This window comes from Brachybacterium sp. YJGR34 (genome assembly GCF_003347015.1).
Classification (GTDB): Bacteria; Actinomycetota; Actinomycetes; order Actinomycetales; family Dermabacteraceae; genus Brachybacterium.
In genome coordinates, this window is sequence record NZ_PNFB01000018.1 from 1 (window position 1) to 56,623 (window position 56,623).

Annotated in this window: 49 protein-coding genes (1 of these 49 cut by a window edge); 22 read left to right on the forward strand and 27 right to left on the reverse strand. The window is 73.2% G+C overall.

Features of this window, described 5'->3' with window-relative positions:
- Positions 1-64: 64 nt before the first annotated feature.
- From ettA to CXH06_RS13920, 3 genes are all read right to left on the reverse strand, one after another.
- Positions 65-1,747 (reverse strand): energy-dependent translational throttle protein EttA, encoded by a 1,683-nt coding sequence (gene ettA, locus CXH06_RS13910; protein WP_114855803.1) that lies wholly within the window; start codon positions 1,745-1,747, stop codon positions 65-67.
- A gap of 119 nt (positions 1,748-1,866) precedes the next feature.
- Positions 1,867-2,550: an HAD family phosphatase gene (locus CXH06_RS13915; protein WP_114855804.1), complete on the reverse strand. Its 684-nt coding sequence runs from the start codon at positions 2,548-2,550 to the stop codon at positions 1,867-1,869.
- Complete coding sequence (locus CXH06_RS13920) at positions 2,547-3,680, reverse strand: PDZ domain-containing protein (RefSeq protein WP_232820364.1); 1,134 nt, start codon at positions 3,678-3,680, stop codon at positions 2,547-2,549. The genes CXH06_RS13915 and CXH06_RS13920 overlap by 4 nt, the downstream gene beginning before the upstream one ends.
- Before the next feature lie 122 nt (positions 3,681-3,802).
- Between CXH06_RS13920 and CXH06_RS13925 the strand changes: the two genes are divergently transcribed.
- Complete coding sequence (locus CXH06_RS13925; protein ID WP_114855806.1) at positions 3,803-5,320, forward strand: zinc-dependent metalloprotease; 1,518 nt, start codon at positions 3,803-3,805, stop codon at positions 5,318-5,320.
- Positions 5,310-5,927 (forward strand): NUDIX domain-containing protein, encoded by a 618-nt coding sequence (locus CXH06_RS13930; RefSeq protein WP_232820365.1) that lies wholly within the window; start codon positions 5,310-5,312, stop codon positions 5,925-5,927. The genes CXH06_RS13925 and CXH06_RS13930 overlap by 11 nt, the downstream gene beginning before the upstream one ends.
- Here the strand turns inward: CXH06_RS13930 and CXH06_RS13935 are convergent.
- Positions 5,903-6,505 carry a M48 family metallopeptidase gene (locus CXH06_RS13935; protein ID WP_114855808.1) on the reverse strand — a complete coding sequence of 201 codons (603 nt, stop codon included), beginning with the start codon at positions 6,503-6,505 and terminating at the stop codon, positions 5,903-5,905. The genes CXH06_RS13930 and CXH06_RS13935 overlap by 25 nt on opposite strands.
- A 579-nt stretch (positions 6,506-7,084) precedes the next feature.
- Here CXH06_RS13935 and CXH06_RS18455 point away from each other — a divergent pair.
- The gene (locus tag CXH06_RS18455) at positions 7,085-7,243 is read left to right on the forward strand and encodes a DUF5679 domain-containing protein (protein WP_010551122.1); all 159 of its coding nucleotides are present in this window, start codon (positions 7,085-7,087) and stop codon (positions 7,241-7,243) included.
- Positions 7,244-7,504: 261 nt separating this feature from the next.
- Here the strand turns inward: CXH06_RS18455 and CXH06_RS13945 are convergent, their stop codons facing one another.
- From CXH06_RS13945 to nudC, 3 genes are all read right to left on the reverse strand, one after another.
- Positions 7,505-7,798, reverse strand: coding sequence for a WhiB family transcriptional regulator (locus CXH06_RS13945; protein ID WP_114855809.1), 294 nt, complete (start codon positions 7,796-7,798; stop codon positions 7,505-7,507).
- Between the two features lie 320 nt (positions 7,799-8,118).
- On the reverse strand, positions 8,119-10,233 hold the full coding sequence (locus CXH06_RS13950) for an ATP-dependent DNA helicase UvrD2 (protein ID WP_114855810.1): 2,115 nt from the start codon (positions 10,231-10,233) through the stop codon (positions 8,119-8,121).
- A gap of 103 nt (positions 10,234-10,336) precedes the next feature.
- Positions 10,337-11,272: an NAD(+) diphosphatase gene (nudC, locus tag CXH06_RS13955; protein ID WP_114855811.1), complete on the reverse strand. Its 936-nt coding sequence runs from the start codon at positions 11,270-11,272 to the stop codon at positions 10,337-10,339.
- A gap of 48 nt (positions 11,273-11,320) precedes the next feature.
- Between nudC and CXH06_RS13960 the strand changes: the two genes are divergently transcribed.
- A complete protein-coding gene (locus tag CXH06_RS13960) occupies positions 11,321-12,313 on the forward strand; it encodes a phosphotransferase (protein ID WP_114855812.1) in 993 nt (330 codons plus the stop codon).
- 13 nt (positions 12,314-12,326) lie between these two features.
- On the opposite strand, the gene CXH06_RS13965 is transcribed toward CXH06_RS13960, so the two are convergent.
- Both CXH06_RS13965 and CXH06_RS13970 read right to left on the reverse strand, forming a co-directional pair.
- On the reverse strand, positions 12,327-15,623 hold the full coding sequence (locus CXH06_RS13965; protein WP_114855813.1) for an ATP-dependent DNA helicase: 3,297 nt from the start codon (positions 15,621-15,623) through the stop codon (positions 12,327-12,329).
- The gene (locus CXH06_RS13970; RefSeq protein WP_114855814.1) at positions 15,620-18,808 is read right to left on the reverse strand and encodes a UrvD/REP family ATP-dependent DNA helicase; all 3,189 of its coding nucleotides are present in this window, start codon (positions 18,806-18,808) and stop codon (positions 15,620-15,622) included. The genes CXH06_RS13965 and CXH06_RS13970 overlap by 4 nt, the downstream gene beginning before the upstream one ends.
- A gap of 127 nt (positions 18,809-18,935) precedes the next feature.
- Between CXH06_RS13970 and CXH06_RS13975 the strand changes: the two genes are divergently transcribed.
- From CXH06_RS13975 to CXH06_RS13990, 4 genes are all read left to right on the forward strand, one after another.
- On the forward strand, positions 18,936-19,598 hold the full coding sequence (locus CXH06_RS13975; protein WP_114855815.1) for a TetR/AcrR family transcriptional regulator: 663 nt from the start codon (positions 18,936-18,938) through the stop codon (positions 19,596-19,598).
- 59 nt (positions 19,599-19,657) lie between these two features.
- The gene (locus tag CXH06_RS13980; RefSeq protein ID WP_114855816.1) at positions 19,658-19,879 is read left to right on the forward strand and encodes a DUF3107 domain-containing protein; all 222 of its coding nucleotides are present in this window, start codon (positions 19,658-19,660) and stop codon (positions 19,877-19,879) included.
- Positions 19,880-19,885: 6 nt separating this feature from the next.
- Complete coding sequence (locus CXH06_RS13985) at positions 19,886-21,592, forward strand: metallophosphoesterase (protein WP_157975752.1); 1,707 nt, start codon at positions 19,886-19,888, stop codon at positions 21,590-21,592.
- A 66-nt stretch (positions 21,593-21,658) separates the two neighbouring features.
- Complete coding sequence (locus tag CXH06_RS13990) at positions 21,659-23,413, forward strand: DEAD/DEAH box helicase (RefSeq protein WP_114855817.1); 1,755 nt, start codon at positions 21,659-21,661, stop codon at positions 23,411-23,413.
- Positions 23,414-23,536: 123 nt separating this feature from the next.
- On the opposite strand, the gene CXH06_RS13995 is transcribed toward CXH06_RS13990, so the two are convergent.
- Positions 23,537-24,421, reverse strand: coding sequence for a PHP domain-containing protein (locus CXH06_RS13995; RefSeq protein ID WP_114855818.1), 885 nt, complete (start codon positions 24,419-24,421; stop codon positions 23,537-23,539).
- Between the two features lie 37 nt (positions 24,422-24,458).
- Here CXH06_RS13995 and CXH06_RS14000 point away from each other — a divergent pair, with 37 nt between their 5' ends.
- The 4 genes from CXH06_RS14000 to CXH06_RS14015 are packed head-to-tail and all read left to right on the forward strand — an operon-like array spanning position 24,459 to position 29,069.
- Complete coding sequence (locus CXH06_RS14000) at positions 24,459-25,991, forward strand: aminopeptidase P family protein (RefSeq protein ID WP_369832995.1); 1,533 nt, start codon at positions 24,459-24,461, stop codon at positions 25,989-25,991.
- Positions 25,988-27,316: a magnesium transporter MgtE N-terminal domain-containing protein gene (locus CXH06_RS14005; RefSeq protein WP_198684081.1), complete on the forward strand. Its 1,329-nt coding sequence runs from the start codon at positions 25,988-25,990 to the stop codon at positions 27,314-27,316. Before CXH06_RS14000 ends, CXH06_RS14005 begins: the two co-directional genes overlap by 4 nt.
- Positions 27,317-27,318: 2 nt before the next feature.
- Positions 27,319-27,924 carry a DUF1003 domain-containing protein gene (locus CXH06_RS14010; RefSeq protein WP_114855820.1) on the forward strand — a complete coding sequence of 202 codons (606 nt, stop codon included), beginning with the start codon at positions 27,319-27,321 and terminating at the stop codon, positions 27,922-27,924.
- Positions 27,921-29,069 (forward strand): Mrp/NBP35 family ATP-binding protein, encoded by a 1,149-nt coding sequence (locus CXH06_RS14015; RefSeq protein ID WP_114855821.1) that lies wholly within the window; start codon positions 27,921-27,923, stop codon positions 29,067-29,069. Before CXH06_RS14010 ends, CXH06_RS14015 begins: the two co-directional genes overlap by 4 nt.
- A 10-nt stretch (positions 29,070-29,079) precedes the next feature.
- Here the strand turns inward: CXH06_RS14015 and CXH06_RS14020 are convergent, their stop codons facing one another.
- Complete coding sequence (locus CXH06_RS14020) at positions 29,080-29,499, reverse strand: twin-arginine translocase TatA/TatE family subunit (protein WP_114855822.1); 420 nt, start codon at positions 29,497-29,499, stop codon at positions 29,080-29,082.
- Positions 29,500-29,639: 140 nt separating this feature from the next.
- Here CXH06_RS14020 and CXH06_RS14025 point away from each other — a divergent pair, with 140 nt between their 5' ends.
- Positions 29,640-30,299 carry an O-methyltransferase gene (locus CXH06_RS14025; protein ID WP_114855823.1) on the forward strand — a complete coding sequence of 220 codons (660 nt, stop codon included), beginning with the start codon at positions 29,640-29,642 and terminating at the stop codon, positions 30,297-30,299.
- A gap of 75 nt (positions 30,300-30,374) precedes the next feature.
- Here the strand turns inward: CXH06_RS14025 and CXH06_RS14030 are convergent, their stop codons facing one another.
- The 5 genes from CXH06_RS14030 to CXH06_RS14050 all read right to left on the reverse strand — a co-directional run bounded on the left by CXH06_RS14030 (position 30,375) and on the right by CXH06_RS14050 (position 34,506).
- On the reverse strand, positions 30,375-30,542 hold the full coding sequence (locus CXH06_RS14030; RefSeq protein WP_114855824.1) for a DUF3117 domain-containing protein: 168 nt from the start codon (positions 30,540-30,542) through the stop codon (positions 30,375-30,377).
- 79 nt (positions 30,543-30,621) lie between these two features.
- Positions 30,622-30,783 carry a hypothetical protein gene (locus CXH06_RS18460; protein WP_114855825.1) on the reverse strand — a complete coding sequence of 54 codons (162 nt, stop codon included), beginning with the start codon at positions 30,781-30,783 and terminating at the stop codon, positions 30,622-30,624.
- Positions 30,780-31,550, reverse strand: a complete 771-nt coding sequence (locus CXH06_RS14040; protein WP_114855826.1) for a TIGR00730 family Rossman fold protein — start codon at positions 31,548-31,550, stop codon at positions 30,780-30,782. The genes CXH06_RS18460 and CXH06_RS14040 overlap by 4 nt, the downstream gene beginning before the upstream one ends.
- Positions 31,551-31,566: 16 nt before the next feature.
- On the reverse strand, positions 31,567-32,667 hold the full coding sequence (gene dapE, locus CXH06_RS14045; protein ID WP_114855827.1) for a succinyl-diaminopimelate desuccinylase: 1,101 nt from the start codon (positions 32,665-32,667) through the stop codon (positions 31,567-31,569).
- Positions 32,668-32,730: 63 nt separating this feature from the next.
- Positions 32,731-34,506, reverse strand: coding sequence for an FAD/NAD(P)-binding domain-containing protein (locus CXH06_RS14050; RefSeq protein ID WP_114855828.1), 1,776 nt, complete (start codon positions 34,504-34,506; stop codon positions 32,731-32,733).
- Between the two features lie 68 nt (positions 34,507-34,574).
- Between CXH06_RS14050 and CXH06_RS14055 the strand changes: the two genes are divergently transcribed.
- Positions 34,575-35,456 (forward strand): hypothetical protein, encoded by an 882-nt coding sequence (locus CXH06_RS14055; RefSeq protein ID WP_114855829.1) that lies wholly within the window; start codon positions 34,575-34,577, stop codon positions 35,454-35,456.
- Positions 35,457-35,471: 15 nt separating this feature from the next.
- Here CXH06_RS14055 and CXH06_RS14060 read toward each other — a convergent pair whose 3' ends face one another.
- Together CXH06_RS14060 and CXH06_RS14065 are read right to left on the reverse strand one after the other, a co-directional pair.
- Positions 35,472-36,053: an MFS transporter gene (locus tag CXH06_RS14060; protein ID WP_114855830.1), complete on the reverse strand. Its 582-nt coding sequence runs from the start codon at positions 36,051-36,053 to the stop codon at positions 35,472-35,474.
- A gap of 150 nt (positions 36,054-36,203) precedes the next feature.
- Positions 36,204-36,770 (reverse strand): MFS transporter, encoded by a 567-nt coding sequence (locus CXH06_RS14065; protein ID WP_114855831.1) that lies wholly within the window; start codon positions 36,768-36,770, stop codon positions 36,204-36,206.
- A gap of 104 nt (positions 36,771-36,874) precedes the next feature.
- On the opposite strand from CXH06_RS14065, the gene CXH06_RS18465 reads away from it, so the two are divergent.
- The 4 genes from CXH06_RS18465 to CXH06_RS14085 all read left to right on the forward strand — a co-directional run bounded on the left by CXH06_RS18465 (position 36,875) and on the right by CXH06_RS14085 (position 42,180).
- On the forward strand, positions 36,875-37,615 hold the full coding sequence (locus CXH06_RS18465) for a helix-turn-helix domain-containing protein (protein WP_198684082.1): 741 nt from the start codon (positions 36,875-36,877) through the stop codon (positions 37,613-37,615).
- Entirely contained in the window at positions 37,612-38,589 is a 978-nt protein-coding gene (dapD, locus tag CXH06_RS14075; protein WP_114855832.1) for a 2,3,4,5-tetrahydropyridine-2,6-dicarboxylate N-succinyltransferase, read from the forward strand. Before CXH06_RS18465 ends, dapD begins: the two co-directional genes overlap by 4 nt.
- 19 nt (positions 38,590-38,608) lie before the next feature.
- Positions 38,609-39,535 (forward strand): hypothetical protein, encoded by a 927-nt coding sequence (locus CXH06_RS14080; protein ID WP_114855833.1) that lies wholly within the window; start codon positions 38,609-38,611, stop codon positions 39,533-39,535.
- Between the two features lie 158 nt (positions 39,536-39,693).
- Complete coding sequence (locus tag CXH06_RS14085; RefSeq protein WP_114855834.1) at positions 39,694-42,180, forward strand: polysaccharide lyase 8 family protein; 2,487 nt, start codon at positions 39,694-39,696, stop codon at positions 42,178-42,180.
- A 56-nt stretch (positions 42,181-42,236) separates the two neighbouring features.
- Here the strand turns inward: CXH06_RS14085 and CXH06_RS14090 are convergent, their stop codons facing one another.
- The 3 genes from CXH06_RS14090 to fdxA form a co-directional block, all read right to left on the reverse strand.
- On the reverse strand, positions 42,237-43,634 hold the full coding sequence (locus tag CXH06_RS14090; RefSeq protein WP_114855835.1) for a citrate synthase: 1,398 nt from the start codon (positions 43,632-43,634) through the stop codon (positions 42,237-42,239).
- A 75-nt stretch (positions 43,635-43,709) separates the two neighbouring features.
- Positions 43,710-44,888 (reverse strand): succinyldiaminopimelate transaminase, encoded by a 1,179-nt coding sequence (gene dapC, locus CXH06_RS14095; protein WP_114855836.1) that lies wholly within the window; start codon positions 44,886-44,888, stop codon positions 43,710-43,712.
- Positions 44,889-44,891: 3 nt separating this feature from the next.
- A complete protein-coding gene (gene fdxA, locus CXH06_RS14100; protein ID WP_114855837.1) occupies positions 44,892-45,221 on the reverse strand; it encodes a ferredoxin in 330 nt (109 codons plus the stop codon).
- A 160-nt stretch (positions 45,222-45,381) separates the two neighbouring features.
- On the opposite strand from fdxA, the gene CXH06_RS14105 reads away from it, so the two are divergent.
- On the forward strand, positions 45,382-45,654 hold the full coding sequence (locus tag CXH06_RS14105; protein WP_114855838.1) for an acetyltransferase: 273 nt from the start codon (positions 45,382-45,384) through the stop codon (positions 45,652-45,654).
- Here the strand turns inward: CXH06_RS14105 and CXH06_RS14110 are convergent.
- From CXH06_RS14110 to typA, 3 genes are read right to left on the reverse strand one after another with little or no spacing between them, the layout of a single operon-like run.
- Positions 45,593-46,189 carry a CDP-alcohol phosphatidyltransferase family protein gene (locus tag CXH06_RS14110; protein ID WP_232820366.1) on the reverse strand — a complete coding sequence of 199 codons (597 nt, stop codon included), beginning with the start codon at positions 46,187-46,189 and terminating at the stop codon, positions 45,593-45,595. The two genes, CXH06_RS14105 and CXH06_RS14110, sit on opposite strands and share 62 nt — an antisense overlap.
- A gap of 4 nt (positions 46,190-46,193) precedes the next feature.
- Positions 46,194-46,634: a hypothetical protein gene (locus tag CXH06_RS14115; RefSeq protein ID WP_232820367.1), complete on the reverse strand. Its 441-nt coding sequence runs from the start codon at positions 46,632-46,634 to the stop codon at positions 46,194-46,196.
- A gap of 4 nt (positions 46,635-46,638) precedes the next feature.
- Positions 46,639-48,561 (reverse strand): translational GTPase TypA, encoded by a 1,923-nt coding sequence (gene typA / locus CXH06_RS14120; RefSeq protein ID WP_114855840.1) that lies wholly within the window; start codon positions 48,559-48,561, stop codon positions 46,639-46,641.
- Positions 48,562-48,811: 250 nt separating this feature from the next.
- Here typA and pgi point away from each other — a divergent pair, with 250 nt between their 5' ends.
- Positions 48,812-50,509 carry a glucose-6-phosphate isomerase gene (pgi, locus tag CXH06_RS14125; protein ID WP_114855841.1) on the forward strand — a complete coding sequence of 566 codons (1,698 nt, stop codon included), beginning with the start codon at positions 48,812-48,814 and terminating at the stop codon, positions 50,507-50,509.
- Between the two features lie 69 nt (positions 50,510-50,578).
- Here pgi and CXH06_RS14130 read toward each other — a convergent pair whose 3' ends face one another.
- Positions 50,579-51,976: an MFS transporter gene (locus CXH06_RS14130; protein ID WP_232820368.1), complete on the reverse strand. Its 1,398-nt coding sequence runs from the start codon at positions 51,974-51,976 to the stop codon at positions 50,579-50,581.
- Between the two features lie 156 nt (positions 51,977-52,132).
- Here CXH06_RS14130 and CXH06_RS14135 point away from each other — a divergent pair, with 156 nt between their 5' ends.
- Both CXH06_RS14135 and CXH06_RS14140 read left to right on the forward strand, forming a co-directional pair.
- Positions 52,133-53,710: a flotillin family protein gene (locus CXH06_RS14135; protein WP_114855842.1), complete on the forward strand. Its 1,578-nt coding sequence runs from the start codon at positions 52,133-52,135 to the stop codon at positions 53,708-53,710.
- 186 nt (positions 53,711-53,896) lie between these two features.
- Entirely contained in the window at positions 53,897-54,925 is a 1,029-nt protein-coding gene (locus tag CXH06_RS14140) for an ATP-dependent 6-phosphofructokinase (protein ID WP_114855843.1), read from the forward strand.
- 11 nt (positions 54,926-54,936) lie between these two features.
- On the opposite strand, the gene CXH06_RS14145 is transcribed toward CXH06_RS14140, so the two are convergent.
- Positions 54,937-56,145 (reverse strand): acyl-CoA dehydrogenase family protein, encoded by a 1,209-nt coding sequence (locus CXH06_RS14145; RefSeq protein WP_114855844.1) that lies wholly within the window; start codon positions 56,143-56,145, stop codon positions 54,937-54,939.
- A 51-nt stretch (positions 56,146-56,196) separates the two neighbouring features.
- On the reverse strand, positions 56,197-56,623 hold the 3' end of the coding sequence (locus CXH06_RS14150; protein ID WP_114855845.1) for an LCP family protein. It continues 608 nt past the right edge of the window; only the last 427 of its 1,035 coding nucleotides appear in the window; the start codon falls outside the window, past its right edge — the gene reads right to left on this strand; the stop codon is at positions 56,197-56,199.

Below are 56,623 nucleotides of genomic sequence, written 5' to 3' on the forward strand. Positions count from 1 at the left end.
GACGCCCCGGCCCCGGTCCCCGGTGAGGGGGGCGGGGCCGGGGCGTCGCGAGCCCGGCGGGGCGTCAGTCGCGGGTCAGGCGGCGGTACGTCACGCGGTGCGGCCGCGCGGCGTCCTCGCCCAGGCGGGCGACCTTGTTGGCCTGGTAGGACTCGAAGTTGCCCTCGAACCAGTACCAGTTCGCCGGGTTCTCCTCGGTGCCCTCGTAGGCCAGGATGTGCGTGGCCACCCGGTCCAGGAACCAGCGGTCGTGGGAGACGACCACGGCGCAGCCGGGGAACTCCAGCAGCGCGTTCTCGAGCGAGCCGAGGGTCTGCACGTCCAGGTCGTTGGTGGGCTCGTCCAGCAGCAGGACGTTGCCGCCCTGCTTGAGGGTCAGCGCCAGGTTCAGGCGGTTGCGCTCGCCGCCGGAGAGGATCCCGGCCTTCTTCTGCTGGTCCGGCCCCTTGAAGCCGAACTGGCTGACGTAGGCGCGGGAGGGGATCTCCACCTTGCCCACCTGGATGTAGTCCAGCCCCTCGGAGACGACCTCCCAGAGGTTCTTCTCCGGGTCGATGTTCTCGCGGTTCTGGTCGACGTAGCTGATCTGGACGGACTTGCCGATCTTCAGCTCGCCCTCGTCCAGCGGCTCGAGGCCCACGATGGTCTTGAACAGCGTGGTCTTGCCGACGCCGTTGGGGCCGATGACGCCGACGATGCCGTTGGGCGGCAGCGAGAAGGAGAGCCCGTCGATGAGCACCCGCTCGCCGAAGCCCTTCTTGAGGTCGGTGCCGTCGATCACCTGGTTGCCCAGCCGCGGCCCGGGCGGGATGGTGATCTCCTCGAAGTCGAGCTTGCGGGTGCGCTCGGCCTCCGCGGCCATCTCCTCGTAGCGGGCCAGTCGCGCCTTGGACTTCGCCTGGCGGCCCTTGGCGTTGGACCGCACCCACTCCAGCTCCTCCTTGAGGCGCTTGGCGAGCTTCTGGTCCTTCTTGCCCTGGACGGTGAGGCGCTCCTCCTTCTTCTCCAGATAGGTGGAGTAGTTGCCCTCGTAGGGGTAGAGGTGGCCGCGGTCGACCTCGGCGATCCACTGGGCCACGTGGTCCAGGAAGTACCGGTCGTGGGTGACGGCGATGACGGCACCCTCGTAGTTCTGCAGGTGCTGCTCGAGCCAGAGCACGCTCTCGGCGTCGAGGTGGTTGGTGGGCTCGTCCAGCAGCAGCAGGTCCGGCTTCTCCAGCAGCAGCTTGCACAGCGCCACGCGGCGGCGCTCGCCGCCGGAGAGGTGGGTGACCGGCTCCTCGCCGGGCGGGCAGCGCAGGGCGTCCATCGCCTGCTCGAGCTGGGAGTCGAGGTCCCAGCCGTTCGCGGCGTCGATGTCGGTCTGGAGCTTCCCCATCTCCTCCATCAGCGCGTCGAAGTCCGCGTCCGGCTCCGCCATCTCCTCGCCGATGGCGTTGAAGCGCTGCACCTTCTGGAACAGCTCGCCCATGCCCTCCTGGACGTTCTCCAGGACGGTCTTGGACTCGTCCAGCGGCGGCTCCTGCAGCAGGATGCCCACGCTGTAGCCCGGCGAGAGACGGGCCTCGCCGTTGCTGGGCTGGTCCAGCCCGGCCATGATCTTCAGGATCGTCGACTTGCCGGCACCGTTGGGGCCGACCATGCCGATCTTGGCACCCGGGTAGAAGCTCATGGAGACGTCATCGAGGATGACCTTGTCGCCCACGGCCTTGCGGGCCTTGTACATGGTGTAGATGAATTCAGCCAACTGGGATTCCTGTCGGGACGTGGTGGTCTCGGGATCGCCTCGGCGCGCCGAGGATCGGCGCCGCGCGGGGGATGTCGCGATGCCCGACTCTACCCGCTCCCCGCGGCCCGCTCGCGGAGTCAGTCCAGCGGGATCCCGCGCTCGGCGAGCACCCGGCGGGCGATGTCCGCGCCGTGCTCGGGGTGGTCCTCGCCGTTGCGGGGCCAGAGGTGCGCGTCGATGCCCAGCTGGCGGGCCGCCTCGACGTTGTCCTCGCGGTCGTCGAAGAAGACGACTGCGGAGGGGATGGAGACCCCACCGGTCTCATGGGCGAGCACGTCCAGCAGCACGTCGTAGATCGCGCGGTCCGGCTTGACGGCGCGCTCCTCGCCGGAGATCAGCGCGACGGTGAAGGCCTCGAACCAGTCGGCGCGGCGCACCGCCTCGCCGAAGGCCTCGGAGGCGTTCGAGAGCAGCGCGAGGCGCACCTGGTTGCGGGCGAGGTCGTGCAGGAGGGCCCGGGAGCGAGGGTCCAGGCGCAGGAAGTAGCGGTTGTCGGCCTCCTGCAGCTCGACGACCTCCTCCTCGGTGAGGGACTCGATCCCGGCGGCGGCCGCCACCGCGCCCCAGTACTCGGCGGCGCTCACGGTGCCCGCGTCGTAGGCGGGGCGCTCGCTCCACAGCGCCCGGCCGAGGGCCTCGAGGTCGCCTCCGAGCAGCTCGTGGACATCGGGCACCGGATCGTGGCCGGCGCTGAGGACCCCGCCGAAGTCGAGGACCACGGTGGGGCTGGGCGGGGTGCGTCGGCGGTTGCGCTTGCTCATTCGGTGCTCTCGTCCTCACAGGTGGGAAGTCCCTCGATGCCGCCGGTGGCGGCGATGGTCTCCGAGGCGGCCACGGCCTCCTCGAAGTCGGAGACCGCCACCACCTCGAGCCCCTCGGGCTCGTTGCCGACGACCTCCTCGCAGTTCGCGGCCGGGGCCAGGAAGAACTCCGCCTCCGACTCCTCGGCCCCGACCATCTTCTGGCGGATGCCGCCGATGGCGCCGACGGTGCCGTCGGCGGCGATCGTACCGGTGCCGGCGATCCGGTGCCCGCCGGTCAGGGCTCCCGGAGTGAGCTCGTCGTAGACGGACAGGGAGAAGACCATGCCGGCGCTGGGGCCGCCGATCTCGCCCACGCCGATCTCGATGTCCATGGGGAACTCGAACCCCTCGGAGAGCACCACCCCCATCCGCGGGGCGCCGTCGACCGTCTCGGCGGGCACCTCGAGGTCCATCTCCCGCCCCTCCCGCCGGATGGTCAGCGGGACGTCCTCCCCGGCGGGCGTGGCGCGGACCAGCTCCTGGTAGCCGGCGACGTCGGCGGCCGTCTCCCCGCCGACGGAGACGATCACGTCCCCGCCCTCGAGGGTCCCGTCGGCCGGGGCTCCCTGCTCGACGCCGGCGACCATCACGACGTCCTGGTACTCGATGGCGAGCTCGTCGAGCGCGACGGCGACCGCGGTCTGCTGCGAGGTGCTCATCGCCACCGAGTTGGTCAGGACGGTCTCCTCACGAGTCTGCCCCTCGGGGAAGACCAGCTCGCGCGGCATCACCATGGAGGTGGGATCGAACCAGGAGGCGATCACCTCCACCGGGGTGACCCGATATCCGGGGCCGCCGTCGACGGAGACCGTCGTCATCATCAGCTCGCCCTCGGTGGGGTAGGTCTCGGCGCCGTCGATGAGGAGGATCTGCTCCTCCTCGTACTCCCCCAGCACGTCGATCGCCGGCCCGGGGCGCTCGATGACGTACGGGACCGGGAGCAGCGACCCCACCAGCACCATCACGCAGATCAGGACCAGCGATACGAGCGCCAGCACGGGGCGGGAGAGCTCCGCCTCCCCGACCGACCGGGCGACCGCGGCGCGGGCGCGGCGGGCGCGCGAGGGCTGGGGCTGGTCGTCGATCACGCGGACATTGTGCCCCACGCCGCTCCACGCCCCCTCCCGCGGCCGCCGCACGGAGGGTTCCTCCCGCCCCCGCCCAGACGCGCTCGATAGGCTGGTCGTCCCACGGACTGCAGGAGGTGGCCATGAGCAATTCCCCGATCCCGGGCGAACCCGGTGACATGGACGAGGAGGCGCTGCGGCGCTTCCTGAAGGAGACCTTCGGGGACGCCCTCCCCGAGGGGGCGCTGGACGGGATGGATCTGTCCATGCTGGCCCGGCAGGCGCATCTGCCGCAGGACCCGGCCCAGCTGCGGGCCGCGGCGGCGCAGATGCAGAGCATGTTCGCCGCGCAGGGCGACAGCCCGGTGAACTGGCAGATGGCCGAGGACATCGCCCGGCGCACCGCCGCCGGATACGCCGGCCTGCCCGGCGCGGAGGCACCGGCCGGCAGCCCCGGCGACCCGTCCCCCGGCGAGTCCGAGATCGCGGAGCTGCGCCAGGCCGCGCAGGTCGCGCGCCTGTGGCTGGACCCGGTGATCGCGATCGACGTCCCCTCGACCGAGCTGGGCGTGTTCGGCCGCGGTACCTGGCTGCTGCGCACGCTCCCGCGCTGGAAGTCGATCGTCGAGCCGGTGGCGAAGTACATGGCGGGGGCCATCGGCGAGGCCATCGCCGCCCAGATGGGCCAGCTCGGCGAGGCCGGGATCCCCGGGATGCCGACGCCCGACGGCGACCCCGCCGGGATGATGGAGCGGATCGGCGGCACGATGTTCGGCGTGCAGTTCGGCCATGCGATCGGCGCCCTGGCCCGCGAGGTGTGCGGCACCACCGACCTCGCCCTGCCGCTGGGCCGGGACGGCGAGCCGGCCCTGGTCGCCGCCAATGTCGCGGATCTGATCTCCGAGAACTCCCTGGACGCCGGCGCCGCCCGGATCTTCCTGGCCGCGCGCGAGATCGCCCACACCGCCCTGTTCGCGGCCGCTCCGTGGCTGGGCCGGGCGCTGTTCTCGGCGATCGAGGACTACGCGCGGGGAATCACGTTGGATCTCGACGCGCTCGACGAGATGGTGCGCGGGCTCGACCTCTCCGATCCCGAGGCGCTGCAGGCGAAGCGGCCCGAGGAGATGTTCGTCTTCACCCGCCGGGCCTCGCAGGAGCGCGCGCTCGAGGAGCTCGCGACCACGCTGGCGCTCGTCGAGGCGTGGGTGGATCACGTCACCACCCAGGCGCTGGAGGGCAAGCTCCCGGACCTCGAGGCGATGCGGGAGGTGCTGCGGCGCCGGCGCGCCTCCGGTGGGCCGGCCGAGCAGATGCTCTCGAGCACCATCGGCATCGAGCTGCGCCCGCGCCGGGTGCGCGAGGCCCTCTCGTGGTGGGACAGCGTGCTGGCCACCGAGGGCGAGACGGGCCGCGAGGCGAAGTGGGAGCATCCTGATCTGCTGCCGACGGCGGAGGTTCTCTCCGGGCGCCCGCAGGCCCCGCGCACGGACGCCTCTGCGGAGGAGGTCGACGGCCTGGCGGACGTCACCCTGCCCGAGGACTTCGATGCGCAGCTGGAGCGTCTGCTCTCCGGCGACGACTCCTCCGAGGCGCCGCGGGAGGACGAGCAGGGCGGCCTCGAGGGACCGGACGACGAGCGGGATGCCGGGGATGGCCGCTGAGGCCTGCTCCGCGCCCGAGGTCACGACGGCCCTGCGGGAGCTGACCCTCGCCGACGGCGCGGTCTCCGGACCGGCGTTCGCCGCGGAGTACCGCGCACTGCTGTCCGAGAACCCGCGCGCCCTCCATCGCGACGGGGGTGCGCGCCATCTCACGGCCAGCGCCGTCGTCATCGACCGCCCCGGCGAGCACGTGGCCCTGATGTGGCACCGCAAGGGCCGCTTCTGGGTGCAGCCCGGCGGGCACCTCGAGGAGGGCGAGACCAGCCTGGAGCGGGCGGCCCGCCGCGAGGTCGCCGAGGAGATCGGGCTGGATGGCCTCGAGCGGATCGGCCCCGGCCCGGCCATGCTGCACCGTCACGGCCTCGATGCCGCCTTCGGCGCCTGCGCCGAGCACTGGGACGTGCAGTTCCTGCTGCGCGCGCCCGCCGCCGCGGAGGCGCTGCCGCTGCGGGTCAGCGAGGAGTCCCCCGAGGTGCGCTGGGTGCCCTGGCCGCTGTGCGGGGACGGACCCGAGCGCAGCGGCGCGCAACTGCCCGAGGGCACGGTCGAGGACCTCCCCGCGACCCTCGCGGCCCTCGCGCCCTATCTCGCGCGCTGCTCGGTCTGACCGTCTCCGTCGATCCCGTCCTCGGGCGCGATGGGCAGGTTCCGGGCGTAGGACACGCCGTCGAGGAAGCCCTGGGCCTTCTGCGCCTGCGGGTAGGTCTCCATGAGCGCGCGGAACTCGGGTCCGTGCCCGGGCACGAGCAGGTGGATGAGCTCGTGCATCATCACCGAGCGCACCACGTAGTCCGGCATGCCCTGCAGGTGGTGCGAGAGCCGGATGGTGCCGTCCGCCGGGGTGCAGGAGCCCCAGCGGGAATTCTGGCGTGTGGACCAGGTCACCGAGCGAGGGTGCGCGCGGCCACCGAGATACGTCTCACTGACCGCGCGCGCCATCGTCAGCAGCGCCTCGTCGCTGCGGCGGGTGGGCGCGGTGCGCGCCTCCTTGCGGACCAGCTGGTCGACCATCTTCCGCACCCACTGACGCTCCTCGCGCACGGAGAAGGAGGCGGGGATCGCGATGACGAGGTCGCCGTCCTTGCGCGCGATCGACACGGTCCGGCGCCGGCGGGCGCTGCGGCGGACGAGGACCCGTTCGCCGCGGGGTCCCAGGACGTGGTCGTGGAGGACGAGATCACCCATGGCAGAAGCCTGGCACGATCGCCGGGGAAAAAACTTCATCCACAGCTGTGCACAGCCGGGAGAGCGCTCGCAGGTCCGGGACCTGGGGTGACAACACTTCCTCCACAAGGGATGACCCTCCGGCGAGCATCTGTCCACAGCCCTGCGGGAGTTGTCCACAGCGGATCCCCCGCCGCCCTTTGACCCGCCGGGCCCGCAGAGGCTAGGTTTCCCTGCACGTGGGACCCCGGGATAACTAGCAGGACGCACACGGGGAAGGTGCGCGTGGTGCTGAGCGCCCCCGGGGCCCCACGGCCCTTCACGGCCTCAAGCTGCCTGTGGGGCCTCCGATGTCGGCTCGTCGCGCGCACTTCCTCGGCTCTTCGCGGAGCCCCACAGCACCCGAAGCGCGCGACGGGCCGCCCCGCTCGGACCACCGCCCTCCCGCGGACGCCGCGACGCATGCCCCGCCGCGGCCGATCCTGCCGGTTCCTGATTGGTGCACGTCATCGCCGCGCCGCTAGAGTGTCGGGGTCCCGGCCTCGCGGTGAGAACGGCGCGACCGGGGGATCACAACATCGACAATCACGAGGAGCGGACATGGCCGACGAGACCTATGCCGGAGAGTTCTACTGCGTCAAGTGCCGCGAGAAGCGGGAAGCCGAGGGCAACGTGGTCGTCTCCAACGGTCGCCGCATGGCCAAGGCGGTGTGCCCCGAGTGCGGCACCAAGCTCAACCGCATCCTGGGCAAGGCCTGATCGACGTACTGCGAGCTCGCGAGCGGTAGGAGACCAGGCAGCAGACACCGCCTGATCGACGTACTGCGAGCCCGCGAGCGGTAGGAGACCAGGCAGCAGACACCGCCTGATCGATGTACTGCGAGCTCGCGAGCGGTAGGAGACCAGGCAGCAGAGACCGCCTGATCGACGTACTGCGGCCGCTGCGGCGGCGCCACGAGGGGCGAGGCACCATCTGGGTGCCTCGCCCCTCGTGCGTCGCGGAGCGGTCGGGCGCGGCGCTCATGCCGCGTCCTGGTCCCGATTCTTGCGGGGCCGTCCCCGTCCGCGCTTGACCGCGATAATGCGGCCGGCGTCGAAGATCGCCCCGCCCCAGACGCCCCAGGGCTCCCGGCGGTCGAGAGCACCCTGGCGGCACTCGTCGATCAGAGGGCAGGCGGCGCACAGCGTCTTGGCCTGTTCGAGATCGGCCGGACGCTCGGAGAAGAAGAGGTCGGCGGCGTCCGTGTCATGGCACGGCAGCATCGTCGCGGACGCATCCGCGGGGTTCAGGAAGGTGGTGAGAAGTGAAGTCATCGTCTCGCTGCTTAGAAGATCGTCGGGAGGGACGAGCCCGGAGGGGCAGGGGGCGCGGCAGCGGTGCCGCGCCGGCAGCGAGGGGAGGCCTCGTCAGCTCAGGCTGGGCACCGCGGGGGTTGTACCCCGTTCGCGCTGCAGAAGGGAGGGCGCGCCGAAGGGGCGCAGGCCTGCTCCTGCGAGATTCCTGGTGATCATCACTGAGGCCACCCCCTTTCTTCTGCGCGCGTCCCGGTGTCCCGGACCACGACGTGGACGATTGACGTGGATGACTCTACACGCTGCTCGGATCCTGCGGAAGTATTTTTTGACCTGCAGTGTCACTGCTTCTCGGCGGCTGCGAGGAGCGCGAGCATCTCCTCGCCGAAGCTCGCGACCTTCCCGGGGCCGATCCCCGGGACGGCGAGCAGGTCCTGCTCGCTGCGCGGATCCCGCTCGGCGACCGCCTCGAGGGCGGCGTCGGTGAGGATCGCGTAGGCGGGCACCCCGCCGGCCGAGGCCTTCGCGCGACGCCAGCTGCGCAGCGCGGACAGCTGGTCCTCCCCCGCCGTGGACGGGCAGCCGTCGTGTCGTCCGCGACGCTGCTCCGCGGGCGTCACCAGGCCCTGTCCGCATACCCGGCACTCCGCGTACACGGTCGCGGAGCGGCGCCCGGTGCGGCGCGGGCCCGCCCCCGGGGAGGTCCTCGGCGCCTCGGGGTGCTCGCGGACGCCGTCGAGGAAGCGGGACGCCTTCCGGGAGCCGCGCGCGCCCGGTGTGCGAGCGGCCGCCCAGCTCACGGTCAGCAGGTCCTTCGCGCGGGTGAGGGCCACATAGAGCAGCCGACGCTCCTCCTCGATCTCGGCGGCGGTCCGCGCCATGGAGATCGGGAGCAGCCCGTCGCTCGCCCCGGCGACGAAGACCACGGGCCACTCCAGGCCCTTGGCGGCATGGACGGAGGCCAGGGTGACGCCGTCGACCACCGGCGCGGCCTGCGCCTCGGCCCGCTCCTCGAGCTCGCGGACCACATCGGCCATGGTGGTGCCGGGTCGCGAGGTGACGGTGTCGGTGAGGCCGACGAGGGCGTTCAGGGAGTCCCAGCGGTCGCGGACCGCGCCGGTGCCCTCGGGGGCCTTCTCGGACCAGCCCTGCTGGGAGAGCACGTCGCGCACGGCACGCGCCGGCTCGATCTGCTCGACACGGGTGGCGGCACGCAGCGAGACCATCGCGCGCCGTACCTCCTGGCGCTCGAAGAAACGGTCCCCGCCGCGCACCAGGTAGCCGATGCCGTGGAAGGTGAGGGACTGCTCGAAGGCCTCGGACTGGCTGTTGGTGCGGAACAGGATCGCGATCTCCGCCGCGGGTCGCCCCTGCGCGACCAGGTCCGCGATGCGCGCGGCGATGCCGTCGGCCTCCGCCGGATCGTCCGGGAAGGATTCGATGACCGGCGGCGGCCCGCTGGGCCGCTGGGACACGAGGGTCAGGCGGCTCTCACGGGTGCGGCCCTTCGCCCCGTCCAGGACCGAGTTGGCCATCCGCACGATCTCGGGCGTCGAGCGGTAGTTCCGCTCCAGCCGGATGGTGCGGGCGCGCTGGAACTCCTTGCGGAAGTCCAGCAGGTAGGAGGCGCGGGCCCCGGCGAAGGTGTAGATGGTCTGGGCGGCGTCGCCCACCACGCAGACGTCGTCGGAGCTGCCCAGCCACAGGCGCAGCAGGGCGTGCTGGAGGGTGGAGACATCCTGGTACTCGTCGACCACGAAGTGGCGGTACTGGCCGCGGACCTCGCGGGCGACATCGCTGCGCTCGGTGAGGAAGCCGACCAGGTGCAGCAGCACGTCCTCGAAGTCGATCACCCCGCGCTCCTTCTTGACCTCCTCGTACTGGGTGAGGATGCGGGAGATGGAGCGCGAGTCGAAGCCGGCCACCCCCGGCCGGCGCGTCCGCTGGGCCGCCTCCGGGTAGGACTCGGGCGTGAGCATCGAGACCCGCGACCACTCCACCTCGGCGACCAGGTCGCGCAGAGCGGCCCGGTCCACGCTCAGGTGCAGCCGCTGGCAGGCCTCTCCCACCCCGGCGAACTTGTTGGTCAGCAGCTCGGGCATCGCCCCGCCCACCACGCGGGGCCAGAAGTGGCGCAGCTGGCGCAGCGCGGCGGAGTGGAAGGTGCGTGCCTGCACGGCGGGCACCCCGAGGTCGCGCAGGCGGGAGCGCATCTCCGCGGCGGCCTTCGCGGTGAAGGTCACCGCGAGCACGTGGCGCGGGTTGAGCTGGCCGGTGGCGACCCCGTAGGCGATGCGGTGCGTGATCGCGCGGGTCTTGCCGGTGCCGGCACCGGCGAGCACACAGATCGGCGTGCCGAAGGTCCGCGCGACCTCGCGCTGCTCCGGATCGAGGGCGGCGAGGATCTCCTCCGCGTCGGTGGGGGCGGAGGCGGTGGAGGCGGAAGGGTCGATCATCACCGCTCATCCTGCCAGCGGGGGCCGACGCTCTGCGGGCGCTGTGGACGGCGGGTGGCTCACAGACATCGGCAGCGAGCCCCGACCCGGGGTGGCGCGGCGCTCAGCGCTGCGCCGAGCGCCCGTACCAGTCGTCGATGAGGGCCCGGCCCATGGAGGCGGCACCGGGCAGCTCGATCTCCTCGGCCTCGAGCGCCGCGGCGAGCTCGGCACGGCTGAACCAGCGTGCCTCGGCGATCTCGTCCTCCTGCAGGGTCAGCGCGGTGTCCCCGGGCACCCACGCCCGGTAGCCGAGCATCAGGGAGCGGGGGAAGGGCCACGGCTGGCTGCCCACGTACTCGACCTCCTCGACCAGGACGCCCACCTCCTCGGCGACCTCGCGGGCCACCGCGTTCTCGAGGCTCTCCCCCGGCTCGACGAATCCGGCCAGGACGGAGTGGAAGCGCCCGCGGAAGTGCGCGTTGCGGGCCAGCAGCAGGCGGTCCTCGCTGTCGCGGACCGCCATGATCACGGCGGCGTCGGTGCGCGGGAAGTGCTCCGTGCCGTCGGCCGTGCACCGCAGCACCCAGCCGCCCACCTCGGCCTCGAGCAGGGCCCCGCACTGCGGACAGTGGCGCATCGAGCGATGCCAGGCGCCCATCGCGACGGCCGTCACCGCGAGCTCGGCGTCCTCGACGTCCAGCTGCTCGGCGACGCGCCGGAGATCGCGCAGATCCCGTCCGGGATCGTCGATCTCGGCGCTGGGCTCACCGATCTCCACCGCCAGGATCCGCTGCCCGTCGCGCCGGCCCAGGTAGACCAGCACCTGGGCGCCGCCGTTGCGGGGGTCGGCGGTCTCGAGAGCGAGCCGCAGGGTGCCGCCCTCGGACTCGGCGCTCGCGGCGGCCTCCTCCATCGCGGCCTCGCCGGAGCGGGTCACGAGGTATCGCACGTCCTCGCCGGGGGCGATCGTCGCCGGGTCGAGGCGCCCGTGCGCGTCCCGGTCGGAGCTGGACAGGGTCAGAGGGGTGGCCAGATGAGGGCCGCGGAGCGTCACCATGTCTCGAGCCTACGCGGCGCGGGCAGGTCGGCCGGGTACGGTGGACGGGTGCATCGCAACACCTACTCCCTGGCTGCTCTCGCGGCGGCAGCGGTTCCCGGGCTGACGCCGGTGCGGACCGCGCCGATCGCCACCCCGGTCGAGGATCTCGACGTCGCCGGCATCGTCGGCGAGGACGGGACCCGGGTGATCGTCCTGTCCCCGGCCACCACCGCCGCCGGGGTCCGGCTCGAACAGGACCTGAAGGTCGCCGATGCGCTCTCCGGCACCCCGCTGCAGGGCGTCGTCCCCCCGGTGCTCGGCGTCGTCAAGCTCCCCGCAGGGGGGCGCTGCGCGGTCACCGAGGCGCCCGTCGGCCGGCCCCTGATGCTCGACGACCTGCAGGGAGACAGCGATCTCGCACGGTCCCTGGGCCGGGTCCTGGCGCGCATCCACACCGTGCCCCGCTACGCGGCGGAGGCCGCCGGGGTCGAGTCCTTCACCGCCGAGGTGCTCCATGCCCGGCACCGCACGCGCATCGAGTCCGTCACGCAGGCCGGTCATCTCCCGGCCGCCGTCGCGCAGCGCTGGGAGGCCCTGCTCGCGAACCGCGAGCTGTGGGACTTCACCCCGCAGTTCGTCCACGGCGACCTCTCCGAGGAGAGCCTGTTCGTCGCCGGATCCCGGATCAGCGCGATCCGGGACTGGTCCTCCTCGACGGTGGGCGATCCCGCAGCCGACCTCGCCTGGCTCGTCTCTTCGCTGGAGTCCGAGCGCTTCGACGAGCTGTACACGGCCTATCGCGAGGAGCTCCCCACCTCGACGCATCCCCACCTCATGGAGCGTGCCCAGGCGCTGGGCGAGTTCGCGGTGGCCGACTGGCTCGCCCACGGCCTCGAGCTCGGCGACGAGGACATCATCGCCGACGCGCGCGGCATGATCGCGGATCTCGACGCCGATCTCGCCCAGCTCGCGCGGGACGAGGCGGAGCGCGCCTATGTGGAGATGCGCTCCCACGAGGGCACCGCGACGCCGTCCACGGAGACGCGCGAGAGCTCCTGACCGGGCCCCCGGGTCAGCCCCTCGGGGCCTGCGCGTCCTCGCCGCCCGCCTCCGGCGCGAGCAGCTCGGCGATGCGCTCGCGCGAGGGGTGACGGCGCACCTCGTGAGTGAGGCCGTCGGCCACGAAGTGGAAGGCGGTGCGGATGCTCGACAGGGGCAGCCCCGTGCTCTCGTGCCAGGCCAGGCGGTAGAGCGACAGCTGCAGCGACCGTTCGCGCAGCTGGGCGGGGCGCGGCACCCGGCCGGTCTTCCAGTCCACGATCACCACCCCCTGCGAGCCGTCGGTGCCCTCGGGGTCGGCGAAGACCGCGTCGATGACGCCGCGCACCGCGATGTCGCCGACGCGCGTGTGCACGGGGTGCTCGACGGCCAGCGGGGTGCGCGCGGCCCAGTCGGAGGCGGCGAAGGCCTCCCGCAGGGTGCGGTCGCCGGCGCCGGTCCCCTCGTCGCCGTCGAGGTCCGCGATGTCCTCGAGATCGAGCAGCGCGGCGCTGTCGTAGCGGGACTCGAGCCAGGCATGGAAGGCGGTGCCCCGGGCGGCGGCCGGGGACGGCCTGCGCGGCAGCGGGCGCAGCAGGTCCAGCGCGGCGCCCCGGGGGTCCCGCGCCTGGTGGACCACCTGGGAGGCCGACAGCCGCGGCGGGGAATGGACCAGCGGCGGCGCGGACTGCTGTGCGAGGTCGCTGATCGTGCGGCGCACCAGCTCGGCCAGCTGTGGGTCCTCCGGCGCGGGATCCTCCGCGGACGCCGCCGCGGCGAGCCGGTCCGCGGCCCGCGCGCGCGCCTGCTCGGCCGGACCGGGTTCCGGGGGCCAGGCCGCCTCGGGCCGCTCGCTCTCCAGGGGGTTGGTCGCGGGCACCTCCTGGACCGTGCGGAACGCCTCGGGGACCAGGTCCGTCGCCTCGGTGAGATAGCGCGATCGGGGCCGGGGGGCGGACAGCCCGGACCGCCAGGCGGCGGAGGTCAGCAGCAGCCGCCGCCGGGCGCGGGTGACCGCGACGTACATCAGCCGGCGGTCCTCCCGCAGCGACTCCTCGCCCTGGGCGAGCTTGAACTCCTCGATCAGCCCCTCGGCATCGACCTGGGTGTCGGCCTCGGCCCAGGCCAGCTCGGGCAGGGTGTCGGCGTCGCCGCGCAGCGCGGTGGGCACGGAGGCGCCGGCGAGCTTGCCGAGCCAGCCGTCGCCGGGGACCCGCAGCCGCCCGGCCTCGTCGGTCTTGGCACGGCGCAGGTCGTAGGAGGGGACGGTGCCCTCGGTGAGACCGGCCACCGCGACCAGGTCCCATTCCAGTCCCTTGGCGGAATGCATGGTCACGATCGTGACGGCGGCGGGGTCGTGGGCGCCCTCTCCTGCGGCGGTGACGGCGAGGCCCGCCTCCTCGTCCTCGCTGATCTCGAGCAGGTCCAGGTAGGCCCCGAGATCCCCGCGGCGCGCGGTGCGCTCGAAACCGGCCGCGTGATCGCGGAAGGCCTCGAGGTCGGCGAGGGCGCGGGAGCTGGGGTCCTGCTCGAGCAGCGCCAGGTCCACGTCCAGCAGGCGGATCGCGGCGGTCACCAGGTCCGGCAGGGGAAGCGGGAGCAGGCGCCGCATCTCCCGCAGTATCCGCTGGATCTCGAGCAGGCGCGCTCGCCCCACGGGGGACAGCGCGCGGCCCGCGGGGTCCGTCCAGTCCTGCGGCGGGAGGTCGTCGACGGCGTCGACCAGGGAGACCGCCTCGGCCTCGTCCTCTCCTCCCGGAGCCTCGGCGTCCCGTCGCAGCCGCGAGCCCATCCGGTCCCGCCAGCGTCCCAGCACTGCGAGGTCCCGTGCGCCGAGGCGCAGGCGCGGCCCGGTGAGCAGCCGCATGAGGGCGTCGCCCCGCCCCGGGTCGTGGGCGCAGGCGAGCAGCGCACGGACATCGGCGACCTCGGGACGGTGCAGCAGCCCGCCCAATCCCACCACCTCGACCGCGAGCCCGCGCGCCTCGAGCCCCTCGGCCAGGGCCGGGATCTGCCGACGCGCGCGCACCAGCACGGCGGCCGAGGCCGGTCCGGTCCCCTGCTCGTCCCCGTGGTCCTCGGCGCGCCGCGCCAGGATCCAGTCGGCGATGGCCAGGGCCTCGGCGCGCTCGTCGGCCGCCTCGACCATCTCGCACGCCCCCTCCCCCGCACCGGGCCGGGGCCGCAGCTCGGGGATCGTCACGCCCGCCCCGGCGCCGCGCAGCGGGGCGGCCAGGCGGTTGGCGACGGCGAGGACGGCCTCGTCGTTGCGCCACGACGTCGAGAGCGTGCGCTGCAGGACGGGCTCCCCCTCGGTGGCGAACGCCTCCGCGAAGCCGGCCAGGGACGCGGCCGAGGCACCGCGCCAGCCGTAGATCGCCTGCTGCGGGTCCCCGACGGCGCAGGCCGCATGACCGGGACCGAAGAGGTCGGTGAGCATCCGCAGCTGGGCCACGGAGGTGTCCTGGAACTCGTCCAGCAGCACCACACGGTGCATACGGCGGGCGAGGGCGCGCGCGGCGGGCACCTCGCGGGCCACCCGGGCCGCGAGCGCCACCTGGTCCGCGAAGTCCAGGGCGGAGCTGTCGGTGCGGAGGGCGGCGAAGCGCTCGAGCAGCGGCAGCAGTGCGAGCCGGGACTCGAGCGCACCCAGCACGGCGGCGACGGGCTTCGGGGTGGTGCGGCGACGACCCTCGACCTGGAGGGGGATCTGGGAGAGATGGGTGTGGATCTCGGTGAGGTGGTCGCGCAGCTGCTCGGGGGTGACCAGGTGGTCGGCGAGCGAGGAGGTCAGGGAGAGCAGGGCCGCGGTGAGGGTGGCGGGCGAGGCCTCGAGGTCCAGGGAGTCGTCCCAGCCCTCGACGATCTCGTGCGCGAGCTGCCACGAGGCGGAGGTGGACATCATGGTCAGCTCCGGGTCGATGCCGACGGCGAGCGCGTGCTCGCGCACCAGGTCCAGGGCGAAGCCGTTGTAGGTGTGGACCACGGGCCGCTGCCCCACCAGGTCGTCGCCCCCGCGCTCGAGGCCGGGTGGCAGCGGCAGGTACTCGGCGTGCAGGGCCCCGGCCAGGGTGCCCAGACGCGCCGAGATCCGCTCGGCCAGCTCGTGGGCGGCCTTGCGCGTGAAGGTCAGCCCCAGCACCTGGCGGGGCTCGACGATCCCGTTGGCGATCAGCCACACCACGCGCGAGGCCATGGTCTCGGTCTTCCCGGAGCCGGCGCCGGCGACCACCAGCATCGGGGCCAGCGGCGCCTCGATGACGGCGGTCTGCTCCTCGGTGGGCGGGGGCTGCTCGAGCAGCGCGGCCAGCCTCGCGGCGGAGTACCTCATAGCTGATCTCCTTCGGGCTGCAGGGGGCAGCTGCTGCGCACGGCGCAGCGGGAGCAGTGGGTGTTCAGGCGGGCGGTGACCCGGTCGCCGGAGACCTCGGCCGAGACCTCCTCGACGAGGGCGTCGAACCAGCGGGGATCCTCGGCGCGCGGGAGGGCGCCCTGGGTGCGCACGGCGGCCTTCTTCCCGCCGGTGCCGACGTAGACCAGCTGGGCGCCGTTCAGCCGCTCCGAGGCGTCCTCGCCGAGCCGCTCGTCCAGGGCCCCGTCCCGGACCGCCGCCTGGTAGGCGGCCAGCTGGAGGTCCTCCTCGGCCTTCGCGGCGGTCTTCGCCGCCCGCCCCGTCTTGAGGTCCACGACCCGCAGCCCGGTCGCGTCGCCCTCGATGCGGTCGATGGTGCCGCGCAGCTCAACCCGGCCCAGGCGCACCTCGAAGGGCGCCTCGACGGCGAGGGGCTCGCCCGCGCTCGCGAGGTGGGCGGCGAGCAGGCGGGCGGCGTCCTCGGCGCGCCGCACCCGGCGGCGACCGGACCAGGTCTCGGTCCCGGGCACGGAGCGCAGGAGCGTGTGCAGCTCGGCGAGCAGGTCCTCCGCCGCCCTTCCGCGGGGGTGCTGCTCGGCCAGGTGATGCAGGGCCGTCCCGATGAGCTGGGCCGGACCGCCCGTGCGGGTGCCGCCGGCACGCTCCATGAGCCAGGACTGCGGGCAGTCCACGGCGCGCTCGAGCGCCGAGGGCGAGAGGCGGATCGGGGTGTCCTCGCCGTGCAGCGGCGCCTCCGAGCTCGGGTCCTGGTGGTACCAGCGCCCCGGGTCGGTGCCGGGGGCGCCCGCGCGGTCCAGCGCCTCCAGGGCGAGGGCCGCGTCGCGGGCGCGCTGCGGATCCTCCTCGCGCAGGCGAGCGCGCAGCGCGGCGACCAGACGCCGGGGGTCGGGCGAGGGACCCGGATCCCGCTGCAGCGTCTCGTGGTCGATCCAGGGGTGCTCGTCGGCCGCGGCGAGCGCCTCGAGCGCCTCGTACAGGGCCGAGGGGTCCAGCTGCTCGTCCTCGACGGCGGTGACCAGCACGCGCCGCCGCGCCCGGGCGAGGGCGCTCACCGCGAGCCGCAGCTCGTCGGCGATCACCTGCTCCCGCTGGAGCGCCCGCAGCGCCTCGGGGTCCGCGGGCAGCTCCGCGCCGTCGCGGGCCGCAGCGGTCAGCGAGAGCTCCGCGGCGCCGAACAGGGTCGAGCGCAGGCGGAGATCGGGCCAGGCGCCCTCCTGGAGCCGGGCGAGCACCACGGTGTCGCGGTGCTCCCCGGCCAGCTGGGCGGGGGTGAGCACCGCGATGCGGCCGCGGGCGGCGGCGGCCGGGGCCAGGGTGTCCTCGACGACGGCCTGCGCCCGGATCTGCTCGACGAGGTCGAGCGCTCCGGCGCCGGGTCGCCGCTCGGTGAGGCGCTCCGCGGCCGCGAACAGCTCGAGCAGGGCGTCCAGCCGACCGCCGGCGAGGCGGGCCCGCGCTCCGTCGACGTCCCCGGGGGCGCCGAGCGCGGCCCGGCGCCAGCCGCCCGCAAGACCGGAGGCGTCCCAGGCGTGCCACAGCACCTGCTCGGCCGGGTCCTCGCGGTGCGCGCGCACCGCAGCGATCATGTCCCGCACCCGGTGCACCGGGGCGGCGGCGCGGTCCCGCGCCCCGGGGGCGGGCAGGCCGGGCACCTCCTCGTCGATGAGGGCGCGGGCCAGCAGCTGCTCGCTGGGGATCTCGGAGTCCGGGTGCGCGGAGCGGTGGGCGCTCAGCAGCAGACGTCGGATGCGGCGCAGGCGCAGGGCGTCGGCGTCGCCGAAGGGGCCGCGCAGCAGCTCGGCGGCGACCTGCGGGTCCAGCGGCGCCTCCGGCGGGGCGAGACCGATCTCGAGGATCGTCAGCAGGTCGGCGATCGCGGAGACCTCGCGCAGGGGCTGCGGGCGGCGCGGCACGGTCACCGGCGCGCCGGTGCGGGAGAGCAGATCGGCGACATCGGCGACGGCGGCGCCGGAGCGGCAGAGCACCGCCATGTCGTCGTACTCGACGTCCTCGCGGTGATGGAGGTCGCGCAGGGCGGAGCCGATCATGCGGGCCTCGTCCAGCGGGTCCGCGGCACGCAGCGCCACCAGCCCGCGCACCGCCGCGGCGCGGGGCCGGCGGGCGGAGGCGGGCGCACCTGCCAGCGGGAGCCGGCCGCGGAGGGCGTCCACGGCCGCCGTGAGGCCCGGGGCCTGGGCGTGTGAGCCCTCGAGGGTGATCTCCTCGATGGGCCGCGGCAGGAGCGTGCGCAGACGCTGGGCGGCGTCGGGGAGCGCGCCGCGGAAGGTGTCCACCGCGCCGTCGGGACTGCTGCACAGCAGCACGGGGGCTCCCGCGGCGGCGAGCGCGGCGACCAGGTCAACGCCGGCGGCGGTGAGGTCCTGGGCGTCGTCGACCACCACCGCCCGGAAGGGCAGCGGGGTGCGCGGGTCCTCGAGCAGGCGGACGGCGCGGCGCACCAGGGCGCCGGAGTCCAGCCGGGGGCCGGCGTCGAGGGCCGCGGAGGACTCGAGGTCCAGCACGCCGAGGTAGTCGCGCAGGATCGCGGCCGCGTCCTGCCACGCCGGGCGGTCCCGCTCGCGCCCCAGGGCCTCCAGGTCCGCCGGCGTCAGCCCCAGCTCGGTGGCCCGGGTGACGAGATCGCGCAGCTCGGTGCGGAAGCCGGGCAGGGTGCGCGCTCCCGGGTCGACCTCGAGGTGCCAGTCGGTGCGCTCGGCGATCAGCTCGGCCAGCAGCGCGTCCTGCTCCGCGCCGGTCACCAGCGTCGGCTCGCCGAGGCCGCGCCGCAGCGCATCGGCCCGTGCGATCGCGTGGCCGAGCGCGGGCGGCGTCATCGCCCGCACGGATCCCGCGCCGCCGACGGCGAGGGCGTCGCGCAGGCGCCCGGCCGCGAGGCGCCGCGGGGCCAGCAGCAGCGTGCCCTCCCCGGCCCGGTCCGCCGCGCTCAGCGCGAGGGCGGTGCGGCCGCTGCCGGGGCCGCCGTGGACGAGCACGTCGCCCCCGGCGAGGAACCTCCGCAGGGCATGACGCTGGCCGGCGTCGAGCGCGCCGGCGGGACGGACCGCGGGGAGCGCCTCGAGATCCGGGCCCAGCAGCCGGGGAGGCCGGATCCCCTCGTCCGTGATCATCCCGGTGCGTCGCATGTCCCCTATTCCATCGCACCGGTGGGACATCCGAGGACGGCCGGGGGCGATGCACCACCGCGGGACGGCGGCGCATCGGCGGTAGGGTGGCTCGGATCACCCCGCCGCCCCCTGGAGGTCGACGCCCATGCCCCCGTCCCCCACGGCCAGGATGCCGCGCGCACGGCGCCGGGCGCAGCTGCTCGAGCTGGCCACCAGTGTGTTCACGCAGAAGGGCTTCCAGTCCACGTCGATGGACGACATCGCCGCCGCGGCCGGGGTCACCAAGCCGGTGCTCTACCAGCACTTCGACTCCAAGGAGACCCTCTACGTCGAGGTGCTGGACATCCTCGCCGAGGCCATGATCGCCGAGGTCACCGCCCTCGGCACCCGGGGCGGCGACACCGCGGACCTGGTGCGCGGTGGCCTTCGGCGCTTCTACGAGGTGGTCTCCCTGGACAACTCGCTGCGCCTGTTCACCGGCCACGAGATCATCTCGGAGACCGTCCAGCAGCGGGTGGTCGCCGTGCTGGACCGGATGGCGATCGAGCTCGCGCGGGTGCTCTCGGGGGCGCGCCGCCTGAGCACCGAGCAGTCGCGGGTGCTGGGCCGCGGCCTGATCGCCGTCACCCAGACCACCGCGGAGCTGCTCCATGACGCCGACGGCGAGGCCGAGCGGGAGGCGATCCTCGACGTCATGACCACCTCCCTCGTGCACGGTCTCACCGGGTTCGCCCCGCGGGAGAGGCCACGGATCGCCGGTGTTGTGCTGGGAGCGGACGGCGATGCCTCCTCCCCCGCGGACGGCTAGACTTCCCGGGTCACAGCAACGAGCATCCCCGCCCCTCGGGGCGGAGGGAAGGACAGGTCATGGAGATCCGCATCGGCATCCAGCACTCCCCCCGCGAGATCGTGATCGAGTCCGAGGAGAAGGCCGCGGCGCTGCTCGAGCGGCTCAGCGCCGCCGTCGCCGACGGCAGCCCCGTCACCCTCGTCGACGACAAGGGCCGCACCGTGCTCGTCCCGGGCGCGAAGCTCGCCTATGCCGAGGTCTCCACGGAGGAGCCCCGGCGGGTCGGCTTCCTCGGCTGATCCACCGTGACCTCCTCCGAGGACGCCCCGCGGGCCGACGACGTCCCTGCGGACGGGGCCGACGCGGCGGCCCCGACGGACGAGGGCACCGCGCCCCGGTGGACGCGCCGTCGGCGGGTGCGGCGCGCCCGCCTGCTCCAGATCACCACCACGACGGTGGTCGCCGTGCTCGGCGCGATCGTGGGGCTGATGCTCGTTCCCGCCACCGAGGTCGAGGTGGGCCCCCTCACCGCGAGCGTGCACGTGCGGCCCGCGGTCGCCTCGGAGACGGTGCTCCTGCTGCCCCCGGTGGGGCAGGTCTCCTTCGACACCCATACCGCTCCCGTGCGCATCGAGGCGCGTGTGCAGGGCGTCGACGTGGAGAAGGCCGAGGCCCTCTTCTACTCGGACACCGGATTCGCGGAGCTCCAGCAGTCCGCTCCGGAGACGATCACCGCGGCCGCCGCGCGGAACGCCGCCCTCAACGCGCTCTTCGGCGCCGCCGGGGCCTCGCTCGCCGTCGGCCTCACCTTCCGCCGGGTGCGGCGGTCCCTGATCGCCGGCGGCAGCGCCGTGGTCCTGGTCGGCGCCTCCGCGGCCGCCACCGCCGCGACCTTCTCCCCCGCCTCCCTCACCCAGCCCTCCTTCGAGGGGCTGCTGTCCCAGGCCGCGTACATCGCGGACCTCGGGGAGGCCACGGCCCAGGACTACCAGAACTACCGCAGCACCCTCGCCGAGTTCGTGGGGCAGGTCTCGGCGCTGTACATCGCGGCGGACTCGCTGCCCGTGGGCCTGGACCAGGAGAACCTGATCACCGTCCTGCACGTCTCGGACATCCATGACAACCCGCAGGCCTACGACGTCATCGCCGAGCTCGACACCCAGTTCGCGATCGACGTGGTCGTCGACACCGGCGACATCGTCTCCTGGGGCACCCCGCTCGAGCACGAGCTGCTCACCAGGATCGGCACGCTCGACGTTCCCTACGTGTACGTCGCCGGCAACCACGACGGCGCGGGCGCGGCCGCGACGATCGCCGCGCAGCCCAACGCCACCGTGCTCGAGAACGAGGTGACCGAGGTCGCCGGGCTGCGCATCGCCGGCATCGGCGACCCGCGCTTCGCGGCCGACGACGACTCCGACGCCGGCGGCTGGCGCGAGGGCGACCGGGCCGTGGACGCCGCCGCCTTCCAGCTGGGCGAGACCATCGAGACCCACGACGGCGACCATCCCGAGGCCCCCGTCGACCTCGCCCTCTTCCACGATCCGACCCAGCCCGAGGGCCTGCTCGGCCGCGTGCCGATGGTGCTCTCGGGCCATATGCACACGGCTGACGTGCAGATGGACCGCGAGGGCTCGGGCACGGACTGGCTCACCCTGGGCTCCACCGGTGGAGCCCTCGCCTCCGGCGGGGTGGCCCCGGTGCTGCAGGGCCAGGACCCCCTCGACCTCTCCGCCCGGATGCTCTACTTCGACGCGGACACCCGTCGCCTGGTCGCCTACGACGACATCACCATGGGCGGGCTGGGCCTGGTCTCCGTCTCGATCCAGCGCACCCAGGTGCCCGCGGAGACGCACCCCCTCGAGGTGCCCGAGGGCGCCGAGACCCCGGAGGAGCCCGTGCCCTCGGAGCAGTCGGTCGAGCCGGGCGAGGGACTGCCGGACGAGGAACGCGTCACCCCCACCGCGCCGAGCAGTCCCCTGCCCGAGGTCAGCGACGGCGGCGAGGGCTGATCCCGGCCCCTCGGCGGCCCGGGGGGCTACGATGGCAGGGCACATCCATGACCAGAGAGTTGAACGGTGCCTGAAACCATCCCGCACACCGATGAGGCCGTGTCGGCCTCCCCCGCCGTCGAGCAGAGCTCCGGCACTCCTGCACAGACCCAGACCTTCGCGGACTTCGACGTCCGTCCCGACATCGTCGAGGCGCTCGCCGCGAAGGGCATCACCACGCCCTTCCCGATCCAGTCGATGACCCTCCCGGTCGCACTGCGCGGCCGCGACATCATCGGCCAGGCCAAGACCGGCACGGGCAAGACCCTCGGCTTCGGCATCCCGCTGCTGCAGAACTCCGTCGCCCCGGGCGAGCCCAATCCCGACGACCGGCCGATCGGGAAGCCGCAGGCCCTCGTGGTGCTGCCCACCCGCGAGCTCGCCGTCCAGGTCGCCCACGATCTCGAGACGGCCTCGGCGAAGCGACCGATCCGCGTCCTGACCGTCTACGGCGGCCGCGCCTACGAGCCGCAGATCGAGGCGCTCGAGAAGGGCGTCGAGGTCGTCGTCGGCACCCCCGGCCGTCTCATCGACCTGATGCGCCAGAAGTACCTGGACCTGTCCCAGGTGCGCACCGCGGTGCTCGACGAGGCCGACGAGATGCTGGACCTGGGCTTCCTCGAGGACATCGAGAAGCTGCTCCAGGCCGTCCCCGGCAACCGCCAGACGATGCTGTTCTCCGCGACGATGCCGGGCCCGATCATGGCCCTGGCCCGTCGCTTCATGAAGCAGCCCACGCACATCCGAGCCCATGACCCGGGCGACGGCGCCCGCACCAAGGCGGACATCAAGCAGGTCGTCTACCGCGCCCACCAGCTCGACAAGATCGAGGTCATGGCCCGCATCCTGCAGGCCCGCGGCCGCGGCCTGTCGATCATCTTCATGCGCACCAAGCGCCAGGCCGACCGGGTCGCCGGCGACCTCGCCGATCGCGGCTTCGCGGCCGCCCCGCTGCACGGCGACCTCGGCCAGGGCGCCCGCGAGCAGGCGCTGCGCGCCTTCCGCAACGGCAAGATCGACGTGCTGGTCGCGACCGACGTCGCCGCCCGCGGCATCGACGTCACCGACGTCACCCATGTCGTGAACTGGAACTGCCCCGACGACGACAAGACCTACCTCCACCGCACCGGCCGCACCGGCCGCGCGGGCAAGAAGGGCACCGCGGTGACCTTCGTGGACTGGGAGGACGTGGCGCGCTGGGGGCTCATCGCCCGGCAGCTGGGCCTGGAGACCGCCGAGGCGACCGAGACCTACTCCACCTCGGACCACCTGTTCACCGATCTCGACATCCCGACCGACGCCAAGGGGACCCTGCCCCGGGACCGTCGCACCCGGGAGGGGCTCGAGGCCGAGGAGCTCGAGGACCTCGGCGGTCCCGACCGCTCGGCGCGCGGAGGGCGCGACGGCGGGCGCGAGCGCTCCCGGGGCGGCCGGGACGGCGGGAGCCGGGGCGGCCGCGACAGCGGCGGTCGCGGCGGCCGGTCCGGAGGGCGCGGCGGCGAGAGCCGCTCCGTCGAGCGGGACCGTGCGGAGAGCAGCGGCGAGAGCACGGGCGACCGTCCCCGCCGCAGCCGGTCCCGCACCCGCACCCGCCGGGTGGCCGGCGAGGCGAGCCCGACCGCACAGGACACCGCGAGCGGCCCTCAGGGCGGCGAGTCCCGCCCGCCGGCGGACACGCCGGCCGACGCCTCGGGCGATCGGCCCCGTCGTCGGCGGTCCCGCGGCGGCCGCGGCCGCTCCGGCGGCGGCGAGGGCTCCGCGCCGTCCGCACCGCAGGACTGACCCGGTCGGGAGCCCGCGTCCCCGCATCGAGTGCGGTCCCGTACCAGATCCGAACCGGATCCGGAACGGGACCGCACTCGTCGTCGTGGAGGGGTCGGCGAGCGCGGGAGCGCCCGCCCGGGCTCAGGGGCGCAGGATCTCCGTGCCGCTCGTGGCGCGCTCGCTGATCTGCGCGAGCACCGAGGCCGCGGTGAGCTCCTCCCCCAGCGCATTCGGCTTCCCGGTGCCGTGGTGGTCGCTCCCCCCGGTCATCAGCAGATCGTGGGTGCGCGCGAACCGGCGCAGCCGCTCCCGCTCCGCGCCGTCGTGCTCGCGGTGGTCGACCTCGATGCCGTCCAGGCCCGCCGCGACCATCTCCTCGAGCAGGTCCAGCGGCAGATCGGAGTCGCGGGTCACGGACCCCGGATGCGCGAGCACGGACACCCCGCCGGCCGCGCGGATCGCGGCGACGGTCGCCGCGGGCGAGGGAGCGTAGTAGGGGACGTAGTAGGGACCGGACGGGCTGAGGATCTCCCGGAACGCCTCGGAGCGGTCCGCGATCGCGCCGCGCGCGACGAGGGCATCGGCGATGTGCGGCCGGCCGATCACGGTCTGCTCCCCGGCGACCTGTCCGGTCACGTCCTCCCAGGTGATCGGGTGGTCGCGAGCGATCAGCTCCACCATCCGCCGGGCGCGGTCCGCGCGGGAGGCACGGGCCCGGGCCATCTCCTCGGCCAGCTCGCTGCGCTCCGAGGAGTCCGGGAGCAGCGCGAGCACGTGCACGCTCAGCGTCCCCGACTCGCTGGAGACCTCGATGCCGGGCACCGCGGCCACCCCGCTCGCGGCGACCGCCGCGGGCAGCTCCGCCCAGCCGGAGACGGTGTCGTGGTCGGTCAGGGCGAGCACGTCCAGCCCCGCCCTCGAGGCATCGTCGAACAGCGTCCCCACGGTGCTCGTGCCGTCGGAGCACGAGCTGTGCGCGTGCAGATCGATGCGCATGGCCGCGCCGGCGTCGGACCTCTCACTCATCTGCCCAGGGTAGACCGCGACGTGAGAACATCGTGGGGTGAGCACCGAGAACACCGCCAGCACCGACAGCAGCGACCGGATGAAGGACCTCGCCTCCCGCGGGGACTCCCGCTCGCAGCGCCCCAGCAACGAGGCGTTCCGCGAGTTCATCTCCTCCGGGTGGGACGAGACCGTCCCGGTCGCGGATCCGCTGCCCGCCGCGGAGGTCACCCCCGAGCGTCGCGATGCGCTGGTGCGGCGCCTGCCGGGGACCCGTCTGGTGCTGCCCGCCGGGGTGCTGAAGGTGCGCTCCAACGACACCGACTACCCCTTCCGCCCGGACACCGCCTTCGCGTACTACTCCGGCCTGGGCACCGATGAGGAGCCGGACAGCGTGCTGGTCGTCGAGCCGTCGGCCGAGGACCCCACGCTCTCGCGCGCCACCTACTTCTTCCGCCCCCGCGCCGGCTTCGACAGCAGCGAGTTCTACGCCGATGCGCGCTACGGCGAGATGTGGGTGGGGCGTCGCCCCACCCTCGCCGAGGCCGGCCGGCGCCTGGGCATCGAGGTGCGCCACATCGACGAGCTGCGCGACCACCTCGCCAAGGACGTCGGCGCCCATCTCTCCCTGTCCGTCATGCCCGCCGTGGACGCCGGCGTGGAGGCGATGGTCCAGGAGATCCGCGGCCAGAACGGACTGCCCGACGGCGAGGAGGCCACCGCCGAGTTCGCCGCCCTCAAGGAAGCCGCGAGCGAGCAGCGGCTGGTCAAGGACGACTACGAGATCACGCAGATGCGCGCCGCGGTGGACGCCACGATCCGCGGCTTCGAGGACGTCATCGCGCAGCTGCCCGCGGCCGTCGGCCATCCGCGCGGCGAGCGGGTCATCGAGGGCGCCTTCACCGCCTCCGCACGGGCCGCGGGCAACGGCGTCGGCTACGACACCATCGCCGCCGCCGGGGACCACGCCTGCACCCTGCACTGGACCCGCAACGACGGCGCCGTCCGCGAGGACGAGCTGGTGCTCATCGACGCGGGCGTCGAGATCGACTCGCTCTACACCGCGGACGTCACCCGCACCCTGCCGGTCTCCGGCACCTTCTCCCCCGTCCAGCGGAAGGTCTACGACGCCGTCCTCGAGGCCGCCGACGCCGCCTTCGCCGTGGCCCGGCCCGGGCTGCGCTTCCGCGAGCTGCACACCGCGGCGATGGAGGTCCTCGCCGACCGGCTCGAGGAATGGGGCCTGCTGCCCGGCACCGCCGCCCAGTCGCTCTCCGCCGAGGGCCAGTGGCACCGGCGCTGGATGCCCCACGGCACCAGCCATCACCTGGGGATGGACGTCCACGACTGCGCGCAGGCGCGGCGTGAGATGTACCTGGACGCGGAGCTCGAGCCCGGCATGGTCTTCACCATCGAGCCCGGCCTCTACTTCAAGGAGAACGACCTGCTGGTGCCCGAGGAGCTGCGCGGCATCGGGGTGCGGATCGAGGACGACGTGCTGGTCACGGCCGACGGGGTGGAGAACCTCTCGGCCGCCGCGCCGCGCACCGCCGCCGAGGTCGAGCGCTGGATCGCGGGACTGCGGCGGTGAGCAGCACCTCGCAGCCCCGCTTCTACGCGGCGCGGCTCGCCGGCACCAGCGTCTTCGATCCGATCGGGGACGCGGTGGCGACGGTCCGCGACGTGGTGGTGGTGCCGCAGAGCCGCGCCGGGGCCCGCGCGGTGGGCTTCGTCGTGGAGGTGGCCGGCAAGCGCCGCGTGTTCCTGCCCGCCACCCGGGTCACCTCGATCTCCCCGGGCCAGGTGATCTCCACCGGGGTGCTGAACGTGCGGCGCTTCGAGAAGCGCACCGGCGAGCTGCTCGTGATCGGCGATCTCCTGGACCGCGTGGTGACCTTCCTGGACGGCCGCGGCGAGGCGACGGTGCTGGACATCGCGCTGGACCAGAACCGGCACCGCGACTGGGAGGTCTCCCGCCTGCACCTGCGCCGGCACCGGCGCGGCGGCTCGCTGAGCAGGCTGGTCAGCCGCGGGGAGACCCTCACCGTCGAGGTCGGCGAGGTCAGCGGGCTGTACGGCTCCCAGGCCGAGCAGTCCGCCCATCTGCTGGCCGCCTCCTACCAGGACCTCAACCCCGCCGACCTCGCCGAGGTGATCCAGGAGCTCGAGCCCAAGCGTCGCATCGAGATGGCCGGCGAGCTGTCCGACGAGCGCCTCGCGGACGTCCTCGAGGAGCTGCCCGAGGACACCCGGGTCGAGGTGATGACCGGGCTGGACGCCACCCGCGCCGCGGACGTGCTCGACGAGATGGATCCCGACGACGCCGCGGACCTGGTCCAGGAGCTGCCGGAGGCGGTCGCCACGCACCTGCTGAGCCTCATGGAGCCCGAGGAGGCGGAGGACGTCCGCCGCCTCATGGCCTACGACGAGTACGCCGCCGGCGGCATGATGACCACGGAGCCGCTGATCGTCTCCCCCGAGACCTCGGTCGCGCACTGCCTGGCGATGATCAGCCGCGAGGTGGTCCATGCCGCGCTCGCCTCCACGGTGCACGTGTGCCGCTCGCCGCTGGAGACCCCGACGGGCAGGCTGCTGGGCATCGTCCACTTCCAGCAGCTGCTGCGCGAGCGCCCGGACCGTGCCGTCGGCGACCTGCTCGACCAGGACCGGGTGGCCGTCGGTCCCACCGCGCCCCTGTCCGCGGTGACGCGCGAGATGGCGACCTACAACCTCGTCTCGATCCCCGTCATCGACGACGACGGCCGCCTGCTGGGCGCCATCACCGTCGACGACGTGCTGGACCACGTGCTGCCCGAGGACTGGCGCGAGCAGGACGAACCGGCCCCCACCACGGGCCAGATCGATCTCTCGGAGATCGCCCGGGCCACCGCCCGCGAGGACGCGAGGGAGGACTGAGGATGGCCGAGCACGTCCCCGCCCCGCTCGACGACCCCTCGCCCCGGAGGGCCCGGCTGCGCAACCCCTTCGCCGGTGACGCCTTCGGCCGCGCCGCCGAGGGCTTCGCCCGGATGATGGGCACCCCGGCGTTCCTCGTCGGCATGACGCTGTTCTGCGCCGTCTGGCTGACCTGGAACTCGCTCGCCCCCGAGTCCGCCCAGTTCGATCCGCGGGCGCTGAACTTCACCCTGCTGACGCTGATCCTCTCGCTGCAGGCCTCCTACGCCGCGCCCCTGCTGCTGCTCGCGCAGAACCGCCAGGACGACCGCGACCGCGTGCAGGCCGAGCAGGATCGCCAGTCCAACGAGCGCAATCACGCCACCACCGACTTCATCACGCGGGAGATCGCCTCCCTGCGCCTGGCCCTGGGCGACGTCGCGACCCGCGACTTCGTCCGCGGCGAGATCCGCGATCTGCTCGAGGAGCTCGAGGATCACCCCGCCGCACCACCCGCCCCGGATGCCGACACGCTGCGCCGGATCCTCCGTGAGGAGGTCGAGGCCGCCCTCGCGGCCCGTGAGCGCACCGGCGACCCCACCCCATCGAAGGAGCAGGACTCCCCGTGACCAGCACCGCAGACACCACCGGCGACAACCGCGTCGCCCAGATCCACGAGGCGCTGACCGGGGTGATGGACCCCGAGATCCACCGTCCGATCACCGAGCTGGGCATGGTCGACGACGTCTCGATCGACGCCGACGGCACCGCGCGCGTGCAGGTCCTCGTGACCATCGAGGGCTGCCCGATGCGCGACAGGATCGAGCGCGAGACCGCGGAGGCCACCGCGACCGTGCCGGGCCTCAGCCGCGTCGAGGTCTCGACCTCCGCGATGAGCGAGGAGCAGCGCCGTGAGCTCACCGCGCGCCTGCGCCAGGGCCGCCGTCAGATCCCCTTCAACCAGGCCGGGTCGCTGACCCGCGTCTACGCGATCTCCTCCGGCAAGGGCGGGGTCGGCAAGTCCACCGTCACGGCGAACCTGGCCGCCGCGATGGCGGCCGACGGCCTGCGCGTGGGCGTGATCGACGCGGACATCCACGGCTTCTCGATGCCCGGCATGTTCGGCATCACCGACCAGCCCACCAAGGTCTCCGACCTGCTGATGCCGCCGGAGGCGCACGGTGTCGCCGTGATGAGCATCGGCATGTTCGTCCCCGAGGGGCAGGCCGTGGTCTGGCGCGGCCCGAAGATGCACCGCGCGATCGAGCAGTTCGCCTCCGACGTCTTCTGGGGCGATCTGGACGTGCTGCTGCTGGACCTCCCCCCGGGCACCGGGGACGTCGCGATCTCGGTGGCCCAGCTGCTTCCGGGCGCGAAGATGGTCGTGGTGACCACGCCGCAGCAGTCGGCGGCCGCGGTCGCCGAGCGGGTGGGCTCGCTCGCGAGCTCCACCGAGCAGGAGATCGCCGGGGTGGTCGAGAACATGGCCGGGCTGACGCTCCCGGACGGCTCGGTGATGGACGTCTTCGGCACCGGCGGCGGGGACCGGGTCGCCGCCACCCTCGCCGAGTCCGTGGGGCACGACGTCCCCGTGCTGGGCCGGGTGGGTCTGGACCCTGCGCTGCGCGAGGGGGCCGATCAGGGCGTGCCGCTGGTGGTCTCCGCGCCGGAGAGCCCCACCGCGACGTCGCTGCGGGGGATCGCCCGCTCCCTCGTGCACACCCCGCGCGGCCTGGGCGGGATGAAGCTGCCGCTGTCCGTGTCCCGGAGCTGAGCGGCCGGGGTCAGGTGGCCTCGTCGTCGAAGGGGGCGCGCTGGGGGCCCTTGTCCTTCGCCGAGGACTTCTTCCCGCCCGAGGAGCCCTTCTTCGCGGCGGCACCGGCCGCGGCGCCCCCGGCGGCGACGGACATCGCCTCCTTGCTGGGCAGGATCTCCTCGATGTCGGTATCGCCCCAGGCCTCGCGGATGATGCGGCGCGGGTCGTACTGGCGCGGATCGTACTTCCTCAGATCCTCCATCGCGATGCCCATCTCGTCCTCGACGGTCGAGCGGGAGTCGTCCACCCAGCGGCGCGCCATGCGCACCCAGGTGATCAGCTGGCGGGTGACGTCCGGGAGGCGCTGCGGGCCGACGACCACCAGGAAGACGATCAGGATGACGACGATCTCCCAGCCACCGAAGCCGAAGAAGCCGCTGCCGCCCATTGTCCACCTGTTGGTCTCGAGATCCGCTGATGCGGTGACATTATTGCATCGCGGAGCGATCGCGGGTTCTCAGACGCCCCGCGGACCGCAGCTGTCGTAGGATCGGCCCGATCATACGGGCGGAAGGAGAGGATGCACTGATGTCGTCGGGAAAGGTGGCCAGCTGGGCCCACGGGGAGGAGTTCGTCGACGAGGCGACGCTCTTCGCCGACGACGGCGTCCTCGCCCGCGCCCGGGAGCGCGGCAACGAGCTCGGGGCGACTCCGGTCCTGCCCGGCGCGGGGTCCCTGATGCGCGTGCTCGCGGCCGCCGTCCAGGCGCGCTCCGCGGTCGAGATCGGCACGGGCAGCGGGGTCGGCTCCCTCTACCTGCTCTCCGGCATGCATCCCGACGGGGTGCTCACCACGATCGATCCCGAGGTGGAGAACCAGCGCGCGGCGCGGGAGGCCTTCGCGGAGGCCGCGATCCGCTCTCCGCGGGTGCGCACCATCGCCGGCCGTCCGCGGGACGTCGTCGGCCGGCTCACCGACCACGCCTACGACCTGGTCAGCTTCCCGGCCCATGCCGCGCACGTGCTGGACCTGCTCGAGCATGCTCGCCGTCTGCTGCGCCCGGGCGGGGTGCTGGTGATCCCCCACGCGCTCTTCCACGACCGGGTCGCCGATCCCGCCGCGCGGGACGAGACCACCCGTTCGGTGCGCGCTCTGCTGCGGGCGGTGTCCGAGGCCGAGGACCTGGTGCCGGTGCTGACCGGCAGCGGCGACGGCGTCCTCGCCGCGGTGCTGCGACCCGGCCGCTGAGGCCCCGGCACCGACCGGCACGAGCACAGCCCCGCACCACGAGGGTGCGGGGCTGTGGGCCGGAACGCCGTAGGCCTACTCGACGACGCCCTCGAGAGCGTCACGAAGCTCGACCGCCTCGGATGCGGCGATCTCGACGACCAGGCGGCCGCCTCCCTCGAGCGGAACCCGCATGATGATGCTGCGGCCCTCCTCCACGACCTCGAGCGGACCGTCCCCGGTGCGCGGCTTCATTGCAGCCATGGCGTGCCTCCTTGATGGTGTCGCTGCTCCTGAGGGGCTCCCCCGGACGGGGCCTCGGACAGCGCGCGTACGGTGGCCATTATCTCAGGTCCCGCGACCTGATCGCACGCCGTGACCGCCGCGGGCGCTCCGGGAGCCCGATCCCGTCCCCGATCCGCCCCCTCGCGACGCCCACCATGAGCACGCCGACCACCACCGCGACGAGCAGCAGGAGCAGCACGATCGGGGTGACGGCGGTCATCGGCCGGTCGCTCCCGCGCCCGAGGCGTCGTGCCGCTGGGCCGCCTCGCGGAGCACCGCGAGGGCCTCCTCGGCGGTGTCGACCACGCGCAGCAGGTCGATGTCGGAGGGCTTGATCATGCCGCGGTCCACGACCGCGGAGCGGAGCCAGTCCAGCAGCCCCCTCCAGTAGTCCCCGCCGACCAGGACCACGGGGAACATCGCGATCTTGTGGGTCTGCATCAGGCACAGCGCCTCGAACAGCTCGTCGAAGGTGCCGAAGCCGCCGGGCATCACCACGAAGCCGCTGGAGTACTTCACGAACATCGTCTTGCGGGCGAAGAAGTAGCGGAAGTCGACCCCGAGGTCGACATAGGCGTTCATGCCCTGCTCGTGCGGCACCTCGATCCCCAGCCCCACCGAGATGCCGCCGCCCTCCTGGGCACCGCGGTTACCGGCCTCCATGATGCCGGGGCCCCCGCCGGTGATCACCGCGTAGCCCATCTCGACGATGCCGCGCGCGATCTCGCGGGCGCAGGCGTAGTCGGGATGGTCCTCGGGCAGGCGGGCGGAGCCGAAGATCGAGACCGCCGGGCCCAGCTCGGCGAGAGCGCCGAAGCCCTCGACGAACTCGGACTGGATGCGCATGACCCGCCACGGGTCCGAGTGCGTCCAGCTGCCGGCCGCCTCGTCCTCCAGCAGGCGCTGATCGGTGGTGCGGGCGGGACGCAGGGAGCCGCCCAGCGTGACGGGCCCCCGGCGGTGCTGTGCTCGTTCCTCTGGCGTCATGGATCGAGCGTAGCTCTCAGGCGGTGAGGAATCGGCGCAGGCCCTCGAGTGCGGCCTCGAGGTCCGCCAGCGGGACGTGCTCGTCGTCGGCATGGGCGAGCAGCGCGTCGCCCGGGCCGAAGTTCACCGCGGGCACTCCCAGCGCGGCGAACCGTGCCACGTCGGTCCAGCCCTGCTTCGCTGCGAGCGGCACGTCCTCCCCGAGGGCGGCCAGGAAGCCGCGGGCGGCCTCGGCCTCCAGCCCGGGCAGCGCGCCGCCGGCGGCATCGGTCACCACGATGTCCAGGTCCAGGCCCGCGAGGACCTCCCGGACGTGCGCCTCGGCCTGCTCCACGGAGGTGTCCGGGGCGAAGCGGTAGTTCACGGTCACCCGCGCCCGGTCCGGGATGACGTTGCCGGCGATGCCGCCCGAGATCGCGACCGCGTTGAGGCACTCCCGGTACTCGAGGCCGTCGATGACGGCCCGACGGGCACGGTAGGCGGAGAGTCGCTCGAGCACGGGGGCCAGGTGGTGGATCGCGTTGTCGCCCACCCAGTCGCGCGCGGAGTGCGCGGCGATGCCGCGGGCGCTGACCTCGAGCTTCATCGTGCCCTTGCAGCCGCCCTCGACCGCTGCGGAGGTGGGCTCCCCGAGGATCGCGAAGTCCGCGGCGAGGTACTCGGGGTGCTCGGCGGCGATCCGGGTCAGGGAGTTGTCCGCGGCGGCGACCTCCTCGTGGTCGTAGAAGATCCAGGTGAGGTCCACCCCGGCGGCGTCGGCCTCGACCGCGAGCTTGAGCAGCACCGCCACCCCGCCCTTCATGTCACAGGTGCCCCGCCCCACCAGCTCCTCGCGTCCGTCCCGGACCCGGCGGGAGGAGGGGAGGTTGTCCGCGACCGGCACGGTGTCGAGGTGGCCTGCCAGGAGGACGCGCTGCGCGAGGCCGCGATGGGTGCGGGCGATGACGGTGTCGCCGTCGCGGATCACCTCGAGATGGCGGGCATGGGTGCGCAGCGCGTCCTCGACGGCATCGGCGAGCACCCGCTCGTTCCCGGAGACCGACTCGATGTCGACGATCGCGGCGGTGAGGTCGACGATGTCGGAGAACGGGTCGAGGCGAGGGGTCATCTCAGGCATGGGGCCATGGTGCCACGGGCACGGCGATGGTCGTTCCTGGTCGTTCCGCCGCAGGGTCCCCGGTCACCGGTCCTCCGCGCCCAGCGCTCCCCCGGCCCGGGCCAGGCGCAGGGCGACCGCCTCGGCATGGCGCAGCAGCTGGGGGGAGGTGCCGGGCTCGGCGCTGATCGCGGATCCGGGCTGGGCCGTGCTCACCGGGACGCCCACCATCAGGCGGCGCTCGAAGACCCGGCCGTCGGTCCCGATCGGCGCGTAGAGGCCGTCCACGGCGATCGAGCCGGTGAGCATGTGCCGGCGGGTGCCGCGGGAGGCCCACTGGTCCTTCTGCACCTCCCCGCGCTCGCGCCACGCCCCGATCAGCGGGCTGGTGTAGGCCGGGAGGTCCACCCCCGGCAGGTGCGCCTCGAGCACCCCGTCGCAGAGGAGGGCGGGGCCCTCCGCGCCGCGCACCGCATAGCGCCCGGCCTGCTCGTCGATGTCGATGCGCATCCGCGGACCCGTGAACGTCATCAGACCGGCCTCCACGAGGGCGAGGACCTGACGGGCCCGCGGCACCGGCGGCCCCGAGGCCCAGGAGGCGAAGGCGTTGCGCCACTGCCCGTCGATGTCACGGCGCACGGACTCGGTGGTGTAGGCGCCGAGGTCGGTGAGCCGGTTGACCTGGACGCGCAGGGCGATGAGGACCCGGTAGACCAGCAGCCAGGCGGGATCGGGAGCGGTCGCCGCGTGCAGCGAGCGGCGGAGCACCTCGACGGTGCGCTCGTGGGCCGCGCGCGCCGTGGTCGGCTCGCCGCCGCCTCGCCCGAAGGGGAACAGCTCGCGCAGCAGCGCCTCGTCCGTGGCGAGCTCCGCGAAGCCCGCCTCGCGCAGGGCGCGGCGCAGCTCGGCGAGCATCAGCGGCAGCACGTCCCGCTCGTGGTCCACGCCCGCGGAGCGCACGGCCAGCTCGAGCACCCGCTCGCCGGTGAGGACCTGGGGTGTGTACGGCGAGGGCATCTCCGGTCGCAGATCGGGCTTGGGCCGGTAGACCATCCCGGAGCGGGAGCCGACCACGAGATGGGGCTCGGAGCCGCCGGCCAGGTACCGCAGCCCGGAGGGCGCGACGGAGTCCTCGACGAACCGGCCCCCGGCGAGGGTGGTGAGCATGCCGATGGCGTCGTAGAAGTTCAGCCCCATGCCCTGGACGGCGATCCGCTCGCGCCCCAGCAGGTCGGTGTAGTCGACCTCCAGGGGGTTGGCGGGTCCGAGGTGGACCAGGCCGTGGTGGACGGCGGCCTCGGCCAGCTGCTGGGAGCGCGGCCCGGGAGCCGTGGGCAGGTGGCCCAGCGCGAGCGCCACCGCATCGGCACGCAGCACGCGGGAGTCGGAGAGCCGCACCCGCTGGGGACCATCGGGCTCCCCGGTGACGTCCACCGCCTCGGCGGCGTGCTGGACGATCCGCAGGCGCGCCGGGTCCGCCTCCTCCTCGGCGCGCTCCAGGACGTGGGCGAGATAGCGGCCGTGGGCGGCGCGGGAGGCGACGTCGGCGGGCGCGAGACCCTCGCCGGCGAGGAAGTCCGCGAGGGTCCCCGCGTGGCGCGCGGGCAGCACGGCGTGGCAGGAGGAGTCGGGGTACATCGTGGTCTGGCAGGTGGCGGTGTTCATCAGCAGCGTCGACGGCTGGTCGTGGCGCCACACGGCACCGCCGCGGCCCACCAGGGGGTCGACGAGGTGCACCGTGAGCGGGCCGTGCCAGGTCGCATCCTGCGAGGCGGCGACGAGCCGCTCGACGATCGCGGTGCCCCGAGGGCCCGCGCCGACGACGACCACGGTGCGGACGGGATCGGTGGCGGCGGTCATCGCCCCAGTATGGCCCGAGCCGTCCAGAGTCCACCCCTCGGGCCCGAGCCGTCTGCCACCATGTGGGCATGTCGACTCCCGCCCCGCCGCCGAGACATCTCCCCCACGGGTCGCCCACCGGTCCCGGGGGTCTGAGCGGTGGTCGGCAGGCCGCGCGGATCCGCGCGATCGTCACGGCGGATCTGCTGCCCGAGGAGCGCGCCTCGGCCGATGCGCTGGTGCTGACGGCCTGGCTCACCGCGGGGCAGCGCGCGCGGTACGCGACCTCCCTGCGGGCGGGCCCCGACACCGAGGAGTTCGCCGAGCGCCTGGCCGACGAGCGGCGCGTGGTGCTCGAGGAGGGCGCCGACCCGGTGGCCGACGAGCTCGAGTCCGCGGCCGAGGCCGAGCGCGCCGCACGCCAGCTCCCGCTGCGCATCCTCGAGGGCACGCTGCTCGCCATGGCGGTGGGGAGCTTCGCGCTGTTCGTGCTGACCGATGTCCTCGACGGCGGTGCGGCGAGCAGCCTGGCCCGGGCCGCCGTGCCCTATGCGGCGGTAATGGCCCTCGCCGGTCTGCTGGCGGCGGTGGTCGGGGCGGTCGCGACCCATCGGCGCGACCGCCGCCTGCTGGACTGGGCAGTCTCCCGTCCGGGGCAGCTGGGGCGCGGCCTGCCGCTGCGTCGCCCCCTGCAGGGCGAGTCCGCCGGCCCCGCCGTCGCCGCCGCCCTGGGCCCGGCGGTGCTGGTGGCCGCGGGAGTCCTCGGGATCGTCGCCGGGGCGGCGATCCTGCTGATCACCCTGATGCTCGGCGACGAGCAGGGGTGGGCGGCCGCGGCACCGTGGCTGCTGGGCGGAGGCGCCCTCGCCCTGATCGTCGCGGTGACCACGGGCTATCTGCGCGGCCGCCGGCAGCTGCGGGCGGCGCGCCGTTCCCGCGCCGTGGAGTGGTTCGGAGCGTCGGCGCCGTAGCGCCGGGCCGCGGCCTCACTCTGCGGCGAGTCCCTCCTCCCGCGCGAAGCGCTCCCACTGCCCGGCGACGGGCACCCGGCGCAAATCCGGTCCGGCGAGTGCGACGACCGCTCCCGCCGCCGTGATCGCGGCGAGGAGGAGCATCGTCGGGAATGGGCCGGTGAGCTCGAGCCCCCAACCGGCCACCGCCGGCGCCAGTGGCATCAGCCCCATCGAGACCAGTCCCATGAGGGAGCCGATCCGCCCCTGCATCGCCACCGGGGTGATGTGCATGAAGAACCCCTGTACCGCCGCGTTCAGCGGCGCCAGGCCGATCCCCATGAGGACGTAGGCGGCACCGATCGAGAACAGCCCCGGGGCGAAGGGCAGAAGAGCCCCGACCACGGCGACGAGCACGATTGGGGCGATCGTGAGAACGCCCGTGGGGACGCGGTCCACCAGGCGTGGAGCGAGGATCGCCCCGAGCAGGATCGAGGCAGCCAGGACCGTGTTGAGCGCGCCGATGCGGGACGTGGGCACGCCGCCGTCGGCCAGGTGCAGCATCACGGCCAGCGTGAGGCCGTTCATGCCGAGATTGACCAGGATCGCCACGCCCATGATCTGGAGCCGGACCCGCTGGGAGAGCGTCCAGGCGAACGCCTCGCGCAGGTCGTCCCGGACCCGGGTGGGCCCCGCATCCTGCGCTCGGGGCTGGTACCTTCCACGCAGGGACAGCGTGGCCAGAACCGAGCCGAGATGACCCAGCAGTTACGCGAGCGGCGGGAAGAGCACGGAGATCCCCAGCAGAGCCCCGCCGAGGGGGCCGCCGGCCATCTCCACCGCAGCCCCGCGCCCCTCGTTGACCGCCACCGCCCGCGGCAGCAGCCTGGGCGGGACGATCTGCTTGAGCATCGCGTCTGACGCACTGCCCAGGAGCGTGCCGCGCAGGCGGTCGGCGAAGGCGAGGGAACCCAGGACCACGGCGCTCGCCACACCGCTCAGCAACACGGCCACCAGCACCGCCTGGGCCAGCATCCCGGTGAGCCCGGCGAGCAGGCGCAGGCGTCGACGCTCGACGCGATCGGCGAGCAGCCCGCCCGGGACCAGCCCCACCAGTGCGCCGAGCCCCTGGACCAGGCCCACCAGCCCCGTCGCGCCGAGGGAGTCGGTGACCATGAAGGTCACCAGCGGGAAGGCGAAGGTCCCGATGGAGGTGCCGAGATCGAGGCTGATGTCCCCGAGGAGCCAGCGGGCGTAGTCGGGGGTGCTCCGCAGCGTCGCCGGGGCGGTGGGCGGCGGATCGTCGGCAGCCCCGCCGGACCCTGTCGTCGTCATGACCCGAACAGTAATCCCGCAGCACTTGTTGCACAACTACTGTTGCGCACTGGATTGAGCGCACCGAGTGGTGCACATGGTGGAGCCCTTCGTACAGTGGAGCGATGAGCAGCGGAACCCGGGACGACGACAGCAACGGGACCGAGCCCGCGCCTCAACACGCCACTCGTGAGCAGCTGCGGGCCCTCGCCCATCCCCTGCGCCTGGAGATCATGGAACGCGTGATGCGCAGGGGCACAGCGCGCGCCGCCGACATCGCCGCAGATCTCGACCTGCCTGCGAACTCCGTGAGCTACCACCTCAGGATCCTCGCGCGGGGGGACGTCATCGAGGAGGCTCCGGATGCCGCGCGAGATCGGCGCGACCGGGTGTGGAGGATGGCGCAGATCTCCTTCCTCGCCGAGACGACCGAACGCCGTGCCTCCGCGACGTCGAGGACCGGGGAATATCTCGCTGCGAGCGGTGCCGCCTCCCTCGCCCTGATCGACTGGATGCGTGCCGGATGGAGTACCGAGCTGGCCCGTCGCACCGCCGATGGCGCCGCTCCGGCGCGAGGGCTTGGCGACATCTACGCCGGCACCCTGCGCCTCTCACCAGACCAGGCCGAGGAGCTCGACGCCCGAGTCCAGAGCATCCTCGCCGAGTTCAATCGGCTGAATCGCGCGGAGGACGGCACCAATCTCGCCGGCGACCCGGACTCGGGCGGGACGGCCCGCGATTATCGCGTTCTGTGGACTGCGATCGGCGACCCCGCCGTCGCGCGCGACGGGTCAGGTGACCCCGCGCACGGGAGGACGGACGTCGACGACTCCTCGGAGCCGGGCTCCGTAGACTTCTCCCCATGACGACCTCGACTTCGACGCCCTCCCCCGCCACCCACGCCTGGGGCATCGCCCTGGCCACCCTCGCGGCCGACGGCACGACCCTCGATGCCTGGTACCCGGCCCCGCAGCTCGGCACCGCGCCGGACGCGCCGGAGCAGCACCCGCTGCACGCCCAGCTGGCCTCCGCCGCCCGTGCCGACGAGGTGCGCGGCACCACCCAGGAGGTCGTGGTGCGCAGCATCTCCCTGGACGCCGCCCCGGCCGATGCCGCCGACGCCTACCTGCGCCTCCACCTGCTCTCCCACCGGCTCCTCGAGCCCAACGTCCAGAACCTCGACGGACTGTTCGGCCAGCTCACCAACGTGGTCTGGACCTCCGAGGGGCCCTGCGCGGTGCCCGGCTTCGAGGAGACCCGGCTGCGCCTGATCGCCGCCGGCCGCACGCCCACCGTGCTCAGCGTCGACAAGTTCCCCCGCATGGTCGACTACGTGCTGCCCGCCGGGGTCCGCATCGGCGACGCGGACCGGGTGCGCCTGGGCGCCCACCTCGCGGAGGGCACCACCGTCATGCACGAGGGCTTCGTGAACTTCAACGCCGGGACCCTGGGCACCTCGATGGTCGAGGGCCGCATCTCGCAGGGCGTGGTCGTGGGCGACGGCTCCGACGTCGGCGGCGGCGCCTCCACCATGGGCACGCTCTCCGGCGGCGGGACCGAGCGGGTCCGCATCGGCCGGCGCTCGCTGGTGGGCGCCGAGGCCGGCATCGGCATCGCGCTGGGCGACGACTGCGTGGTCGAGGCGGGCCTGTACCTCACCGCCGGCACCAAGGTCGAGCTGGTCGGCGAGCAGGGAGCCGAGGCGCACGTGGTCAAGGCCCGCGAGCTCTCCGGAGTCCCGAACCTGCTGTTCCGCCGCAACTCGCTGACCGGCGCGGTGCAGGCGGTGGCCCGGGCGGGCCAGACCGTCGAGCTCAACGCCGCCCTCCACGCGAACTGACGCCGGGACGGGGGACGAGGTGGCGCGCCGAGCGGCCCGGGGCGGCGCCGCGCGCCACCTCGTCATCCCCCTGGTGCTGGTGCTGCTGCTCGTGGGCATCGCCGGGGGCTCCTACGTGGCGCTGCAGCGCTACGGCTCTCCCGCCCATACCGGGACCTGCGTCGCCACCGGCCTCGGCACCAGCCACCGCTACTCCACGGAGCGGACGGCCAATGCCGCGCTGATCAGTGCGACCGCCGTGGATCGCGGCATGCCGCCGCGGGCGGCCTCGATCGCCCTGGCCACGGCCTACCAGGAGTCGCAGCTGCGCAACATCGACTACGGCGACCGCGATTCGCTGGGGCTGTTCCAGCAGCGGCCGTCCCAGGGCTGGGGCAGCGAGGAGCAGATCATGGATCCGATCTACTCCACCAATCGCTTCTACGACGCGCTGGTGCAGATCGACGACTATGCCACGGGGGACATCAACGACGTCGCCCAGGCGGTGCAGCGCTCCGGCCATCCGGAGGCGTACCGCGACCACGAGACCGAGGGCCGTCTCTACGCCTCGGCGCTGACGGGGCAGTCCGGGGCGAACCTGGTGTGCACCCTCGACGCCGTCGGCGCCACCCGCTCCCCCGAGGAGGTCCGCGCCGAGCTGGTGCGGCAGTTCCCGCGCGCCTCCGAGTCGGGGCGCCTCTCCTCCGCGCTCGATGCCGCCTCCTCCGCGGCGGCCGAGGTCCCCGAGGACGCCGGAGCCACCGCCCTGGTCATCTCGGTGGGCGAGGACGACGCCCTGGGCTGGGCGGTCGCCAACTGGGCCGTCGCCCGCGCGGCCGAGGACGGCATCGTGCAGGTCTCCTACGCGGGACGCGCCTGGGATCGTGCGCGCTCGGCCGAGGACGGGGCGTGGGCGTCGGTGGAGGACCGCTCCCCCGGTCGCGTCGTGGTGCTCGTCGGGGGCTGAGCGCACGCTGCCCGGTCCTGGACGACGCCACGGATCACCCCGACCCTCTTGCGCACACCAGCTCACCGGTGATGTGATCCCTGCAGCACCGCGCGGTTAAACGTTTAGGACGCCGATGTCATGAGCGCTCCGCGCATCACGCAGGAGGACACCGCCCCATGCACCGCGACCATCTCGCGTCCGCTCCGACCCCCACGACGACCGGCTCCGACGCCCTGCGCCGCCGCAGCGTGCTCGCCGGCGGCGCGCTGTCGGCCCTCGCCCTCACCGCACCCCTGGAAGCGGTGGCCCGCGCCGCCCCCGGGACCGAGGAGGCCGCGGACTCGTCCTCGGATGCCGCGGAGCTCGAGTCCCTGGAGGAGCTGAGGACGCGCTGGCGCGATCTCCTCACCGGCGGTGAGGTGCCTACCGAGGACGGCCGGGTGACCGCCGCGCTGCAGCGCCAGGACGAGGCGGCCGAGGCCGCCCTGGAGGGCTTCTCCCCCACGGCGCCGCTCTGGGAGGACATCCCCTTCGGCAGCGACGCCGCGAACGTCTCGATGGCCCTCAGCCGGCTCCGCACGATCGCCCTAGCCTGGGCGACCCCGGGATGCCGCCGGCACGCGGACCCCCGGACGGGCACCGACCTCGCTCGCGCGCTGCAGGTGGTGAGCGAGGACGGGTATCACCCCGGGCGCGCCCCCGCCGGCAACTGGTGGTTCTGGGAGATCGGCGTGCCGAACCACCTGACGGACCTCGGCGTCCTGCTCCACGACGTCCTGCCCGAGGAGCTCCTGCTCGACCTCATGGACGCCATCGCCCACTTCGCGCCGGACCCGAACTTCCGCGGCCGGGGGACGAGCCTCCGCGAGACCGGGGCGAACCGGGTGGACAAGTCGCTGCGCTGCGCGCTGCGGGGCATCCTGCGCCTCGATCCCGCCGACGTCGCCCTGGCGCGGGACGCCCTGAGCGACGTCGACGGAGGCGGGAGCCGGAGCGTGTTCGGCTACGTCACCTCCGGCGACGGCTTCTACGAGGACGGCTCGTTCATCCAGCACGGGCGGCTGCCCTACGTCGGCACCTACGGCACCGTGGCCCTCTCCGGCATCTCCCGGGTGCTCCCCCTGCTGGCCGGATCGCCCTGGGAGGTCACCGACCCTGCGCAGAGCGTCATCCACGACGCCATCGAACGCAGCGTCGCCCCCTTCGTCTGGCAGGGCGTCATGATGGACACGGTGCGCGGGCGCGCCGTCTCGCGCCAGTCCGACAGCGGCTCGCGGAACGCCCTCAGCGCCGCACATTCGGCCCTCCTGCTCGCCCAGGGCGCCACCGGCGCGCTGCGCGAGCAGCTGCTGGGCAGGGCGATCGGCTGGATCACGACGATGCCCCTGGACATCGCAGAGGTCGCGAGCGTCGCGGAGATCTCCCGCTTCATCGCCGCGGAGAACACCGGGGCCGATCTGCTCCACGACGAGCCGGGGCTGGCCGTCTTCGCCGACCAGGAGCGCTTCGTGCACCGTCGGGAGGACTGGGCGTTCACCGTCTCGACCTCGTCCTCCCGGATCGGCCGCTACGAGTGGGGCAATCGCGAGAACGCGACCGGCTGGTACCAGGGCGACGGGGCGAGCTTCCTCCAGCTCGCCTCCGATCCCCAGCAGACGGACCTCCACTACTGGCCCACCGTCGATCCGTACCGCCTGCCGGGCACCACCGTGGAGATGTCCCCGCGCGAGAGCGGGCTGGCGGACGGCACCGGCATCCCGCGGGCGAGCGCCGACTGGGCCGGCGGCACGAGCGTGCTGGACTCCTACGGGGCCTGGAGCATGGACCATGTCGATCACGACGGGGCCCTCACCGGGCGCCTGTCCTGGTTCCTGCTCGAGGACATGGTGGTCACCCTGGGCGCCGGGATCACGTCCACGACCGCGGCCGAGGTCGAGACCAGCGTCGAGAACCGTGCCCTGCGCCACGGCACCCCCGTCCTGCGCGCCGACGGGGAGACGGTCGCAGCCGGGACCGACGAGGACGGGACCGTGCTCGAGGACCCCTCGTGGGTGCACCTGGAGGGCGTGGGCGGGTACGTCATGCTCGCCCCGCAGCGGGTGCGGGTCCGGCGCCGTGTGCGTCACGGCGCCTGGGAGGACATCAACCAGGGCTCCGACACGGGCGGTGATTCCGAGGTGCACGCCGTGACCTACGGGGAGGTCGCCGTGCTGCACGGCACCGCCCCCTCCAACTCCTCCTACGCCGTCGCCCTCGCCCCCACCGCCTCGGTGCGGACCACCCGGCGCATGGCGGAGCAGGCGGCGGAGGGCAGCGGCGTGCAGGTGGTGGCCAACGAGCGGGATGTCCAGTCCGTCAGCGTGCGCCTGCGCCCGGGGACCCTTCGCCTGGGGAACGCCTTCACCGCGGCGAGCATCCCCTGGCTGCGGACGGACGGGCCCGCGAGCGTGGCGCTCGTGGAGCGGCCCCGCTCCCTGGACCTGTCCGTGAGCGAACCCAGTCGCAGCGTCTCGGAGGTGACGGTGACCCTGCCGGGCCTGTCCGCCGCCGCCGTGGAGTCCTCGGACGACGCGGTCACGACCCTCTCGCTGGACCCGGTGACCCTTCGGATCGCGACCGGAGGCAGTCGCGGCGCCTCGCACCGGATCACCCTCGCCCGCTGAGCAGACGACGGCGCGGGCTCCCGATCCCGGTCGGGAGCCCGCGCCGTTCCTCGCCCTCAGTGGTCCAGGCGGCGCTCCTTGGCGAGCTGCTCCTGGTGCGCGCGGCGCTCCTCCTCCAGCTCGGAGGCGAGCTGCTCGAGGCGCAGCTCGGTGGTGCCGGTGCGGTCCTCCATGGGCACGTACTGGCGCTCGGTCTGACCCGTGTAGATCTGGCGCGGGCGGCCGATCTTGGTCTCCGGGTCGTGGACCATCTCCTGCCACTGCGCGATCCATCCGGGCAGACGCCCGATCGCGAAGAGCACGGTGAACATGTGCGTCGGGAAGCCGATCGCCTTGTAGATGATGCCGGTGTAGAAGTCGACGTTCGGGTAGAGCTTGCGCTCGACGAAGTAGTCGTCCTTCAGCGCGATCTCCTCGAGCTTCATCGCGAGCTCGAGGCGCTCGTCGTGGACGCCGAGGCGCTCGAGGAGGTCATCGGCGATCTTCTTGACGAAGGTCGCGCGGGGGTCGTAGTTCTTGTAGACCCGGTGGCCGAAGCCCATGAGGCGGATGCCGTCCTCCTTGCGCTTCACCTTCTCCATGAACTGGTGCGGGTCCAGGCCGTCGTCGCGGATGGCGTTGAGCATCTCCATGACGGCGGCGTTCGCGCCGCCGTGGGCGGGGCCGGAGAGCGCGCCGATGCCCGCGGAGATCGAGGTGAAGAGGTTCGCCTGCGCGGAGCCCACGAGGCGCACGGCGGAGGTCGAGCAGTTCTGCTCGTGATCGGCGTGCAGGATCAGCAGCTGCTCGAGCGCGCGCACCACGACCGGGTCCGCGATGTACTCCTCGACCGGGAACCCGAAGGTCAGGCGCAGGAAGTTCTCGATGAGCGAGAGGCGGTTGTCCGGGTACAGCAGCGCATGGCCCTGGGCGATGCGGTGCGCGTAGGCGGCCATCGTGGGCACCTTCGCGAGCAGGCGCACGGTGGAGAGCCGGGTCTGCTCCTCGTCGAAGGGGTCCAGGGAGTCCTGGTAGAAGGTCGACAGGCCCGAGACGCCGGACTGCAGCACGGCCATCGGATGTGCGTCGCGGGGGTAGCCGTCGAACATGCGCTTGAAGCGCTCGTCGAGCAGCGTGCGCCGCTCCACCTGGGCCTCGAAGCTCTCGAGCTGGCCCTTGGTGGGCAGCTCGCCGTTGATCAGCAGGTAGGAGACCTCGAGGAAGGAGGACTTCTCGGCCAGCTGCTCGATCGGGTACCCGCGGTAGCGGAGGATGCCCTCGTCACCGTCGATATAGGTGATCGCGGACTTCGTGTTCGCGGTGTTCATGAAGCCGGGGTCGTAGGTGACCTGTCCGGTCTCCGTGCGCAGCGGCCCCACGGCGATGCCGGAGTTGCCCTCCGCGGCCCGGACGATCGGGAGGTCGAGGGACTGCTCCCCCAGGGTGAGCTGAGCTGAGGTGGTCGCGGGATCCATGGGCTCTCCGTTGTGCGTTGTCGGATCGGTGGCGGCGCCGAGCACCGCGGGTCGTGACGCGCGAGGCGTCGGAGGTCAGGGGCGCTCGAGGCGCCGGGCGGCGGCGGCGATCCGCTCGTCGCTCGCGGTGAGGGCGACACGGACGAACCGTGCGCCCCCTTCACCATAGAACATCCCCGGGGCGACCAGGACACCACGGCCGGCGAGGTGGTCGACGGTCTCCATCGCCTCCTCGCCGAAGGTGGTCCAGAGGTACAGCCCGGCCTGGGAGCCGTGGATCTCACCGCCGGCGGCCCGCAGGGCGGGCTCCAGCACGGCCCGCCGGGCGCGATAGATCTCACGCTGCGCGGCCGGGGCCTCCTCGTCGCCGAGGGCCGCGGTCATCGCCGCCTGGATCGGCCCCGGGAGCATCATCCCGGCCTGCTTGCGCACGGCGAGCAGCTCGCCCACGAGCCCCGGATCGCCGGCGACGAAGGCCGCGCGGTATCCGGCGAGGTTCGACTGCTTCGACAGCGAGTACACGCACAGCACCCCGTCGAGGGAGCCGCCGTTCACCCGGGGGTCCAGGATCGAGGGGGACTCGTCGACGGTCCAGGGCAGCAGGGCGTAGCACTCGTCGGAGGCGACGACGATCCCGCGCTCGCGCGCCCAGCGCACGATGGCGGCGAGCTGGTCGACGTCCAGCACCTCGCCGGTGGGGTTGGAGGGGGAGTTCAGCCAGAGCAGCCGGATCCGCCCCGCGGCCGCGGCTCCGCCGAGCGCGGCATCGCCCTCGGCCGCGAGCGCCGCCATGTCCACGGCGAGCGGCTCGGCGCCCACGAAGCGGGCTCCCATGTCATAGGTGGGGTAGGCGATGTGCGGGAAGGCGACCGTCTCCCCCGGGCCGATGCCCAGCTGGAAGGGCAGATGGGCGACGAGCTCCTTGGAGCCGACGGTCGGCAGCACGCCGTCCACCCCCAGCTCGGCGGGGGCGCCGCGATAGCGGCGGACGAAGGCGACCAGCGCCTCGCGCAGCGCCGGGGTGCCGACGGTGGTCGGGTACCCGGCGCTGTCGGCGGCCTCGACGAGAGCGGTGCGGACCGAGGGCGGCGTCGGGTCGACGGGCGTGCCCACGGAGAGGTCCACGAGCCCCTCGGGGTGCGCGGCGGCACGCTGCTTCGCGGCGGCCAGGGCGTCCCAGGGGAAGGCGGGCAGGCGGGCGGCGAGACCCTGACGGGCCGCAGAGCCGCCGGCGGAGGGAGCGAGGGCGGCCACGGCTCAGTCCAGGGGGTTGGGCTGCGGGGGCAGGGCGGCGATGAGCGGGTGGTCCTTCTCGATCACGCCCATCTTCGCGGCGCCGCCCGGGGCGCCGAGGTCGTCGAAGAACTCGACGTTGGCCTTGTAGTAGTCCGCCCACTGGTCCGGGGTGTCGTCCTCGTAGAAGATCGCCTCGACCGGGCACACCGGCTCGCAGGCGCCGCAGTCCACGCACTCGTCCGGCTGGATGTACAGCGACCGGTTGCCCTCGTAGATGCAGTCCACGGGGCATTCGTCGACGCAGGCGCGGTCCTTCACGTCGACGCAGGGCAGAGCGATGACGTACGTCATGAGCGGCAACCTTCCGTCGGGATCGCCCTCCATCCTCTCATCCCGGATCGGGGTCGGACCGCTCCGGACACCCTCGTGACCAGGAGGTGATGCGATGCACAGGCACGCCGCGCCGCGGTCACCCTCGCGGGAGGGGCGCGGGCGGGGATAGCCTCGACCGATGACGAGGCACGAGGGCCATCGGGTCCGCGCCGGCTGGGCGCCCTTCCTCGAGGGCGGACGCCGCGTGGTCCTGCGCTATGCGATCGACCGGGAGTCCTCCCCGCACGGAGAGTCCATGACGGACGCGCTGGGGACGATCCTCGAGGCGGACGAGGCCGCCGTGCTGATGATGACGCGGCGCGGCCAGGTGCGGGTGCCGCGCGCCCTGGTCATCGCCGCGAAGGAGGTCCCTCCTCCGCCGGTGCGGCGGAGCGGGCCCGCCGCGCGCTGAGGACGTAGTCCGCCCCGGAGACGACGTGCAGAGCGACCGCGGCCCACAGGAGCGCCTGCCCGACCGGGACCCACGCCGGCGCCCAGGCCGCGAGCGCGACGAGCAGGAACACCGATCCCATCAGCGCGAAGGTGCGGACCTTGCCCAGGCGGGTGACCGGGACCCTCCCGCCCAGGGCCGAGCCGGAGACCAGCACCACGGTCGCCAGATCCACGACCACGATGATCGCCAGCGCCGTCCAGGGGATCAGGTCCATCACGGCCAGGGTCAGCACGATGCCCACCAGGCCCAGCCGGTCCGCGATCGGATCGAGGATCGCCCCGGTGCGGCTGGTCTGGTCCAGCACGCGGGCCAGCAGGCCGTCGACCCAGTCGGTGCCAGCCCAGACCAGCAGCAGCACCACCGCGAGCGTGCCCGGTCCCGCGTTCAGCAGCAGGCACAGCGGCACCAGGAGCAGCAGGCGGACCACGGTGACGAGGTTCGGGACCGTCGCCCAGTCGGGACGGCCCTCGCGCGCGGCCGGGATGTAGCCCACGGGGTCAGCGATTCCGGGCGCGGAGCCGGCGCGCCACGGTGATCGCCGCGGCGACGAGGAAGGGGATCCCCACCCCGAGGACCTGCACGATCCATCCGGCGTACTGCACCTGCTCGTCGATGACGGCGGGCAGCATCACGCCGCCGCCCGCCCCGCGCCCCAGGAAGGGCGAGGCCACCAGGCCCCAGAGCGCGCCGAGCACCACCAGCGGGAGCCGCGAGCCCGTCGCCGCGTACAGGAAGACGCACACGAGCACCTGGAACAGGGCACCGAACAGGAGCCCGGCGGGCAGGTCGAGGCCGAGCACCTCGATCCGGAGGCGATGCGTGGTGAGCATCAGCGGCGCGGAGATCAGCGTGAGCACGACCGCCATCGCCACCTGGGTCAGCCGGGTCCCGAGAGGGACCGCGGCGGCCGGCGGCGACGACGGCGGCGCGCTGGTCACGAGGTCACTTCCCGGACTTGGCCTTCGAGTGGGCGCGGCGCCGCTCGTTGGCATCGAGGATCACCTTGCGGATCCGCACGATCTCGGGGGTGACCTCGACGCACTCGTCCTCGTTGGTGAACTCGAGGGACTCCTCGAGGGTCAGGCGGCGCGGCGGCACGAGGTTCTCGAAGGAGTCGGCCGACGCGGCGCGCATGTTCGTCAGCTTCTTCTCCTTCGTGATGTTGACGTCCATGTCCTCGTTGCGCGAGTTCTCGCCCACCACCTGGCCGGCGTAGACCTCGGAGGTCGGCTCGACGAAGAAGGTGCCGCGCTCCTGCAGGTTGATCATCGCGAACGGGGTCACGGTCCCGGCCCGGTCGGCGACCAGCGACCCGCTGGCGCGGAACTCGATCTCCCCCATCCACGGCTCGTGCCCGTCGGCATAGGAGGAGGCGATGCCGTTGCCGCGGGTCTCGGTGAGGAAGCGGGTGCGGAAGCCGATCAGCCCGCGCGAGGGCACCACGAACTCCATGCGCACCCAGCCGGAGCCGTGGTTGCTCATGGTCTCCATGCGCCCCTTGCGGGAGGCCATCAGCTGCGTGATGGTGCCCAGGTACTCCTCGGGGACGTCGATGGTCATGCGCTCGACGGGCTCGTGCACCTTGCCGTCGATCTCGCGGGTGAGCACCTTCGGCTTGCCGACGGTCAGCTCGAAGCCCTCGCGGCGCATCTGCTCGACGAGGATCGACAGGGCCAGCTCGCCGCGGCCCTGGACCTCCCAGGCGTCGGGGCGCTCGGTGGGCAGCACCTTCAGGGACACGTTGCCCACCAGCTCGGCGTCCAGGCGGTCCTTGACCTGGCGGGCGGTGAGCTTATGGCCCTTGCCGTTCTTGCCGGCCAGCGGGGAGGTGTTGATGCCGATGGTCATCGAGATCGCGGGATCGTCGATCGTGATCAGCGGCAGCGGGCGGGGGTCGGCGAGGTCGGCGAGGGTCTCGCCGATCATGATCTCCGGGATGCCGGCGACGGCGACGATGTCGCCGGGCAGCGCCGCGCGGGTCATCGGCTCCCGGGCGAGCCCCTTGGTCTCCAGCAGCTCGGTGATCTTCACCTGCTTGGTGGTGCCGTCCTGGGTGCACCAGGCGACCTGCTGACCCTTGCTGAGCTCGCCGTTCTTGACCCTCAGCAGCGCGAGGCGGCCGAGGAACGGGGAGGCGTCGAGGTTCGTGACATGGGCCTGCAGCGGCATCTCGTCGTCGTACTCCGGGGCGGGGATCGACTCGAGGATGGTCTTGAACAGCGGCTCGACGGTCTCGTCGTCGGGCAGCTCGCCGTCCAGGGGCTGGGTCACGGAGGCGCGGCCGGCCTTGCCGGAGGCGTAGACCACCGGGACGTCGAGCACGGCGTCGAGGTCGATGTCGTCGACCTCCTCGGAGAGGTCCGAGGCCAGACCCAGCAGCAGGTCGGTCGACTCGCCGACGACCTCCTCGATGCGCGCGTCGGGGCGATCGACCTTGTTGACCACGAGGATCACGGGCAGCTTCGCGGCGAGCGCCTTGCGCAGCACGAAGCGGGTCTGGGGCAGCGGACCCTCGGAGGCGTCCACCAGCAGCACCACACCGTCGACCATCGAGAGCCCGCGCTCGACCTCGCCGCCGAAGTCGGCGTGGCCGGGGGTGTCGATGACGTTGATGGTGATGCCGCCGGGCTCGCCGGCCGCGGCCGCCGAGGGGCCGACGTACCGGATCGCGGTGTTCTTCGCGAGGATCGTGATGCCCTTCTCGCGCTCGAGCTCCCCGGAGTCCATCGCCCGCTCGTCGTGCTTGTCCCGCTCGCCGAAGGCGCCGCCCTGGGTGAGCATGGCGTCGACGAGGGTGGTCTTGCCGTGGTCGACGTGGGCGACGATGGCGACGTTTCGCAGGTCGGTGCGGCGGCGGAGAGTCATACGCAGGTGCTCGTTTCAGGTTGCGCGAGAGGGCGAGGGACCGAGCAGCGCCCGGCCGCGCCCCGGGGACACGGCCCGCTCCAGGGCCCTGGCGAGTCTATCCGCCGAGAGGCCCGCGCCACAGAGGCCCGGATGAGACCTTCGACGCCCTCGGCAGCCGGCGCGGGCCCGTCGTGACCGGATGGTGACCTCGGGGCCCGGGACCCGGCGACCGGGCGCGTCGCAGGCCGATGCGGTGTTCAATGGACACATGAACCCTGCCACCTCGCCGTCCGCCGCACCCGTCGACCCCACCGCCACCGCCGCCTGGGGCGAGCTCGAGGCGCACAACATCGAGCTCACCGGCTCCCTGCGCGAGTGGTTCGATGCCGATCCCCGCCGCGCCGAGACCTTCACGCACGACGCCGCGGACCTCCGCGTCGACCTCTCCAAGAACCTCGTCACGCCCCGGACCCGCGAGCTGCTGCTGCAGCTCGCGCAGGAGGTGGGGGTCGAGGCGCGCCGCGACGCGATGTTCGCCGGCGCCCACGTCAACACCACCGAGGACCGAGCCGTCCTCCACACGGCCCTGCGCCGACCCTCCGGCGCCTCCCCCGCCCTCGAGGTCGACGGGCAGCAGATCGACGCGGACGTCCAGGAGACCCTGCAGCGGGTCTACGACTTCGCCCGCTCGGTCCGCTCGGGCGAGTGGACGGGCGTGACCGGCAAGCGCATCGAGACCGTGGTGAACATCGGGATCGGGGGCAGCGACCTGGGGCCGGTGATGGTCTACGAGGCGCTCAAGCCTCTGGCGCAAGACGGCCTGAGCGCCCGCTTCCTGTCCAACATCGACCCGACCGACGCCTACGAGACGACGAGGGACCTCGACCCCGAGACCACCCTGGTCATCGTCGCCTCCAAGACCTTCACGACCCTCGAGACGCTGACCAACGCGCGCCTGGTGCGCCAGTGGCTGCTGACGGGGCTGCGGGAGCAGGCGGGCCTGACCGCGGAGCAGGAGGAGGAGGCCGTCGCCAAGCACTTCGTCGCCGTCTCCACCGCCCTGGACGAGGTCGAGGCCTTCGGCATCGATCCGCGCAACGCCTTCGGGTTCTGGAACTGGGTGGGCGGCCGCTACAGCGTCGACTCCGCGATCGGGACGGTGCTCGCGACGGTGCTGGGCCCCGAGGTCTTCGAGGAGCTGCTGGCCGGGTTCCACGCGATGGACGAGCACTTCGCCGCCGCGCCGGCCGCGCAGAACGTGCCGCTGCTGATGGGGCTGCTGAACGTGTGGAACGTGAACTTCCTCGAGGCGGAGACCCACGCGGTGCTGCCCTACTCGCAGTACCTGCACCGCTTCCCCGCCTACCTCCAGCAGCTCACCATGGAGTCCAACGGGAAGTCCGTGCGCTGGGACGGCTCGCTGGCCACCACCGAGACCGGCGAGGTGTTCTGGGGCGAGCCCGGCACGAACGGCCAGCACGCCTTCTACCAGCTGATCCACCAGGGCACGCGCATCGTCCCGGCGGACTTCATCGCCTTCGCGAGCCCGAACCACGCCCTCGCCGACGGCGAGCAGGACGTCCACGAGCTGTTCCTCGCGAACTTCTTCGCCCAGACCAAGGCGCTCGCCTTCGGCAAGACCGCCGAGGAGGTGCGCGCCGAGGGCACCGAGGGCCCGCTGGTCGCGGCCCGCGAGTTCTCCGGGGACCGGCCCACCACCTCGATCATGGCCCCGGCCCTGACCCCCTCGGTGCTGGGTCAGCTGATCGCGCTGTACGAGCACATCACCTTCGTCCAGGGCGTGGTGTGGGGCATCAACTCCTTCGACCAGTGGGGCGTGGAGCTCGGCAAGCAGCTGGCCAAGGGCCTGGCCGGCGCAGTCGCCGGCGACGAGGAGGCCATCGCCGCCGAGGACGCCTCCACCGCGGGCCTGATCCGCTACTACCGCGAGCACCGCCGGGACTGAGCGGCCGGCGGCGGTCCCTCTCGCCGCGGCGCGGGGCGGCCGCCCCGCGCCGCGGCCCTGGCGCGTCGATCAGGCGAGGTAGTCGACCTCGCGGGTCTCCGGGGCGATCAGCAGGGCGATGACGGTGACGACGGCGGCGAGCACGAGGTAGCCGCCGACCAGCCACAGCGACCCGCCGTCCAGCTGCCACAGCGCGATCATCGCGTAGGGAGCGGGGGCGGCGCCGATCACCGAGGCCAGGTTGTAGCTGACCGCGCTGCCCGTGTAGCGGACGTCCGCGTGGAACATCTCCGGCAGGAACGCGGCCATCGGCCCGAAGGTCAGCCCCATCAGGGTGAAGCCGAGGATCAGGGCGGCCATCACACCGACGGTGCCGGCGTGCATCAGCGGCTCGATCAGCAGACCGAAGACGGCGATGCCGGCGGTCACCGCGAGCAGCAGGCGCCGACGCCCCAGGCGATCGGCGAGCGGACCGGAGACCAGCGTGAAGATGCCGAAGAACACGACGCCGATGATCAGCATGGTGAGGAACTGCGGGCGCGCGTAGCCGAGGCCCGGGACGAAGGCGGCGGGGTCGAAGGCCTGGCCGGCGGCCTCGGCGGCGGACCGCGCCGACTCCTCGTCGGCCGCCGTGGTGCCCACGACCATGAGGAACGCGGTCATCAGGTAGAAGAGCACGTAGGTCGCCACCATCGCGAGGGTGGCGAGGATCAGCGGCTTCCACGCGGTGGCGGCGACGCGCTTGATCGGGACGGCCGCGACGCGCTCCTCGTCGAGGACCCGCTGGAAGGCGGGGCTCTCCATGAGCCGCAGACGCACCCACAGGCCCAGGACCACCATGACGGCGGAGAGCAGGAAGGGGACGCGCCAGCCCCAGGCCAGGAACTGCTCATCGGTCAGCTGCAGGCTGAGCACCACGAAGAGCACGTTGGACAGGATGAAGCCCAGCGGGGCGCCGAGCTGCGGGAAGGTGCCGTACAGCGCCCGCTTGCCCGGCGGGGCGTTCTCCGTCGCGAGCAGGGCCGCCCCGGACCACTCCCCGCCCAGGCCCACGCCCTGGCAGAAGCGCAGGAGCACCAGGATGCTCGGGGCGAGGACCGCGAAGCCGGGCGTCGAGGCGGTGGGGAGGACCCCGATGAGGAAGGTCGCGATGCCCATCACCAGCAGGCTCGCCACCAGCGTGGCCTTGCGCCCCACCCGGTCTCCGAAGTGGCCGAAGATCAGAGAGCCCAGCGGGCGTGCCACGAAGGCCACGCCGAAGACCGCGAAGGAGCTCAGCAGCTGGTTCGTCGGCGTCTGGGTGGGGAAGAACAGGGCCGGGAAGACGAGTGAGGCCGCGGTCGCATAGGCGTAGAAGTCGAAGAACTCGATGGTCGTCCCGACCATCGAGGCGGTGATGACCCGACCGCGGGTGTTGGCGGGGGCGGCGGCGGGCGCGGAGCCTGGGGGATGCTGGGTAGTGGTCACGGGGAGGGACCCTAGGGACAGTGGTCCATCATACGGACCCTCGTTCCACAGTGCGAGACTGACGGGCTGTGGTCTCACCTCCGCGATCCGCAGGGCGGTCGAGCGGCCCCGGTGGAAGAATGGGCGGCGCGTGCCAGCGCTCATCGAGGGGGAACCATGGAACTGCTCCTGACCATCATCGGCGTGATCGTCGCGGTGGCGATCATCGTGCTCATCGGGATGCTCATCCTGATGCGCAGCTATCGCATCGCGGCGCCCAACGAGGCGCTGATCATCACCGGCCGCAACGCCAGATCGAGCCCCACCGGGGACATCGACCTGGAGTCCGGCAGCGCCCGGGTCGTCATCGGCGGGCGCGCGATCGTGCGCCCGATCCTCGACCGCGCCTTCGTGCTCTCGCTGAGCTCGCGCCAGATCCCGGTCGAGGTGGAGGGCTACTCGATGAACGGCATCTTCCTGCGGCTGCGCGGCGTGGCGCAGGTGAAGGTGGGCGGGAACATCGAGGACGTGCGCAAGGCCTCCCAGCGGTTCCTCGACCAGCAGCAGCAGATCGATCAGTACACCCAGGAGATCCTCTCGGGCACGCTGCGCGCCGTGGTCGGCACCCTGACGGTCGAGCAGATCATCCGCGACCGGGCCTCCTTCGCCAACCAGGTGCAGGCCGAGGCCGAGCACTCGATGAACAACCAGGGCCTGGTCATCGACACCTTCCAGATCTCCGCAGTCGAGGACGACGGGTCCTACCTGCGGGACTGGGGCCGCCCCGAGGCGGCGCTGGTGGCCAAGCGCGCCGCCATCGCGGAGTCGGACGCGAACCGGGAGTCCACCCAGGCCAAGAACCTCAACCTCCAGCAGGAGGCGGAGTCGAAGCAGGCCTTCGACATCCGCAATGCGGAGATCAAGGAGCAGACCGACGCCCGCCAGGCCGCGGCCGACGCCGCCGGCCCGCTGGCCCGAGCGGCGCAGCAGCAGAAGATCATCGAGCAGGAGGAGCTCATCGCGGTCCGCAACAACGATCTGCGGGAGAAGCAGCTGATCGCCGAGGTCCACAAGCCGGCCGAGGCGAAGCGCTACGCCGAGCAGCAGGATGCGGACTCCAAGAAGTACGCGCACATCGCCGAATCGGAGGCCCAGCTGCAGGACGAGCGCAACCGCGCCGACGCCCGCAAGGTCTCCGCGGATGCCGAGGCCCACTCCATCGAGGCCCGCGGCCGCGCCGAGGCCGAGGTCGAGCTCCAGCGCCGCTCCAAGGATGCCGAGGCGGTCCGTCTCGAGGGCGAGGCCCAGGCCGATTCGCTGCGCGCCCAGGGCGAGGCCGAGGGCGCCTCCATCCGCGCCCGCGGCGATGCGGAGGCGGAGACCACGCGGGCCCGCGCCGAGGCCTACAAGCAGTTCAACGACGCCGCGGTGCTCGCCCAGGTGCTCGAGGTGCTGCCGCAGGTCGCGAACGAGCTGGCCGCCCCGTACTCGAACATCTCGAACCTCTCGGTGTACTCCACCGACGGCGAGTCGAAGATCGGCCAGAACATCTCCGTGGGTCTCGCCCAGGTGCTGGACATGGTCCGCTCCACCACCGGCGTGGACTTCCAGGACACCCTGCGGCGCGCCGCGGAGGGCGGCCGCGTGGTGCGCGAGCAGGACGAGCAGGCGGGCACCACGGAGCCCTCTCCCTCGCCGACCGCCCTCGACGCCCCCGGTGACGCCGACGACGCGGTGGAGACCGGGAGCGCCTGAGCTCCGCGCGGCGCCGCGGGACCCTCCCGGACCGCCGCTGATCGCCCCGGTGGCTCCGCAGGGAGCCGCCGGGGCGCTCCTGCGTCCGGGCCCGCGCCCGGACGCCGTCCGCCGCCGAGCCGGCTTATAGGGTGGGGGCGTCGACCGCGGCCCCGTGCACGTCGAGCGAGAGAAGGGCATCCCCGCATGAAGATCGGAATCCTCACCTCGGGCGGAGACTGTCCCGGACTGAACGCCGTGATCCGCGCCGCGGTGATCACCGGAGACAAGCTGTTCGAGGACGAGTTCATCGGGTACCGGGACGGCTGGCGCGGCGTCATCGAGGACGACTGGATGACGCTCCCCCGGCGCCGCGTGCGGGGCATCGGGCGGATCGGCGGCACCATCCTGGGCACCTCACGCTCCAACCCCTTCGCCGACGGCGAGGACGGCGCCGAGATCGTGCGCCGCCACATGGACGAGCAGGACGTGGACGCGCTGCTCGCGATCGGCGGCGACGGCACGCTGTCCACGGCCCACCGGCTCTCGGAGGCGGGGATCCCCGTGGTGGGCGTCCCGAAGACGGTCGACAACGACCTCGACGCCACCGACTACACCTTCGGGTTCAACACCGCCGTCGAGATCGCGACCGAGGCGCTGGACCGACTGCGCATGACGGGCGACTCCCACCACCGGTGCATGGTCGCCGAGGTGATGGGCCGCTCGGTGGGATGGATCGCGCTGCACTCGGGGATGGCGGCCGGTGCCCACGTGATCTGCCTGCCCGAGTTCCCGCTGTCGCTGGACGAGCTCTGCGGCCACGTGCAGTCCGCCTACGACCGCGGCCGCGCGCCGCTGGTCGTGGTCGCCGAGGGGTACGTGCCCCGCGATGCTCCCGAGGGCTTCATGGACTACGACCTCGACGAGTTCGGCCGACCCCGCTTCGGCGGCATCGCCGAGGTGCTCGCCCCGCTCATCGAGGAGCGTCTGGGCATCGAGTCGCGGGCCACCGTCCTGGGGCACATCCAGCGCGGCGGGGAGCCGACGGGCTACGACCGGGTGCTCTCGACACGCCTGGGCACCAGCGCCGTCGATCTCGTGCACTCCGGCGGGTTCGGTCGCATGGTCGCGCTGCGCGGCACCGAGATCGTCGACGTCCCGCTCAGCGAGGCGATCGACAGCGTCAAGCGCGTGCCGGAGCCCCGCTGGCGCGAGGCGAGGACGCTCTTCGGCTGACGCGAGCGCCCTCAGCGCGGGAGGACCGGCCGATCGGCCCCGATCTCGCCCAGCAGCGCCTTCGCGTAGGAGGCGTGCACGGACTCCTCGTCGGAGGGGTGGTACATGCCGGCGCGCACGTCGCGGGAGAGCCTCTCCAGCTCGCTGCGGCGGAAGTACTGGGCGCCGCCGCTGGCGCGCAGCACCTGGTCGACCGCCCGGATCGCGGTCTCGGTGGAGCGCGACTTGACCCCCGACAGGTGCAGGAACCAGCGTGCGCCGTGGTCGGTGATCCCGACGCCGCCCTCCCCGAGCCCCAGGGCGTCGAGGTCCGCCAGGAGCTTCTCGGTCTGCAGGATCGCGCCGTCCACCCCGATCGCCGCGTCCGCCAGGCGCCATCGGGTGTCCGGATCGTCCGCGTGCATGATCCCCGTGGTGAGGCTGCGCCGAGTGGTCGCGATCCGGGCCCCGACGGTGACCGCGCGCTCCGCGATGCCCGTGTAGGCCGAGGCGATGAGCAGCTCGAAGGCTCCGAACACGCCCATCACGAAGGGGTCCGCGTTGGGGCCGACGGGCGTGCGGGTCAGCACCCGCTCGGACGGGATCCTCGCGCCGTGCAGGCGGGTGGTCCGGGACTGCGAGGCGCGCATGCCGTGCGTGTCCCAGTCGTCGAGCACCTCGATGCCGTCGCCGCGCTCGAGCACCCCGATCACGAGGCTCGGATCGACCTGGGTGGGCTCGGCGACGCGTCCGTGGACCACCAGGCGATCCCAGGCCGGGGCCAGGGAGGTGAAGATCTTGGTGCCGGTGAGACGGTAGCCGCCGTCGGGCGCGGCCTCGGCGGTGGTCGAGGAGTCGAAGAGCATCGCGTCGTTGCCGGCCTCGGAGATGCCGAAGGCATGCAGGTGCCCCGCCGCGGCGTCCTCGAGCACGCTGCGCGCCGAGTCCTGGCCGCGACGGTGGGCGTGCAGCGCCGCACCGGTGACGACCAGGTGCATGCCCATCGCCAGGGCGGTCGCGGGCGCGGCCCGGGCCAGACGGCGCTGCACGCGGCCGGCTTCCAGCAGGCTCGCGCCCGTCCCTCCGAGCTCCGCGGGCACCAGCAGGCGCAGGTATCCGCGCTCGCGCAGATCCTCCAGGTCCTCTCCCGGGAAGGTGTTCTCGCGGTCGTGGACCTCCGCGCGCTCGCGGAAGGTGTCCAGCAGGTCGTCGGGCAGCAGGTCCTCGGCGAAGGGGCTCATGGGGTCACGCTAGTCCAGCGCGCCCCGTCGGCCCCTGCACCAGCGCCATGATCACGCGGCGGCGGGCAGGGGACGGTCCTCGGCCAGGGCGTCGAAGACCGCCTGGGCGTCCTCGGCGGGCACCACCCGGTTCGGGTCGCTGGGCGCCGCTCCCCAGGGCATGGTGGTCACGGTGATCTCCGCGGGATCCACGGCGCCCAGGCGTGCGCCGAGCGCCGCCATCTCCCGCATCGAGCCCAGGTGCTCGTCCACGGTGACGGCGCTCGTCACCGCCTCGAGGAGGGAGTACAGCATGTCCGGGCGGGTGAGCAGGTGCCGCTCCTCCACCCGGGCGGCCAGGGCGTCCAGGAGCATCTGCTGGTGCTCCAGGCGGGCGATGTCGCTGCCGTCGCCCACGGCGTGACGGGTGCGGAAGAGCGCCAGGGCGTCGCGGCCGTCGACGGTCTGCGCTCCGGCCGGCAGATCGAGATCGGCCCGG

Bases quoted from the DNA above. Each gene is read 5' to 3' on its own strand.
- CXH06_RS14145 (WP_114855844.1), bottom strand. From the start codon at position 56,145: ATGAGCCCCTTCGCCGAGGACCTGCTGCCCGACGACCTGCTGGACACC.
- CXH06_RS14025 (WP_114855823.1), top strand. From the start codon at position 29,640: ATGTCGTCGGGAAAGGTGGCCAGCTGGGCCCACGGGGAGGAGTTCGTC.
- fdxA (WP_114855837.1), bottom strand. From the start codon at position 45,221: ATGACGTACGTCATCGCTCTGCCCTGCGTCGACGTGAAGGACCGCGCC.
- CXH06_RS14060 (WP_114855830.1), bottom strand. From the start codon at position 36,053: ATGGGCGTGGCGATCCTGGTCAATCTCGGCATGAACGGCCTCACGCTG.
- nudC (WP_114855811.1), bottom strand. From the start codon at position 11,272: ATGGTGACGCTCCGCGGCCCTCATCTGGCCACCCCTCTGACCCTGTCC.
- CXH06_RS14010 (WP_114855820.1), top strand. From the start codon at position 27,319: ATGGCCGAGCACGTCCCCGCCCCGCTCGACGACCCCTCGCCCCGGAGG.
- CXH06_RS18460 (WP_114855825.1), bottom strand. From the start codon at position 30,783: ATGACCGCCGTCACCCCGATCGTGCTGCTCCTGCTGCTCGTCGCGGTG.
- dapE (WP_114855827.1), bottom strand. From the start codon at position 32,667: ATGCCTGAGATGACCCCTCGCCTCGACCCGTTCTCCGACATCGTCGAC.
- CXH06_RS18465 (WP_198684082.1), top strand. From the start codon at position 36,875: ATGAGCAGCGGAACCCGGGACGACGACAGCAACGGGACCGAGCCCGCG.
- CXH06_RS14030 (WP_114855824.1), bottom strand. From the start codon at position 30,542: ATGGCTGCAATGAAGCCGCGCACCGGGGACGGTCCGCTCGAGGTCGTG.
- CXH06_RS14065 (WP_114855831.1), bottom strand. From the start codon at position 36,770: ATGACGACGACAGGGTCCGGCGGGGCTGCCGACGATCCGCCGCCCACC.
- CXH06_RS14055 (WP_114855829.1), top strand. From the start codon at position 34,575: ATGTCGACTCCCGCCCCGCCGCCGAGACATCTCCCCCACGGGTCGCCC.
- dapD (WP_114855832.1), top strand. From the start codon at position 37,612: ATGACGACCTCGACTTCGACGCCCTCCCCCGCCACCCACGCCTGGGGC.
- CXH06_RS13965 (WP_114855813.1), bottom strand. From the start codon at position 15,623: ATGAGGTACTCCGCCGCGAGGCTGGCCGCGCTGCTCGAGCAGCCCCCG.
- CXH06_RS13970 (WP_114855814.1), bottom strand. From the start codon at position 18,808: ATGCGACGCACCGGGATGATCACGGACGAGGGGATCCGGCCTCCCCGG.
- CXH06_RS14090 (WP_114855835.1), bottom strand. From the start codon at position 43,634: ATGGATCCCGCGACCACCTCAGCTCAGCTCACCCTGGGGGAGCAGTCC.
- CXH06_RS14020 (WP_114855822.1), bottom strand. From the start codon at position 29,499: ATGGGCGGCAGCGGCTTCTTCGGCTTCGGTGGCTGGGAGATCGTCGTC.
- CXH06_RS14050 (WP_114855828.1), bottom strand. From the start codon at position 34,506: ATGACCGCCGCCACCGATCCCGTCCGCACCGTGGTCGTCGTCGGCGCG.
- CXH06_RS18455 (WP_010551122.1), top strand. From the start codon at position 7,085: ATGGCCGACGAGACCTATGCCGGAGAGTTCTACTGCGTCAAGTGCCGC.
- CXH06_RS14040 (WP_114855826.1), bottom strand. From the start codon at position 31,550: ATGACGCCAGAGGAACGAGCACAGCACCGCCGGGGGCCCGTCACGCTG.
- CXH06_RS13950 (WP_114855810.1), bottom strand. From the start codon at position 10,233: ATGATCGACCCTTCCGCCTCCACCGCCTCCGCCCCCACCGACGCGGAG.
- CXH06_RS14140 (WP_114855843.1), top strand. From the start codon at position 53,897: ATGAAGATCGGAATCCTCACCTCGGGCGGAGACTGTCCCGGACTGAAC.
- CXH06_RS13915 (WP_114855804.1), bottom strand. From the start codon at position 2,550: ATGAGCAAGCGCAACCGCCGACGCACCCCGCCCAGCCCCACCGTGGTC.
- typA (WP_114855840.1), bottom strand. From the start codon at position 48,561: ATGACTCTCCGCCGCCGCACCGACCTGCGAAACGTCGCCATCGTCGCC.
- CXH06_RS13995 (WP_114855818.1), bottom strand. From the start codon at position 24,421: ATGAGTGAGAGGTCCGACGCCGGCGCGGCCATGCGCATCGATCTGCAC.
- CXH06_RS13925 (WP_114855806.1), top strand. From the start codon at position 3,803: ATGAGCAATTCCCCGATCCCGGGCGAACCCGGTGACATGGACGAGGAG.
- CXH06_RS14085 (WP_114855834.1), top strand. From the start codon at position 39,694: ATGCACCGCGACCATCTCGCGTCCGCTCCGACCCCCACGACGACCGGC.
- CXH06_RS13945 (WP_114855809.1), bottom strand. From the start codon at position 7,798: ATGACTTCACTTCTCACCACCTTCCTGAACCCCGCGGATGCGTCCGCG.
- CXH06_RS13935 (WP_114855808.1), bottom strand. From the start codon at position 6,505: ATGGGTGATCTCGTCCTCCACGACCACGTCCTGGGACCCCGCGGCGAA.
- pgi (WP_114855841.1), top strand. From the start codon at position 48,812: ATGAACCCTGCCACCTCGCCGTCCGCCGCACCCGTCGACCCCACCGCC.
- CXH06_RS13980 (WP_114855816.1), top strand. From the start codon at position 19,658: ATGGAGATCCGCATCGGCATCCAGCACTCCCCCCGCGAGATCGTGATC.
- CXH06_RS13975 (WP_114855815.1), top strand. From the start codon at position 18,936: ATGCCCCCGTCCCCCACGGCCAGGATGCCGCGCGCACGGCGCCGGGCG.
- CXH06_RS14105 (WP_114855838.1), top strand. From the start codon at position 45,382: ATGACGAGGCACGAGGGCCATCGGGTCCGCGCCGGCTGGGCGCCCTTC.
- CXH06_RS13930 (WP_232820365.1), top strand. From the start codon at position 5,310: ATGGCCGCTGAGGCCTGCTCCGCGCCCGAGGTCACGACGGCCCTGCGG.
- CXH06_RS14135 (WP_114855842.1), top strand. From the start codon at position 52,133: ATGGAACTGCTCCTGACCATCATCGGCGTGATCGTCGCGGTGGCGATC.